The following is a 57,671-nucleotide window of genomic DNA, read 5'->3' on the forward strand; positions in this document are numbered from 1 at the left end:
GCCCGGTTACATTCCGAACCCGGAAGCTAAGCCTTACAGCGCCGATGGTACTGCAGGGGGGACCCTGTGGGAGAGTAGGACGCCGCCGAACAATCATTCCAAGAAGCCCCCTTCCCATCCGGGAGGGGGGCTTTTTGCGTTACCCTCTGCCAATGCAGAACCTGACCCTGACCTGGCAGTCCGCCGGGGGCGCCGCCGCCGGTCTCTACGCCGGCGCGTACGTCGCGTCGAGGGTTCGGAAGCCGTCCCTGTCGGCGTTGCTGCGGGAGGCCGGCACGCTGCTGGCGTTGTTCGCGCTCTGGCAGTTGGTCGGGCACCTGTCGGTGATGAGCGCGGACCACGCGGTGGACCGGGCGAGCTGGATCCACCACACCGAGCAGGTGATCGGGTTGCCCGACGAGGCCTCCTGGCAGTCGGCGGTCACGCCGTACCCGGTGCTGGTGCGGCTGGCGAACTACTACTACGCGGTCATGCACTTCGCGGTGATGCTGGGTGTCCTGCTCTGGGTGTTCGTGCGGCACCGCGAGCGGTACGCGTGGGTGCGGAACACGGTGGTGATCACGACCGCGGTCTGTCTGCTGGTGCAGTTCATCCCGGTGGCGCCGCCGCGGATGCTGCCGGGGAGCGGTTTCGTCGACGTGGCCGCGGAGTACGGGCAGTCGGTGTACGGGGGCGCGGTCGGCGGGGTGGTGGTGGCCGACCAGCTGTCGGCGATGCCCTCGGTGCACGTCGCCTGGTGTGTGCTGGCCGCGGTCGCGGTGGTCCGGGTGTCGCGCAGTTCGCTGCGGTGGGTCATGGTGCTACACCCGGTGCTGACGATCGCGGTGGTCGTCGTGACGGCCAATCATTTCTGGGCGGACGGGATCGTCGCCGTCGTGATCCTCCTCCTCGCGTACGCCGTACTGGCGTTGGCGGCACGCCGACGGGGCCGGCTCTCCGTCTCGACGGAGACCCGACCCCGCAGTACCGCCGAGGAGCGGTGGGAACAGGTCGGTTGAGCCGTCAGCGGCTCACTTGACCGGCAGGGCGAGCTTTCCCCAGGATCCGTTGCTCAGCGCGGAGGTGGCCCAGTACCAGGCGGCGAGCCCGGAGGCGGCCGCGATCCAGCCGGCGAGCTTGGCCAGGCCGCTGTGGCCACCGAAGGTGGCGATGGCGGTGAGCAGCAGGGAGAGCGTCATCAGGCCGTAGACGGTGCGGCTGAGCAAGCCCGCGCCCCAACTGGCCGCGGTGAGGGTGAGGGCGAGCAGGGCCCACAGGAGCAGGAACAGACCGGCGGCGTTTTTGCCGGCCCCGCCGGCCGCCGACCAGGTGGCCCAGAAGGCGCCGAGGCTGGTGAACGCGGTGCCGGTGAAGCCCTCGCCGCCGCGGAGCTGCCAGAGGCCCGCGATGAAGAGGGTGACGCCGCCGAGCAGGTGGGCGAGGTGGGCGGCGTCCCCGATGCCGGCGCCGTGCAGGATGCCGGTGGAGAGCAGACCGTAGGCGAGTAGTGTCAGGCCGAGGGCGAGGTAGCCGAGGTTACCCGCGTCGGCTCCGGTGGAGCGGGCGTTCGTTGCCCCGGTAGCGTCGTTGCTCACCGGAGGCTCCTTTCACTCTGGGCGCGCGCAGGGCGCAGTGACGCTGTGGTGTCGTTCGATGGGTGGATGCGCGCGACCGCGCCGAGGGCGCACGGCTGTGAGCGTGCGCGGGCTGCGGTCAGAAGTGATGGGCCAGCGGAGAGCCCGCTGGTCACGTCCCCGCCGGGTGGATTCCCGGTGAGATCGGTTTACCCGACCTTGGACGCTTGTACCCTTGTGAATATAACAATTTGTGACTGCGTCAGCTGTGGAACGCTCACGGCTGGCGCTGGTTGGGCACCCGCAGGGTCAGGATCGCCATGTCGTCGGACGGCGGCTCGGGGGCGAAGCGTTCGACCGCGCGCTGGACGCGGGCCGCGACGGCGCCGGCGGTCAGACCGGTGCAGCCGGTGAGCACCTCGGCGAGGCCGTCGTCGCCCAGCATCCGCCGGCCCTCGCGGCGTTCGGTGACGCCGTCGGTGACGCACAGCAGGACCTCGCCGGGGGCGAGCACCAGGTGCTCGGCGGTCAGGTCGAGGTCGTCCATGACGCCGAGTAGCGGCTGCGGAGTGGCGGCGCGGTCGACCCGGCCGTCGGTGCGCAGCCGCAGCGGCAGCGGGTGGCCGGCACAGACCAGGGAGAGCTCGGTGCTGCCGTCCGGGCGGGGCGTCAGCTCGCCGTAGAGCAGGGTGAGGAAGCGGCTGCGCGAACCCTCGTCCAGGATGGCCGCGTTGAGGCGGCGGAGCACCTGCGGGGCGTCCAGGCCCTCGCGGGCGAGCAGCCGCAGGGAGTGCCGGGCCAGGCCGGTGACCGAGGCGGCTTCGGGGCCGGTGCCGCAGACGTCGCCGATGGCGAAGCCGTAGGTGCCCTCGCGGATGGTGAACAGGTCGTAGAAGTCCCCGCCGACCTCGTTGCCCTCGCCGGCGGCCTGGTAGTAGACGTCCACCTCGACGCCCGGGATCTCGGGCAGGTCCGGCGGGAGGAGGCTGCGCTGCAGGGCCTGGCTGGTGGCGGTGCGCTCGGAGTAGAGCCGGGAGTTGTCGAGGGCGAGGGCGGCGCGGCGGGAGAGGTCCTCGGCGAGTTCGAGGATCTCCTGGCGGAACCGGACGCCGGCCGGGACGCCGAGGGCCAGCAGGCCGATGACGCGGTTGCGGGCGGTCAGCGCGATGACGACGGTCTCACCGAGCAGGCCGGCGAGTTCGGGGCTGTCGGTGAGGCCGCCGGCCTCGGCGGTCTTGGCGGGCGCCGTCCAGAAGCGGACGCCCTGGCTGGGGCCGGCCTCGGGGACGGGGGTCTTGTCGAGCAGGTCGCGCAGCGGGTCGATGCGGTCCTCGTCCTCGTGCAGGACGAAGGCGAGCCGGGCCGGGGAGGTGTGGTCGGCGGTGGTGTAGAGGGCGCACCAGGAGGCCAGGGTGGGGACGGCCATCTGGGCCATCAGCGCGAGGGTCTGTTCGTGTTCGAGGGTCCCGGCCAGCAGGTCGGAGGCCTCGACCAGGAAGGAGAGCGAACCGCGGCGCAGCCGTTCGAGCTCGGTCAGCCGGGTGCTCTCGACGGCCAGGGCGACCCGGTCGGCGGCGAACTGCAGGCGCAGCGCGTCCTCGTTGTCGTAGCGGCCGGGTGTGGTGGCGGCGATGCCGAGCGAGCCGATCAGGCGGCCCTCGACCTTGAGCGGGACGGTGAGCAGGGAGCGCATGCCGCTGTCGGAGAGCAGGGGCAGGCCGGTGGGGCGGGCGGTGAGGTCCTCGTGGACGGAGGGCAGCCGGGCGGAGTCGTAGCGGTTGCCGGTCTCGATCGGGAAACGGTTGTGCCGGCGGTGTCCGGAGGTGAGGCCGGTGGCGGCGCGGACCTCGAACTCGGTCTCGTCGTCGGTGGTGAGCAGCAGGTACGCGGCGTCGCCGTCGAGCAGGTCGCGGGCGCGTTCGACGGTGCGCTGCAGCAGGGTGTCGAGGTCGTCGGTGGCGACCGGGCCTGCCATCAGGTCGAGGCGGGGGCCGACCGGGTCGGGGCGCTCACCGGGCAGGGCGCGGGCGGGGGCGCGCAGGACGGCGCGGTCGGGTTCGAGGACGAGCAGACAGAGGGTGGACGGGACGCCCTCGGTGTCGCGCACGCGCACCTGGACGCCGTACACCTCGACCTCGTGGCCGTCCTGGCGGCGGATCCCGTAGCCGCCCTCCCAGCGGGCCAGCCGCAGGGTGTCGGTCAGGGCGAGGCCGCGGCCGGGGGACTGCGGCCAGACGGCGAGGTCGGCCCAGGGGCGGCCGAGGGCGGTGGCGGCGGGGTACTGGAAGAGGGCTTCGGCGTCCGGGTTCCACGCCAGGACGCGGCCATCCTCGTCGAGCTGGACGACGGCGACGTGCACCGGGCCGGCACTGCTCGGCAGGTCGCTGCCGGGGGTGGCGGGAACGGCGTAGCGGGTGCCGAGCACGTGTGCGGGCAGCTGGAGGCGGAACCAGACGGTCTTCCGGCCGGCTGCGTACTCGACGCCCCACCGTTCGGCGAGGGCGGAGCACATCAGCAGACCGCGGCCGCCCTCACCGTCGGGGTCGGCGTAGCGGTCGGAAGCGGTGACGGGCCCGTCGCCGAGGGAGGGCAGGCCGCGTTCCGGGTGGTGGTCGGTGACCTCGATCCGGACGGTCTCCTCCTCGCGCAGGCAGCAGACCTCGGCGGCGGTGCCGGCGTGCACGACGGCGTTCGTGACCAGTTCGCTGACCAGCACGATCGCGTCGTCGACGACCTCCGGCAGGCCCCAGCCGAGCAGCGCATCGCGGACGAAGCCCCGGGCGGCGGCCGCGGACCGGCCGTCGGGGTCGAAGGTGGCGGCTGCGCGCGCGGTGACCACGTTGCCACTTCTCCTCTGCTGCTCTTGCCCTGGCGCTGTCCGGGGTGCGGCGCCGACTTCCCCGCGCGCGCCGTCGGGGTGAGCGGCGTCGCTGGGTCGGGTCGTGGCCCGGTGCAGCGCTCCACCCTACTTTCCGCTTGGTTCCCCGTGGGGGTGGGGAGTCGAAACAGGCACCTGAGGGTGATTCTGCCCACCTGTTTCGGACGGTGCGGTACCAACCGTGCGCAACCGGCCGTACACCGGGCGCCAGTGCTGCCAGACTGGGGGGTCCGCGATGACCGGTACGAGCAGTACGGTCGTGTGGGTGCCGGTGCGCGCAGGCCGCCGGTACACAGCCCAGCCGGGCCGGTGCCCGGGCACGTGCCGCACCGGCACGGGCGGCCACCGGACAGTTCACGATGTGGGAGGGGCCCGTTGAGTTCGGCCACCAAGGACGCAACCGGTACGACGCCGCCCGCCCAGCGCGGCGGCCGCTCCGGGACCGCGCCGCGGAACGCGGCCGGCCGGCGAGTGAGTCACAACCGCGGCGCGGAACCCGCCGAGCTGCGCAAGCTGCTGTCCGCGCTGACGGCGATGCGGGACGGCAACTTCCGCCGCCGACTGACGGTTCCGGGTGACGGGCCGCTGGCGGAGATCGCCGCGGTGTTCAACGAGGTCGCCGAGCGCAACCAGCACCTGACCGGTGAACTGGCCCGGGTGCGGCGGGCGGTGGGCCGGGAGGGCCGGCTGAACGAGCGGCTGGAGACCGGGGCCGGCGAGGGCGCCTGGATGGCGGCGGTCGACAACTGCAACGCGCTGATCGACGACCTGGCCCGTCCGATGTCCGAGGTGGGCCGGGTGCTGACCTCGATCGCCGAGGGCGACCTGGACCAGAAGATGGAGCTGCGCTCGCTGCACAGCAACGGGGTGAGCCACCCGCTGCGCGGCGAGTACCTGAAGATCGGGCGGACCGTCAACGGACTGGTGGACCAGCTCTCGGAGTTCACCGACGAGGTGACCCGGGTGGCCCGCGAGGTCGGCACCGAGGGCAAGCTCGGCGGCCAGGCCAAGGTCCGTAGCGTATCGGGCAGTTGGAAGGACCTGGCGGACTCGGTCAACACCATGGCCGGGCGGCTGACCGCGCAGGTGCGCAACATCGCCCAGGTGACCACGGCGGTGGCCAAGGGCGACCTGTCCCGCAAGGTCACCGTCGAGGTGGCCGGCGAGATGCTGGAGCTGAAGAACACCGTCAACACGATGGTGGACCAGCTGAACGGCTTCGCCGCGCAGGTCACCGGGGTGGCCCGGGACGTCGGCACCGAGGGGCGCCTCGGCGGTCAGGCGCAGGTGCCGGGGGTGGCCGGGGTCTGGCGGGACCTCACCGACTCGGTGAACTTCATGGCCGACAACCTGACCGGCCAGGTCCGCAACATCGCCCAGGTGACCACGGCGGTGGCGCGCGGCGACCTCTCGCAGAAGATCGAGGTGGACGCGCGCGGCGAGATGCTGGAGCTGAAGAACACCATCAACACGATGGTGGACCAGCTCTCCGGCTTCGCCGAGCAGGTGACCAGGGTGGCCCGCCAGGTGGGCACCGAGGGCCGGCTGGGCGGTCAGGCGCAGGTGCCCGGGGCGGCCGGGGTGTGGCGGGACCTGACCGACAACGTCAACTTCATGGCGAACAACCTCACCGATCAGGTCCGCAACATCGCTCAGGTGACGACCGCGGTGGCCAAGGGCGACCTGTCGCAGAAGATCCAGGTGGACGCGCGCGGGGAGATCCTGGAGCTGAAGAACACCATCAACACGATGGTGGACCAGCTGTCGTCCTTCGCGGACGAGGTGACCCGGGTGGCCCGGGACGTCGGCACCGAGGGCATCCTCGGCGGCCAGGCGAGCGTGCCCGGGGTGTCCGGGACGTGGAAGGACCTGACCAACTCCGTCAACCTGATGGCCAACAACCTGACCAGCCAGGTGCGCAACATCGCCGAGGTGACCACCGCGGTGGCGCGCGGCGACGTGTCGAAGAAGATCACCGTCGACGCCCGGGGCGAGATCCTGGAGCTGGTGACCACCGTCAACACCATGGTCGACCAGCTGTCGGCGTTCGCCGACGAGGTGACCCGGGTCGCCCGCGAGGTGGGCACCGAGGGGATCCTGGGCGGCCAGGCGCGGGTGCGCGGGGTGTCGGGCATCTGGAAGGACCTGACCGACAACGTCAACTTCATGGCGTCCAACCTGACCGGCCAGGTGCGCAACATCGCCGAGGTCGCCGGTGCGGTGGCCCGCGGCGACCTCTCCAAGAAGATCTCCATCGACGCGCAGGGCGAGGTGGCGGCGCTCGCCGCGACGCTCAACACCATGGTCGACCAGCTGTCCTCCTTCGCGGTGGAGGTCACCCGGGTGGCCCGCGAGGTGGGCACCGACGGCACCCTGGGCGGTCAGGCGAGCGTGCCGGGGGTGGCCGGCATCTGGAAGGACCTGACCGACAACGTCAACCTGATGGCCAACAACCTGACCGGCCAGGTGCGCAACATCGCGCTGGTGATCACCGCGGTCGCCCGCGGCGACCTCTCGCAGAAGATCGACGTCGACGCGCGCGGCGAGATCCTCCAGCTCAAGACCAGCATCAACACCATGGTCGACCAGCTCTCCGCGTTCGCCGACGAGGTGACCCGGGTCGCCCGTGAGGTGGGCACCGACGGACGGCTCGGCGGTCAGGCCCGGGTGCCCGGCGTGGACGGCACCTGGCAGGACCTGACCGAGTCGGTGAACGAACTGGCCAACAACCTGACCCGGCAGGTGCGCGCGATCGCCCAGGTCGCCACCGCGGTGACCAGGGGCGACCTGAGCCTGCGGATCGACGTGGACGCCGCGGGCGAGCTCGACGAGCTCAAGGACAACATCAACCAGATGATCGCCAACCTGCGCGAGACCACCCGCACCAACCAGGAGCAGGACTGGCTCAAGACCAACCTCGCCCGGATCTCCGGCCTGCTCCAGGGCCGCCGGGACCTGGAGGCGGTCGCCTCGCTGATCATGACCGAGCTGACCCCGGTGGTCTCCGCCCAGCACGGCGCCTTCTTCCTCGCCCAGCCGGCCGGCCGCACCGCCGAGCTGATCACCGAGGACGACGACGAGAACGACACCGTGCTGCGCCTGATCGGCAGCTACGGCTACCAGCGGCGGGCGATGCCGACCACCTTCCGCCCCGGCGAGTCGCTGATCGGCCAGGCCGCGGTGGAGAAGCGGGCGATCATCCTCAAGGAGTCGCCCCCCGGCTACCTCAAGATCGCCTCCGGCCTCGGCGAGGCCTCCCCGGCGCACATCGTGGTGCTGCCGGTGCTGTTCGAGGGCCGCCTGCTGGGCGTGATCGAGCTGGCCACCTTCAGCTCCTTCACCACCGTCGCACTGGACTTCCTGAACCAGATCGCCGACCTGATCGGCGTCACCGTCAACACCATCAGCGTCAACACCAAGACCGAGGGCCTGCTGTTGGAGTCCCAGCGCCTCACCGCCGAACTCTCCATGCGATCGGCCGAGTTGGAGGCGCGCCAGGAGGAACTGGAGCGCACCAACGAGGAGTTGCAGGAGAAGGCCGAGCAACTCGCCCAGCAGAACCGCGACATCGAGATCAAGAACAGCGAAATCGAGGAGGCGCGGCAGGTCTTGGAGGAGCGCGCCGAACAGCTCGCCCTGGCCTCCCGGTACAAGAGCGAGTTCCTCGCCAACATGTCGCACGAGCTGCGCACCCCGCTCAACTCGCTGCTGATCCTGGCCAAGCTGCTCTCCGACAACAACGAGGGCAACCTCTCGCCCAAGCAGGTCGAGTTCGCCGACACCATCCACGGCGCCGGCTCCGACCTGCTCCAGCTGATCAACGACATCCTCGACCTGTCCAAGGTCGAGGCGGGCAAGATGGACGTCCGCCCGGCCCGGATCGCCCTGGTCCAGCTGGTCGACTACGTGGAGGCCACCTTCCAGCCGGTCGCGCTGGACAAGAACCTGGACTTCGCCGTCCGGGTCTCGTCCGCCCTGCCCGTCACCCTGCACACCGACGAGCAGCGGCTCCAGCAGGTGCTGCGCAACCTGATCTCCAACGCGGTGAAGTTCACCGACGCCGGGGCCGTGGACTTCTCGATCCGCCCGGCCGGCGCGGAGGTGCCGCAGCACGTGCGCGAGCGGCTGCTGGAGTCCGGCTCGATCCAGGGCCCGGACGACGAGCTGATCGCCTTCTCGGTCTCCGACACCGGCATCGGCATCCCCGACAACAAGCTGCGGGAGATCTTCGAGGCGTTCAAGCAGGCCGACGGCACCACCAGCCGCAAGTACGGCGGCACCGGCCTCGGCCTGTCGATCAGCCGCGAGATCGCCCGGCTGCTCGGCGGCGAGATCCACGCCGAGAGCGAGCTGGGCAAGGGCTCCACGTTCACGCTCTACCTGCCGCTGCGCACCGAGGCCCCGGACACCGCCGGGGAGCCGCGCCCGGGCGAGCGCCCGTCCGCGTCGAACACCCAGACACCGCGCGCCTCGGTCGGCGTGACCCCGGTGGGCCTGCCGGTGCCGGTCGGTGAGAACCCGGCCGACCACTGGGCCCAGGAGGTCCGCGAGCTGGCCGAGGAGCGCCGCCGGGGCGCCGTGGAGCGCCGACGCAGCGCAGCCCTGGAGAGCGCCGCCGGGCCGCGGGCGGTGGAGCCCGTGCAGCCCCGCCCGGTCAACGGCGACCGGCGCTTCGACGGCCAGCAGGTGCTGATCGTGGACGACGACGTCCGCAACGTGTTCGCCCTCACCAGCGTGCTGGAGCAGCACGGCCTGACCGTCCTGTACGCCGAGAACGGCCGCGAGGGCATCGAGATGCTGGAGCAGCACGAGAGCGTGGCGCTGGTCCTGATGGACATCATGATGCCGGAGATGGACGGCTACGCGACCACCGAGGCGATCCGCCGGATGCCCCAGTTCGCCGGCCTGCCGATCATCGCGCTGACCGCCAAGGCGATGATGGGCGACCGGGAGAAGTCGCTGGAGGCGGGTGCCACCGATCACATCACCAAGCCGGTGGAGACCGATCACCTGCTGTCGGTGATGCACGACTGGCTGAGCGGGGACCGTGCGTGAGCGAGCGAAACGAGCCGGGCGCATGGCGGGCGAGGGAGGCGCGAACCCCGTCGCGGGCCCCGGGGTCCGCGCCTCCCGGGCGGCCGGTTTGCTGGCGGACGGGCCCGGGAACCCGGTAGGGTCACCGATCGTTGCGAACAGTGACCGGATGGCGACGCCCTGCTGAGCGTGCGCCGGGGTACTGGCTGCGCGCCGCTCCGGATCGGATCACGACGGAGCGATGTGCCGGGCGAGGGGGTGCGGCTAGCATGACCGGGGTAGCGGTGGGCAGTACGCGGGTGCCGGCACCGGGCGGCAGGCAGGCGACAGGAGGGCGGGCCCTGATGCAGAAGGCGAAGATCCTCCTGGTCGACGACCGACCGGAGAACCTTCTGGCACTGGAGGCGATCCTCTCGGCGCTGGACCAGACACTGGTGCGCGCCGCCTCCGGCGAGGAGGCGCTCAAAGCGCTGCTCACCGACGACTTCGCGGTGATCCTGCTGGACGTCCAGATGCCCGGGATGGACGGTTTCGAGACCGCCGCCCACATCAAACGCCGCGAGCGCACCCGGGACATCCCGATCATCTTCCTGACCGCGCTCAACCACGGCCCGCACCACACATTCCGAGGCTACGCGGCCGGGGCCGTGGACTACATCTCCAAGCCCTTCGACCCGTGGGTGCTGCGCGCCAAGGTCTCCGTCTTCGTCGACCTGTACGTGAAGAACTGCCAGCTGAAGGAGCAGGCCGCGCTGTTGCGGCTGCAACTCGAGGCGGGCGGCGGCGAGCCGGCCCTCGGCGGGGCGCTGCTGGGCGAGCTGTCCGCGCGGCTGGCGGCGGTCGAGGAGCAGGCGGAGGCGCTCGGCAAACAGCTGGACGAGGTAGAGGACGCCGGGGTGGCGGCGACCGCCGCGCACCTGGAGCGCAAGCTCGTGGCGCTGCGCCGGGCACTGGACGCGATGCGCCCCGGAAGCTCCTGATCCGCTGCCGTACGTTCACCCGTCCGGGTGGTTCCGTGCGGCGGTCGGGTGAATCCCGGTCAGTGTGACGGTGTGTCTGCGACACGTCCGGGCGCCCCGGCTCGGGCGCATGTGCACCGGTGGTCCACCCCGGTAGGCTGCTGAGCCATGGCCACTCGCACGCCCGGAAACGCAGCACGTAAGACGAGTCCGGGACCGTCCAAGAAGGCCGCGGCGAAAGCCCCGGGCAAGCCACCCGTGAAGAAGGCGGCGGCGAAGAAGGCGGCTCCTGCGAAGAAAGCGGCGGCCAAGTCGGCCCCGCCGCCACCCAAGCCGTCCCGGTCGGTGCTGATGGGCGCCCTGAACGCCCTGGCGAGTCCGATCGCCGCGATCTTCCGGGGCTTCGGCGACGGTGCCAAGAACCTCGACCCGGCCCACCGCAAGGACGGGGTGGGCCTGCTGCTGTTCGCGCTCGCGCTGGTGACCGCCGCCGGCACCTGGTTCAGCCCGCAGGGCTGGCTGGGCGAAGCGGCCACCGCCGTGGTGTCCGGAATGTTCGGCCGGCTCGACGTGCTGGTGCCGTTCCTGCTGGCCGCGATCGCGATCCGGCTCTGGCGCCACCCGGAGCTGCCGGAGGCCAACGGCCGGATCATGATCGGGCTGAGCACCCTGCTGATCGGCGTCCTCGGCCTGGTCCACATCGGCTGCGGCGCGCCCATGATGGGCAGCGGCGCCTCCCGGATAAGGGCGGCCGGCGGCATCATCGGCTGGGCCGCGTCCACCCCGATGATGGCCGCTGCCGGGCCGGCGCTCGCCGTGCCGCTGCTCCTGCTGCTGGCCTTCTTCGGCCTGCTGGTGGTCACCGCCACACCCGTCAACCGCATCGGCGAGCGGGTCCGGTGGGTCGGCATACGGCTCGGCGTGGTCGAGCCCGGGCCCGAGGACGAGCTGCGCAGGGGGCGTGCGCCGGAGCGCGAACTGTCCACCGAACCGCCGGAGGACGCCGACCCCGACGCGCTGCCCTTCACCGTGGACACCGATGGTGACGACCCGACGGACGAGGTGGGCGCCCGCCGGCGCCGCCGCGGGCGCAGGCGGAGCGATCCGGACGACCCGGCGGCCGTCCGGGTCTCCCTGGACAAGGAGCCGCTGGACCCGTACGCCACCCGCGACCTCGCCGCCGGCGCGGCCGCCGACCTGGACGGTGCGCTGGTCTACGGCGTGCCGGCCTCCTCCGCGGTGGCGGACATGATGCACCAGGTGCAGGACCACACCGCACCGCCGGAGGAGCCCGCCGTCCCGGCCGCCCGCAGCGGCGGCCCGGACGCGCCCGAGGAGCACGGCCCGGCGCCGGTGCGGATGGAGCAGCTCCGGCTCGGCGAGGGCATCGGCTACGCGCTGCCCTCCCTCGACCTGCTGGAGCGCGGCGGCCCCGCGAAGGCCCGCAGCGCCCTCAACGACGAGGTGGTCGCCCAGCTCACCAGCACCTTCACCGAGTTCAAGGTGGACGCCCGGGTCACCGGTTTCACCCGCGGCCCGACGGTCACCCGCTACGAGGTCGAACTCGGCCCGGCCGTCAAGGTGGAGCGGATCACCGCGCTCGCCAAGAACATCGCGTACGCGGTCGCCAGCCCGGACGTGCGGATCATCAGCCCGATCCCGGGCAAGTCCGCGGTCGGCATCGAGATCCCCAACCGGGACCGCGAGATGGTCAACCTCGGCGACCTGCTGCGCTCGCGCACGGCCGCCGAGGACACGCACCCGATGGTCGTCGGCATGGGCAAGGACGTCGAGGGCCACACCGTGATGGCCAACCTCGCCAAGATGCCGCACATCCTGGTGGCCGGCGCGACCGGCGCGGGCAAGTCGTCCTGCATCAACTGCCTGATCACCTCGATCCTCGCCCGGGCCACCCCGGACGAGGTGCGGATGGTGCTGGTCGACCCCAAGCGGGTCGAGCTGACCGCGTACGAGGGCATCCCGCACCTGATCACGCCGATCATCACCAACCCCAAGAAGGCCGCCGAGGCCCTCCAGTGGGTGGTCCGCGAGATGGACACGCGCTACGACGACCTCGCGGCGTTCGGCTTCCGGCACGTGGACGACTTCAACGCGGCGGTGCGGGCCGGCAAGGTCACTCCGCCGCTGGGCAGCGAGCGGGAGCTGCGGCCGTACCCGTACCTGCTGGTGATCGTCGACGAGCTGGCCGACCTGATGATGGTCGCGCCGCGCGACGTCGAGGACTCGGTGGTCCGGATCACCCAGCTCGCCCGCGCGGCCGGCATCCACCTGGTGCTCGCCACCCAGCGGCCCTCGGTGGACGTGGTCACCGGTCTGATCAAGGCCAACGTGCCCTCCCGACTGGCCTTCGCGACCTCCGCGATGGCCGACTCCCGGGTCATCCTGGACCAGCCCGGCGCGGAGAAGCTGATCGGCAAGGGCGACGCGCTCTTCCTGCCGATGGGCGCGAGCAAGCCGATCCGCATGCAGGGCGCATTCGTCACCGAGGCGGAGATCGCCAGGGTGGTGCAGCACTGCAAGGACCAGCTGGGCGCCGTCTACCGGGACGACGTGACGGTCGGCGGCGGGCCGAAGAAGGAGATCGACGAGGAGATCGGCGACGACCTGGACCTGCTCATCCAGGCGGCCGAGCTGGTGGTCTCCACCCAGTTCGGCTCGACCTCGATGCTCCAGCGCAAGCTCCGGGTCGGCTTCGCCAAGGCGGGCCGGCTGATGGACCTGATGGAGTCGCGCGGGATCGTCGGCCCCAGCGAGGGCTCCAAGGCCCGCGACGTCCTGGTGCAGCCGGACGAGCTGGACGGGGTGCTGGTGACCCTGCGGGGCTGACGCGCAGGGCCGTCCGCCGCCGTGCCGTCCGTCGCCCTCGGGCCCTCCGCTGCCGCCGTGCCGTCCGTCGCCCGGTGCGCCGGACGGCCCCGTGTCCCGGACGAGGTATCACTCGTTCGGAGGAGGGTAGGCGCGGTTCGGGGAGCCCCGCGGAACCGAACCTCCACACACCGCGTCACAGGCCGGAAAGCGATCCCGGGGTTCCCCGCGTGCGGCTCCGCTGACGGCCGGTCAACGGGGTGCCGGACCCCGGTCGGAGCGGGCGCGCACGTTCGGTCCTGCTCCGCTTGAGAAACGATCCGCCCACGCCCCTAGACTGTTCCCCAGCAGGTGGCCATCCGCTCGAAAGGCGTGCCCCGTGACCATCGGCAAGTCTCCCGACCGCGAGAACACTCCGTCGTCCGTCGAACCGACCGACGACGCGGTGCAGTCGGCCGATGCCCCGAGCATCGGCCGGGTGCTGTCCGCCGCCCGGATCGACGCGGGACTCACGGTGGACCAGGTGAGTACCGCCACCCGCGTCCGGGTGCCGATCGTCCATGCCATCGAGGAGGACGACTTCGGCCGCTGCGGAGGCGACTTCTACGCCCGCGGACATATCCGCCTGATCGCCCGTGCCGTCGGCGTGGACGGCGACGAGCTGGTCGCCCGCTACGACGCCGCGCACGGCGGCCCGCCCGCCGCCAAGCGCCCGGCGAGCGGGCTGATCGACAGCGGCCCGATCAAGGTGCCCAGCCGCGGCCGGCCGAACTGGGCGGCCGCCATGGTCGCCGCGATCGTCGCGGTGGTCGCCCTGATCGGCTTCAACCTGGTCAGCGGCAAGGGCGGGCACGGCACCACCGGCTCCGCCAGCGCGCCGCTGCCCAGCGGCTCCGGCACCGGCTCGGTCGCCCCCGCCGCGACGCCCGCCGTCCAGCCGCCGGCGCCCGCGCCGAGCGCCGCCGCGATCGCCGCCGTCCCGGCCGACAAGGTCACCGTGAAGCTGGTCGCCGAGGGCACCAGCTGGGTCTCGGCGATGAACAGCAGCGGCAAGTCGCTGTTCCAGAACAACATCAGCGACGGTCAGGACCAGACCTTCACCGACCCCAAGCAGATCCGGCTGGTGCTCGGCAACGGCGGGGCCGTGCACGCGTACGTCAACGGCAAGGACCTCGGCCTCCTCGGCAAGGACGGGCAGGTGGTGCACGTCACGTACACCCCCGGAGACCCGCAGGCGGGCTGACCACAGGGGCCGGCGAGGCCCCGTGATGATCAGCTGATTCGAGGCGCGCGGCCTCCGGGGCGAACGGCACCGGAGGCCGCGCGTTAATCTTGGCCCTATGCCTGAACGCCGTACTGTCGCCCTTGTCACGCTCGGATGCGCCCGCAACGAGGTGGACTCCGAGGAACTCGCCGGGCGACTGGAAGCCGACGGCTGGTTGCTCGTCGACGACGCCGCCGAAGCGGACGTCGCCGTCGTCAACACCTGCGGCTTCGTCGAGGCCGCCAAGAAGGACTCCGTGGACGCCCTGCTGGAGGCCAACGACCTCAAGGGGCACGGCCGCACCCAGGCCGTCGTCGCGGTCGGCTGCATGGCCGAGCGGTACGGCAAGGAGCTCGCCGACGCGCTGCCCGAGGCGGACGGCGTGCTCGGCTTCGACGACTACTCCGACATCTCCGACCGCCTGCAGACCATCCTCTCCGGCGGCCACCACGCCCCGCACATCCCGCGCGACCGCCGCAAGCTGCTGCCGATCAGCCCCGCCGAGCGGCAGTCCGCCGCCGAGGCCGTCGCACTGCCCGGCCACGGCGCCGAGGCCGCCGCCGAGCCGATCACCGACCTGCCCGAGGGCCTCGCTCCGGCCTCCGGCCCGCGCACCCTGCGCAAGCGGCTGGACGACAACCCGGTCGCCTCGGTCAAGCTCGCCTCCGGCTGCGACCGGCGCTGCTCCTTCTGCGCCATCCCGGCCTTCCGCGGGTCCTTCATCTCCCGCCGCCCCTCCGACGTGCTGCACGAGGCCCAGTGGCTGGCCGGGCAGGGCGTCCGCGAGATCGTCCTGGTCAGCGAGAACAACACCTCGTACGGCAAGGACCTCGGCGACATCCGGCTGCTGGAGACGCTGCTCGGCGAGATCGCCGCGATCGAGGGCGTCGAGCGGGTGCGGGTCTCCTACCTGCAGCCGGCCGAGATGCGCCCGGGCCTGATCGACGCGATGACCGGGACCGCCGACGTGGTGCCCTACTTCGACCTGTCCTTCCAGCACTCGGCGCCCGCCGTGCTGCGCCGGATGCGCCGCTTCGGCTCCACCGACCAGTTCCTGGAGCTGCTGGGGACCATCCGCGACAAGGCCCCGCAGGCCGGCGCCCGGTCCAACTTCATCGTCGGCTTCCCCGGTGAGACCGAGGAGGACTTCGCCGAGCTGGAGCGCTTCGTCACGCACGCCGGGCTGGACGCGATCGGCGTCTTCGGCTACTCGGACGAGGACGGCACCGAGGCCGCGACCTATGACGGCAAGCTCCCCGAGGACGTGATCGCCGAGCGGCTGGACCGGCTGAGCCGGCTGGCCGAGGAGATGACCGCCCAGCGGGCCGAGCAGCGGATCGGCACCGAGGTCGAGGTGCTGATCGAGTCGGTCGAGGACGGCGTGGTCGAGGGCCGGGCCCTCCACCAGGCACCGGAGACCGACGGCCTGACCACCCTCGAGGGCGTCGAGGCCCCCGAGGTCGGGCAGTTCTGGCGGGCCAAGGTCGTCGCCAGCGAGGGCGTCGACCTGATCGCCGAGGCGCTGGAGCAGGTGCGGGTCCGCTTGGTCCCGGGAGCCGGGGCATGACCAAGGGGCCCGGCGCCCCGGCCGCGGCCCACCCGGGGAGACCGGCGGCCGCGGTGCCGTCGACCCCGAGGATCTGGAACATCGCCAACGTGCTCACGATGGTCCGGGTGCTGCTGGTGCCGGTCTTCGTGCTGCTGCTGTTCGCCGACGGCGGGCACAACCCCAAGTGGCGCTCGGTCGCCTGGGCCTCCTTCGCCGTCGCGATGATCACCGACCTGTTCGACGGTGAACTGGCCCGCCGCAAGGGCCTGGTCACCGACTTCGGGAAGATCGCCGACCCGATCGCGGACAAGGCGATCATGGGCTCGGCGCTGATCGGCCTCTCGCTGCTCGGCGACCTGCCCTGGTGGGTCACCGTGGTGATCCTGGCCCGCGAGCTGGGCATCACGCTGATGCGGTTCTGGGTGATCCGCTACGGGGTCATCCCGGCCAGCCGCGGCGGCAAGCTCAAGACGCTGACCCAGGGCACCGCGGTCGGCATGTACGTGCTGGCCCTGACCGGGTGGCTGGCCACCGGGCGGGCCGTGCTGATGGGGCTGGCGGTGCTGCTGACCGTCGGCACCGCGCTGGACTACGTCGGCCAGGCGCTCCGACTGCGCCGCGAGGGACAGGCCGCGGAACGCGCGGGCCGTTGAGCGACGGGGGAGACGAGTGGCGGAGCACGACTACCGGCTGGCCGAGCGGGCGCACGCCGCGCTGCGGGCCGAGGGCGGCACGCTGGCCGTCGCCGAGTCGCTGACCGGCGGCCTGCTGGCCGCCGCCCTGGTGGACGTCCCCGGGGCGTCCGCGACCTTCCGGGGCTCGGTCACCGCGTACGCGACCGGGCTGAAGGCCTCCGTGCTCGGGGTGGACGAGGGCCTGCTGGACGTGTACGGGCCGGTCCACCCGGTGGTGGCCCGGCAGATGGCCGAGGGCGTGCGCGGGCTGCTGGGGGCGACGTATGGGCTCGCGACCACCGGGGTGGCCGGTCCCGACCCGCAGGACGGACAGCCGGTGGGCACCGTACACCTGGCGGTCGCCGGCCCGGGGGGAACTCTGGTCAGTTCGCCCCTGCTGTCGGGCGGCCGTGCCACAATCCGTCACGAGGCAGTGACTGCCGCACTGGAGCTGCTCGTCGGTCGGCTCGCACGGTAGGGCACCCGCTCCGGCGGATCTCCACCGAACCGAGATCCGCCGATCCGGTGCCCGGGTATGTCACAGCTGGAGGATCGTGTTACATCCAACGGCCTGGTTGGGCAGAAACCAGGTGGCGAACGAATTGCGTGACGGTGGCCGGGTGGCCCGCATCGGGTACCACGAGGGGCCCGCGAACCCCGGTACGACACCGGAACGAGGAGGGGGACAGCCTTGCAGCCCAGAGTGAACACGACCAGGGTCCCCGCACGCGATGCGGGCAAGGCGGTACGGTGGGGGCGTGACATCTCGATCCGCAGTCCGAGGAGGGAGGCACCGATGATCCTGCTCCGTCGCCTACTGGGCGATGTACTGCGTCGGCAGCGCCAGCGCCAGGGCCGCACACTCCGCGAGGTGTCGGCGGCAGCCAGGGTTTCGCTCGGATACCTCTCCGAGGTCGAGCGGGGACAGAAGGAGGCCTCCTCGGAGCTGCTCTCCGCCATCTGCGACGCACTCGACGTCCGGATGTCCGAGGTCATGCGCGAGGTCAGCGACGAACTGTCGCTCGCCGAACTTGCGGCGATGGCCACCCTCTCCGAAGGTGATCTGCTGAGGCCGGTACTCGAACCGGTTCCGCTGCCCGCCCCCGGCACCGACCGGGCGAACATGTCGCCCAAGGCCGCCGCGATGGACGTGGTCGCCGCCTGATCCCGGCCTCGACTCCCGGGCGTACCCGCTCGGGGCGAGCGAAGGGAGGGCGGTCGTGCGGAGAGACACGATGGTGCGCCCGATGGCCCGAATACGGGCACGGGCGCGGCTGTTGCTCCGGCTGTTGTTCCGGGTGCGGTGGGTCCTGGCGGCGGTGGCGGCCGGGCTCGCCTGGTGGCTCCTGGTCGTCCGGGGGCAGTCGGCCGACGGCGCGGTGCTCGGGCTGCTCGCAGCCGGAGGCTGGGGCCTCGGTCTCATACCGGTCCATGCCGACCGGAACGCGACCGGACCCGCCCCCCGCCGACGCGGGGAACCGGTACGGCCGGTGGAGGCGCAGCCGCCACCGATCGGGTGATCAGACGTGGCCGGAGGCCGCGGGGTCCTGGACCCCGCGGCCTCCGGTGTGTTCGGGGCGCCCGCGGCGTTGGTCTACGGACGCAGGCGCAGGCCGCGGGGGGTGGCGTGGAAGCCGGCCTCCTCCAGGGCGCGGCCGAGGTCCGAGCCGAGGGCGGGCTCGCCGTTGGCCCGCTCCACCGTGACGCTGCCGAGGGCGCCCTCGCGGACGGCGGCGGCCAGCGCTCCCGCCGCGAGCGCCCGGGTGGCCTCGTCCTCCGGCCAGGCCAGCAGGGACTTGCCGCCGCGCTCCACGTACAGCGCCAGATCGCCGTCCACCAGGACCACCAGCGCGCCCGCCTTGCGGCCCGGGCGGTGGGCCGTGGACTCCTTGCCCCCGGGGGCGGTCGGCGGCTCCGGCCACGGCAGGGCGGCGCCGTAGGCGTTCGCCGGGTCGGCGGCGGCCAGCACCAGCGTCTGCGGCGGCTCGGTGGCCGGGGCGGCCGGCCACTCGGCGGCCCGGGCCCGCTCCAGCCGGCCGCTGACCGAGCGCAGCCGGTCGGCCGCGCCCTCCATGGCGAACTGGGCGCCGCCGAGGCCCTCGACGAAGTAGCCCCGGCGGGCCCGGCCGCGCTCCTCCATCGCGGCCAGCACCCGGTAGACCCCGGCGAAGCCACCGGGCACCCGTTCGGCCGCCACCGTGCCGCGGGTGAGCAGGCCGTGCCGGTCCAGCAGGCTCTGCGCCCGGGCGGTGGCCCGGACCGTCGGGTCGGCGGCGAAGGCGGGCAGCAGCGACCAGCGCCCGGCCACCGTCGGCGGGCCGCTGCGCAGGGCGCCGCCGGCCCGGCCGAAGGCGCGGCCCGCGCCGCCGTAGCGGCCGCGCGGGGTGGCCCGGGGCGCGCGGTGGGCGGTCGCGCCCGCCGTCCGCCCGGAGCCCAGCAGGGCGCGCAGCGGGGCGAGGGTGTCATTGGTGACGTAGCCGGCCCAGACCAGGTCCCAGAGGGCCGCGACGGCCTCGGGCTCCGGGGTCTCCTCCGGGAGCTGCTGGACGAGCTGGCGGAAGAACAGGCCGTAGCCGCCCGCCAGTGCGGACATCAGCGCGCTGTGCAGCGGAGTGAGCGCGGGCGGGACCGGCTCCGGGCGCAGCAGATGGGCGTTCTCGGCGAGGTGGAGGCTCAGCCAGCCGTCCTTGCCGGGCAGCGCGCCGGCCCCGCACCAGCCGATCTCGCCGGCCGCCGTCAACTCGTCCAGCAGGCCGGGGGAGTAGTCGGCGAGCCGGGCCGGGAGGACCAGCTTCTCCAGGGCGGAGGCGGGCAGCGCGGTGCCCTGGAGCTGCTCGACCACCCGGAGCAGGCCGTCCGGGCCGCGCAGCCGGTGGCCGGCCAGGTGCTGCCACTGCGGGAGGAAGGCGGCCAGGGCGCGCGGCGGGACCGGCTCGACCTCCTGGCGCAGCGCGGCCAGCGAGCGGCGGCGCAGCCGGCGCAGCACCTCGGCGTCGCACCACTCGGGGGCGATGTGGCTCTCCGCGGGCCGGAACTGGCCCTGGACCAAGCGGCCGGCGGCGGTGAGGCGGTGCAGGGTGCCGGTGACGACGGCGGTGCCGAGGCCGAAGCGGTCGGCGGCCTCGGCGGCTGTGAACGGGCCGTGGGTACGGGCGTGGCGGGCGATCAGATCGCCCAGCGGGTCCTTGACCGGCTCGGTGAAGGCCTCGGGGACGCCGACCGGCAGCGGGGTGCCGAGCGCGTCGCGCAGCCGTCCGGCGTCCTCGATCGCGGCCCAGCGCCGCTCGCCGGCGATCCGGACCTGGATCACCCGGCGGGCGGCCTCCAACTCCAGGGCCCAGAGCGGCTCGGCGCCGCGGACGGTCAACTCGGCCTCGGCGAGCGGGCCGAGCAGGCGCAGGGCGTCGGCGACGCCCTCGGCGTCCTTGATCCGGCGCTCGGGAGTGAGGCGCTGGAGTTCGGCCTCCAACTCGGCGAGCACCTCGGGGTCGAGCAGCTCGCTCAGCTCGGCCTGGCCGAGGAGTTCGGACAGCAGCCGGGAGTCGAGCGACAGGGCGGCGGCCCGGCGCTCGGCGAGCGGGGAGTCGCCCTCGTAGAGGAACTGGGCGACGTAGCCGAACAGCAGCGAGCGGGCGAACGGCGAGGGTTCGGCGGTGGTGACCTCGACCAGGCGGACGGCACGGGACTCGAGGTCGCCCATCAGCTCGACCAGGCCGGGGACGTCGAAGACGTCCTGCAGGCACTCCCGGACGGCCTCCAGCACGATCGGGAACGAACCGTACTCGGAGGCGACCTCGAGGAGTTGGGCGGCGCGCTGGCGCTGCTGCCAGAGCGGGGTGCGGCGGCCGGGGTTGCGGCGCGGGAGCAGCAGGGCGCGGCCGGCGCACTCGCGGAAGCGGGAGGCGAACAGGGCGGAGCCGCCGACCTGGTCGGTGACCAGCTGCTCGATCTCGCCGGGGTCGAACAGGGCGGCGTCGGCGCCGACCGGGGCGTCGTCCGGGGCCGAACCCGCGGGTTCGGAAGGGCTGCTGAAATCGAAGTCGGGGGCCAGCAGATCGGCGTCCGGGAGGCGGAGCACGATGCCGTCGTCGGCGTGCATGACCTGGGGGTCCAGGCCGTGCTTCTCGCGCAGCCGGGCACCGAGGGCGAGGGCCCAGGGGGCGTGCACCTGCGCGCCGAAGGGGGAGTGGACGACGATCCGCCAGTCGCCGAGCTCGTCCCGGAAGCGCTCGACCACGATGGTGCGGTCGTCCGGGAGATGGCCGCAGGCCTTGCGCTGTTCGGCGAGGTAGTCGAGCAGGTTGGCGGCGGCCCAGTCGTCCAGGCCGGCCCGCTTGAGGCGCTCGGTGGCGGCCTCGGGCTGCAGCGAGCCCAGCTCACGGGTGAACGCGCCGAGGGCGCGGCCGAGTTCGAGCGGGCGGCCGAGGGTGTCGCCCTTCCAGAACGGGAGCCGGCCGGGGATCCCGGGGGCGGGGGTGACGAGCACCTTGTCGTGGGTGATCTCCTCGATCCGCCAGGAGGTGGTGCCCAGGGTGAACACGTCGCCGACGCGGGACTCGTAGACCATCTCCTCGTCGAGCTCTCCGACCCGGCCACCGCCCTTCTTGGGGTCGGTGCCCGCGATGAAGACGCCGAACAGGCCGCGGTCGGGGATGGTGCCGCCGGAGGTGACGGCCAGGCGCTGGGCGCCGGGGCGGCCGGTCACGGTGCCGGCCACCCGGTCCCACACCACGCGGGGGCGCAGCTCGGCGAAGGCGTCCGAGGGGTAACGGCCGGCCAGCATGTCGAGCACCGCGTCGAAGGCGGACTGCGGGAGGGTGGCGAAGGGCGCGGCGCGGCGGACCACGGCGAGCAGCTCGTCCACCGGCCAGGCGTCCAGGGCCGTCATCGCGACCAGCTGCTGGGCGAGCACGTCCAGCGGGTTGCGCGGGATGCGCAGCGCCTCGATCCGGCCGGCCCGCATCCGCTCGGTGACCACGGCGGACTGCACCAGGTCGCCCCGGTACTTGGGGAAGAAGACGCCGGTGGAGACCGCGCCGACCTGGTGGCCGGCCCGGCCGACCCGCTGCAGGCCGGAGGCGACCGAGGGCGGGGACTCGACCTGGACGACCAGGTCGACGGCGCCCATGTCGATGCCCAGCTCCAGGCTGGAGGTGGCGACCACGGCGGGCAGCCGGCCGGCCTTCAGCTCCTCCTCGACCAGTGAGCGCTGCTCCTTGGAGACGGAGCCGTGGTGGGCCCGGGCGATGACCGCGGGAGCGCCCTTGGCCGCGCCCGAGCCGCCCATCAGCTGGGCCGGGGCGTGCGCCTGGGGGACGACGGCGCCGGTGGCGCGCTCGTGGGCGATCTCGTTCAGCCGGTTGCACAGGCGCTCGGCCAGGCGGCGGGAGTTGGCGAAGACGATGGTCGAGCGGTGCGCCTCGACCAGGTCGACGATGCGCTCCTCGACGTGCGGCCAGATCGAGGCCTGCCGCTGCGGGTCGCTGTCGGCGGCGCCGCCGGTGGCGGGCGCGGCGGGCAGGTCGTCCAGGTCGGGGACGGGGACGACCACCGACAGGTCGAAGTCCTTGTCGGCGGGGGGCTGGACGACGACGGCGCCGCGCTGCGGGCTCAGGTAGCGGGCCACCTCCTCGACCGGGCGGACCGTCGCGGACAGGCCGATCCGGCGGGCCGGGCGCTCCAGCAGTTCGTCCAGCCGCTCCAGGGTGAGCGCGAGGTGGGCGCCGCGCTTGGTGCCGGCGACCGCGTGCACCTCGTCCAGGATCACCGTGTCCACGCCGCGCAGGGCCTCCCGGGCGGCCGAGGTGAGCAGCAGGAACAGCGACTCGGGGGTGGTGATCAGGATGTCCGGCGGGTGCGTCGCGAAGCGGCGGCGGTCGGCCGCCGGGGTGTCGCCGGAGCGGATGGCGACCTGGACCTCCGGCTCGGGCAGGCCGAGCCGGACGGCGGCCTGGCGCAGGCCGGTGAGCGGGGCGCGCAGGTTCCGTTCGACGTCCACCGCGAGGGCCTTGAGCGGTGAGACGTAGAGGACCCGGCAGCGGTGCTTGGGCTCGGCCGGGGGCGGGGTGCTGCTGAGCCGGTCGAGGGCGGAGAGGAAGGCGGCGAGCGTCTTGCCGGAGCCGGTGGGGGCGACCACCAGGACGTCCGTCTCCTGCCGGATGGCGCGCCAGGCCTCGGCCTGGGCGGTGGTGGGGGCGGAGAAGGCACCGGTGAACCAGGCCCGGGTGGCCGGGGCGAAGCCGGCCAGGGAGTCGTCGGCCGGCGGGGAGTCATCGCCGGGCGGGGTCGGGTGCTGGGGCGCCATGCCCCCATGGTGCCGGGTGGGACCGACAACCGTGCGCGTGGCGAGCTGGGCCGGGTGGGGCGACCGGGCGGGGGCGGGGGCAGGCGAGGCGGCCGCGCGAGGGGCGCGGGCGGGAGGGGCCAGGGGGGTGCAAGCCGGGGAGCAGAAACGACAATCCGCTCATATGGTGATGATTTGGAAGCATGATCCATCCGTGACCCACCGGACCGACGAGCGGAGACCGTGCGATGGCGCAGGCGCACCCGTCGGACAGGCCCGCCCGCGCCGGCCGGCGCCGCCGGGTCCGCGGACCCGCCCGGGCCCTGCTCGCGATGCTCCTCACGGCGCTCGTGGTGGGCGGGGCCGTCCCGTACGTCTCCGGGTCGGGGCGCCCCTACCTCAGCTACCTGGTGCTGGCCGCGCGGGAGGACGCGTCCGGGGCGGCCCGGGCCGGGGCGGAGAGCCGGGCGGCGGGCGGACAGGTGGTGCAGGAGTACCCGCAGATCGGGGCCGTCCTGGCGTACGCGACCGGAGGGTTCGCGGACAAGGTGCGCACCCGGCCCGGGATCGCCGCCGTCGGTGCGACCCGGACCGCGCCGGTGGTGGCGCCGCCCCGGGCGGTGGACGGGGCCGGGGACTTCACGGCGGGCGCGGGCCGCGGCGAACGCGGGACCGCCGGTGCGGACCGCGCCGGCGCCGACCGGGCGGACAGCGGGACCGCCACCGTGCCCGACCCGGCCGAAGGCGGCGCCTGGAACCTCGCCCTGCTCGGCGCGACCGCGACCCGGGCCGGCGACGCCTCCCCGGCGCCGAACGCCTCCCCGGCGCCGAACGCCTCCCCGGCGCCGAACGCCTCCCCGGCGCCGAACGGCGCCCCCGCGAGCGGCGTGCCGGACCCCGGGACGCTGCACCGGGTGCTGGTAGCCGTCCTGGACTCCGGCGTGGACGACACCCACCCGGACCTGCGCGCCGCCGTCGACCCGAAGGCCTCCGCCTCCTGCGCCGACGGCCGGCCCGACGCCCGCACCGGCGCCTGGCGGCCCGACCCCGGGGTGGGCGAGAGCGGCCACGGCACGCACGTCGCCGGGATCGTCGGCGCCGCCCGGGACGGCCGCGGCGTCACCGGGGTCGCGCCCGGCGTGCGGATCGCCGCCGTCCGGCTGCTCGGACCGCTCGGGCAGTACTACGCCGAGAACATCGTCTGCGGGCTGCTCTGGGCCGCCGACCACGGCGCCAAGGCGATCAACAACAGCTACTTCGCCGACCCGTGGAAGTACAACTGCCCCGAGGACCGGGACCAGGCCGCGCTGATCGCCGCCGTCGACCGAGCCGCCGGGTACGCCCGGAGCAAGGGCGCGGTCGTGGTCGCCTCGGCGGGCAACGACGCGCAGGACCTCGGCGCCCCCCGGACCGACGAGCGCAGCCCCAACGACCGGGTCACCGGTCCGGCGCAGACCCGCTACCTGGGCACCGAGTGCGTCCGGCTGCCCGGCGAACTGCCCGGCGTCGTCACCGTCGCCGCCGTGAACCGGGACGGCCACCCGTCCGCCTACTCCAACTACGGGCGCGGCCGGATCTCGCTGGCCGCCCCCGGCGGCGACCCGGACGGTGGACCGCAGAACGCGATCGTCTCCGACTGGCCCGGCGGGCAGTACACGGCGCTGGCCGGCACCTCGATGGCGGCCGCGCACGTGACCGGCGCGATCGCGGTGGCGGCGGCGCTGCACCCCGACCTCGGCTCCGACGCGCTGGCGGCACTGCTCGCGAGCACGGCGGCGGCCGGCTGCCCGCCGGGGCCGTACGCCTGCGGCGATCGACAGTACTTCGGGGCGGGGCTGCTGGCGCTGCCGCGGTGACCCGTGCGGCGAGGCCGGGTCCGCGCCGGCGGCGGGCCCGGGCCGCCCGCCGCCGGGCAGGGATACTTGAGCCATGAGGCTGACGGAGTTCTGGCGACGGATGTACGCGCACTTCGGGGAGGCGTACGCGGAGTCGTTCGCGACCGACCACGTGATGACCGAGCTGGGCGGGCGGTCGGTGCGCCAGGCACTGGAGGCGGGCTGGGAGGCCAAGGACGTCTGGCGCGTGGTCTGCGAGACCCAGGGGGTCTCGACGCTGCTGCGCTGAGCGCGGCCCGCCGCCCGGTATGGGACAGACTGTCCGGGTGACAAGCAGCGCAGAGCAGAGGAAATCGGACAGTTCGGTGCGGCCGGCCGACGAGGTACGACCGGCTGACGAGGTACGGGCCGACGGTGAGCGTGCGGGTGGGGGCGGCGGTCTGTGGGGCGGCGGGATGCCGCGCTGGCTGCCCCGGGCGATGGTGCTGTTCCTCGTGCTGGTCGGGCTGTTCCAGCTCGCCGACTGGGCCTTCCGGCAGCTGATCGACCTCTTCGTGATGCTGCTGGTGGCCTTCTTCCTCTCGCTCGCGCTGGAGCCGGCCGTCGACCGGATGGCGGCGCGCGGGGTGCGCCGGGGGGTCGGCACCTTCCTGGTGTTCGTCACGGTCGGGGTCGCGGTGCTCGGCTTCCTCGCGGCGCTCGGCACGCTGCTGGTCGACCAGGTGGCGAAGATCGCCGGGGACCTGCCGCACCTGGTCGACAACCTGATCAACTGGATCAACCGGACCTTCCATCAGGACCTGTCCCTGGGCGAGTTGCAGAAGAAGCTGCTCAAGGACTCCGGCACCATCGAGAACTACGCCCAGCAGGCCGCCGACAACGTCTGGGGCGTCTCCTCCACCGTGATCGGCGGGCTCTTCCAGGCCTTCACGGTCGGGCTGTTCACCTTCTACTTCACCGCCGAGGGCCCACGGGTGCGCCGGACGGTCTGCTCGCTGCTGCCGCCCGCCAAGCAGGGCGAGGTGCTACGGGCCTGGGAGATCGCGCTCGCCAAGACCGGCGGCTACCTCTACTCCCGGGCGCTGCTCGCGGTGGTCTCGGCCGCCGGGCACTGGGTGATGTTCGCGCTGCTCGACCTGCCCTACTCGGCGGCGCTGGCGGTCTGGGTGGGCGTCATGTCGCAGTTCGTGCCGACCATCGGGACGTACCTGGCCGGGGCGTTGCCGGTGCTGGTGGCGCTGACCGTGGAGCCGGTGGACGCCCTCTGGGTGCTGGTCTTCGTGGTGGTCTACCAGCAGGTCGAGAACTACCTGCTGCACCCGAGGATCACCGCGCGGACCGTGGACGTGCACCCGGCGGTGGCCTTCGGCGCGGTGATCGCGGGCGCGGCGCTGCTCGGCGCGGTGGGCGCACTGATCGCGATCCCGGCGGCGGCGACCCTGCAGGGCTTCGTCGGGACGTACGTGCGGCGGTACGAGGTGGCCACCGATCCCCGGATCGACCGGGGCGAGCAGCGGCGGGCCCGGCGGGAGCTGCGCCGGGAGGCGGCGCGGCGGCTGCGGCGGATGGTCGGCGGGGACGGGAAGTGACGCCGGGGCGGCGCTCCGGGGGTGACGCCGGGGCGCCACGGCGCGGACGTGCGAAGCTTGAATCGAACAGATGTTCTTTGTACTCTCCGGCGAAGAGTTTTCCACAGGGCGAGCCGGGTCGGTCTCGTTTGTCAGTGGGACGCGCTAGCGTCGATGACGATGAAGCGCACAGCACAGAACCCGAGGGAAAAAGCCATGGCAGGTACGGACCGCGAGAAGGCCCTTGAGACCGCGCTCGCCCAGATCGAGCGGCAGTTCGGCAAGGGCTCGGTGATGCGGCTCGGTGAGAAGGCCAACGAGCCCATCGAGGTGATCTCCACCGGGTCCACCGCCCTGGACGTCGCCCTCGGGGTCGGCGGCATCCCGCGCGGCCGGGTGGTCGAGATCTACGGCCCCGAGTCCTCCGGTAAGACCACCCTGACGCTGCACCTGGCGGCCAACGCCCAGAAGGCCGGCGGCACGGTCGCCTTCGTCGACGCGGAGCACGCGCTCGACCCGGAGTACGCCAAGAAGCTCGGCGTGGACACCGACGCCCTGCTGGTCAGCCAGCCGGACACCGGTGAGCAGGCCCTGGAGATCACCGACATGCTGATCCGCTCCGGCGCGATCGACCTGGTGATCATCGACTCGGTCGCGGCGCTCGTCCCGCGCGCCGAGATCGAGGGTGAGATGGGTGACTCGCACGTCGGTCTGCAGGCCCGGCTGATGAGCCAGGCGCTGCGCAAGATCGCCGGTGCGCTGAACCAGTCGAACACCACCGCGGTCTTCATCAACCAGCTGCGCGAGAAGATCGGTGTGATGTTCGGCTCGCCGGAGACCACGACCGGTGGCCGGGCGCTGAAGTTCTACGCCTCGGTCCGTCTGGACATCCGCCGGATCGAGACCCTGAAGGACGGCACCGAGGCGGTCGGCAACCGCACCCGCGTCAAGGTGGTCAAGAACAAGGTCGCCGCGCCGTTCAAGCAGGCCGAGTTCGACATCCTCTACGGCGTCGGCATCAGCCGCGAGGGCGGCCTGATCGACATGGGCGTCGAGCACGGCTTCATCCGCAAGTCGGGCGCCTGGTACACCTACGAGGGCGACCAGCTCGGCCAGGGCAAGGAGAACGCCCGCAACTTCCTGCGGGACAACCCGCAGCTCGCGGACGAGATCGAGCGGAAGATCAAGGGCAAGCTCGGCATCGGCCCGAAGACCGAGGAGCCGGCCGAGGGCGAGGCGGACGCTGCTGCTGCCGCCGTCACCGCCGCCGACGGCGCCGCGAAGCCGATCACCGCGACCGTCGCCAAGACGGCCGCGGCGAAGAAGACCGCGGCGGCCAAGGCCTGAGCCGTTGACGCAGTACGACACGGTGGGCGGCGGCCCGGCGGACCAGGAGGACGACGACTTCGGGCCGCCGGACTGGTTCGCCGCGGTCGCGGAGGAGCCGGCGCCCGCGCCGTCGCGTTCCAGCCGGCGGCGGGAGCGTCCGTCCCCCGGGCAGTGGACATCCGGCCGGGAGCCGGAGTTCGACCGGGCCCCGGTCCGGGCGGTGCGCGGCGCGGCGCCCGGCCCGGGTCCGGCGGAGGGCCCGGTCGAGGCGCTCGGGCTGGTCTCCGCCTCCGAGCTGCCCACCGGCCGCCGTCGCCGGCGCTCGGCCCTGGCGGCCGAGGAGCCGGGAGCGGGCCTGCCCGCCTCCGCACCGGCGGCCGTGGAGCACGGTCGGGGCGAGGCCGAGGCGGCCGGTCACGGGGGTGTGGCCGCCTCGACCTCCCGTTCCGTCGCCCGTCGGGGCCGGGCCCGGCGCGGGCGTTCCGGCGAGGAGCAGTCCGGCGAGGAGCAGTCCGGCGAGGGACTGCCAGGCGAGAGGCTGCCAGGCGAGGACGAGGGCGCCGGCCGCACCTCCCGGAAGAAGCAGGCCGAGGAGTCGGCCGACCCGGAGAGCCGCGCCCGGGACATCTGCCTGCGGCTGCTGACCGGTGCCGCCAAGACCCGCAAACAGCTCGCCGACGCCCTGCGCAAGCGGGAGATCCCGGACGAGGTCGCCGACGAGGTGCTCACCCGGCTCGAGGAGGTCGGGCTGATCGACGACGCGGCCTTCGCCGCGGCCTGGGTGGAGTCCCGGCACGCCGTCCGCGGCCTGTCCCGGCGGGCGCTGGCCCAGGAGCTGCGCACCAAGGGGGTGGCCGCCGACCTGGTCGAGCAGGCCGTCGCCCAGCTCGACCACGACGACGAGGCGGAGGCGGCCCGGGTGCTGGTCGAGCGCAAGCTGCGGTCCACCCGGGGGCTGGACCGACAGGTCCGCACCCGGCGGCTGGTCGGGATGCTGGCCCGGCGCGGCTACTCCGAGGGGCTGGCGTTCCGGGTGGTGCGTGCCGCGCTGGACGAGGAGCCGAGTGAAATGTCGGAAACCGCGTGGGAGTAGTGGCAGTTTCGTAGGCTTCTTGGTGCGGACCAGGTCAAGTCTTGACCATTTCTTGACCCACGCCTAGCCTCGCCTTCAGTGCCCGGGGCGCCTGCGGACGGCGGCCCGCGCAGGGGACGGGGAGTGGGCGGCATGACGATCTCGGCGGGCGCCGGACCGAGCGGCTCGCTCCTGCTGATCGCCGGTTCGGCCGCCGCCCTCCTGCTGGTGCTCGCGGTGCTCGCCGGGCTGGTCATCGGACGGCTCCGGACGGCCCGGCGCGGCGCGTCGGCCGAGGCCGAGCGGGCCCGGCGGTCGACTGAGGAGCAGACCGCCCGGCAGCGGGCCGAACTCACCCGCCGTGAGGAGCAGCTGACCGAGGAGCTGCGCAGACTCCGCCGACGGGAGGACGAACTGGCCGAGCGATCGGCCGAGTTGGAGCGATCCCTGGGCGAGGCCGAGGCGCTGGTGACCCGCCGGGCGGCAGCCCTGGAACGGGCCGCCGGGCTCTCCGCCGGACAGGCCCGCGCCGAACTCCTGCGCGAGGCCGAGGCCTCGGCCCGGCTGGAGGCCGCGGTCACCGTCCGGGAGATCGAACGCGAGGCCAAGGAGGAGGGCGAGCGCCGGGCCCGGTCCATCCTCGCCGGGGCCATCCAGCGGCTGGCGACGGAGCAGACCGCGGAAACCGCCGTCACCGTCTTCCGGCTGCCGAACGAGGACATGAAGGGCCGGATCATCGGCCGTGAGGGCCGCAACATCCGCGCCTTCGAGGCGGTCACCGGGGTGAACCTGATCGTCGACGACACCCCGGAGTCGGTGCAGCTGTCCTGCTTCGACCCGGTCCGCCGGGAGACCGCCCGGCTCACCCTGGAGCAGCTGGTCGAGGATGGCCGGATCCACCCGGCCCGGATCGAGCAGCTCCACGAGCGCAGCCGCTCGGAGGTCGAGCAGTGCTGCGTCCGGGCCGGCGAGGACGCTCTGCTGGACGCCCGGGTCGGCGTGATGCACCCCGAACTCGTCCGCACCCTGGGCTCGTTGCGCTACCGGGCCTCGTACGGGCAGAACGTGCTCGGGCACCTGCTGGAGTCCGCGCACCTGGCCGGGATGATGGCCGTCGAACTCGGCGTCGACCCGGAGCCGGTGCGGCGCGCCGCGCTGCTGCACGACATCGGCAAGGCGCTCACGCACGAGGCCGAGGGCAGCCACGCGGCGGTCGGCGCCGAACTCGCCCGGCGGTACGGCGAGTCGCCGGAGGTGGTGCACGCGATCGCCGCCCATCACAACGAGGTGGAGCCCGACACCGTGACGGCCGTGCTGACCCAGGCCGCGGACGCCTGCTCGGGCGGCCGGCCCGGGGCGCGCAAGGAGTCGCTGGAGCTGTACGTCCGCCGGCTGGCGCGGCTGGAGGAGATCGCGCGCTCGCACGCGGGGGTCGCCGAGGTCTACGCGATGCAGGCCGGCCGCGAGGTGCGGGTGATGGTCCGCCCGGACGCCGTGGACGACCTCGGCGCGGAGCAGCTCGCCCGCGAGGTCGCCCGGCAGGTCTCGGCCGAGCTGACCTACCCGGGGCAGATCCGGGTGACAGTGGTCCGCGAGAGCCGCGCGACGGCGGTGGCGAGCTAGCCCGGACGGGCCGTCCCCGCCCGCGGGGCCGAGTCGGAGGCGCTCTAGCTCGGGGAGTCGACCTGGTGCGGTGCGTGCCGTCCGGCGGGCTCGGGCTCGTGCTCGGGCTCGGGCTCGGGTTCCGGCGCGGGGTCCGGAGCCGAGGTGAGCGCGTCCGGGCCGCCGCGGGCGTGGTCGGCGAGGGCGAGGAGGTCCTCGGCGACGGCGCCCTGGGTGACGCCGACCAGGTGGCCGTCGGGGCGGATCAGCAGGACGGTGTGCGGGCCGGCGCCCGGGTAGTCCTCGGCGACCAGGACCTCGGCGGGGACCGGCAGGGCGGCGGCGACCTCGGCGAGCCGGGGCATCAGCCCGGCGCCGAGCCAGTGCTGGGACGACCAGACCGCGGTGCCGGGCGCGACCAGCAGCAGCAGGAAGGTGGCGCCGAGGCGGGCGTGCAGGTGGTCGGGGGTGCCGTCGGCGGTGAGCACCGGCAGGTCCGGGACGAGCACGCCCGGGGCGGTGGCGGGCAGCAGTTCGCTGAGCGAGGTGGAGCCGCGCGAGCCGCGCTGCACCGGGACCCGGGCGGGGACGCCGGAGGGCGCCGCCGGGTAGGCGGGCGCGCCGCCGAAGCGGCCGGTGCCGAGCTGGCCGTCGGCGAGCAGCGGGGCGTGCTTGCGGAAGCCGCCGACCAGCAGCGAGCGCCGGGTCTGCTGCCAGCCGCGCAGCGGGCGCAGCAGCGGCATGGACTGGTCGACGGCGCGCAGCCGGGCGCCGACCGCGCCGCGCCGTTCGGCCTCGTAGCCGTCCAGCAGGGAGCCGCCGGGCTGCGGGCCGCCGGAGTGGAGGTGCCAGGCGAGGGCGAGCCGCCATGCGAGGTTGTCGGCGTCGCGCAGCCCGTCCGCGAGGTTCTGCATGCCGAGCGCGCCGTGCAGGTGGGCGGCGTCGCCGGCGAGGAAGCAGCGGCCGACCCGGAACCGGGCGGCGAGGCGCTGCTGGGCGGTGTGGTCGGCGGCGGCGAGCAGCTCGAAGCGGGGCAGTTCGCCGCACCAGCCGGTGAGGGTGGCGGTGACCCGGGTGAGGAGGGTGTCGCCGGTGACGATGCCCGGCCAGGTGGCGTGCGGGTCGACCGTCTCGGTGGGGGCGGGGCGGCCGGGGGGCAGCCGCCAGTCGAGCCGCCAGACGCCGTCTGGCAGTGGACGGGCGGAGGCCTCGCGGTCGCCGCGCCACGGAGGCTCGCGGTGCAGCCGGGCGCCGTCGAAGGGCAGGTCGACCCGGACGGTGGCGATGGCGTTGCGGTCGACTGCCGGGCGGCCGGGGAAGCGGATCTTCAAGAACCTGCGGACGGCGGATCTCGCGCCGTCGCAGCCGACCAGGTGGCTGCCGCGCCACCAGGTGGTGGCACCGGTCTGGGTGCCCACGGTGCGGATGCTGACGCCGTCCCGGTCCTGTTCGAGTTCGACGACCCGGTGGAGCGGGACCAGCTTGATCAGCGGGGTGCCGGTCAGGGCGTCGCGCAGGCCGCGCTGGAGGCGGTGCTGGGGGAGGTGGAAGGTGGGCGAGTCGGTGAGGTCGATCCGCAGCACCTCCTGGCGGCGCCGCCAGATGCCGAAGGAGTCCCACAGGGCGGAGTCGGAGACCGCCCGCGGGTAGCCGATCCGGGTCAGGAAGGCGGCGGTGTCGGCGCCGATGACAAGGCTGCGCGGGCCTTCGGGGCAGAGCCCGGAACCCTCGTCCAGGACGATGGTCGGCACCTCGTGCCGGGCCAGGGCGAGGGCCAGGGCCAGACCGACCGGTCCGGCCCCGACCACGATCACCGGGTCCATGAGCGGACCTCCGGGCACGAACCGGCCGATCGGCCGGCGTCAGTTACCGCTGCCGCATATGCCGCGTGGATGCTCCCGGGAGGTGTCACGAAGAGCAATGCAACAGTTCACCTGCGTGTCCGTCAAGCAGCAGCTGAAGTGCGCCGGTTCGCGCCGCGACGGCCGCGTGCTTCGATCCAGCGCGCGAGCGCGGTCAGCAGCAGGCACAGGGCGATGTAGATCGGGCCGATCACGAGCACCACGGGGATGTAGGGGAACCCGGCGGCGTTCAGCGGCTGGCTGGCGATCGCCTTACCGACGAACAGCAGCTCGTTGTAGGTGATGATGAAGCCGAGCGAGGTGTCCTTGAGGGTGACGACCAGCTGGCCGATCATCGAGGGCAGCATCGAGCGGACGGCCTGCGGCACCAGGATGGACATCATCACCTGGGTCTTGCGCATGCCGAGCCCGTACGCCGCCTCGGCCTGGCCGCGCGGGACGGCGTTGACGCCACTGCGGATGATCTCGGCCTGGACCGCCCCGTTGTAGAGGGTGAGACCGAGCACCAGGGCCCACATCGGCTGCTGGGCGAAGAAGGCGTAGTAGAGCGCGACGATCAGGATCAGCAGCGGCATCGCCCGGAAGAACTGGACGATGCCGGCACAGAGCCAGCGGACCGGCTTGCGGTCGGAGAGCTGACCGGCCGCCAGCAGGGCACCGAGGATGAGCGAGAACGCCGCCGCCAGGCCGAAGGCCTTCAGGGTGGAGAGCAGGCCGTCCAGGATGCGCTGCTGGACGGTGTTGTACTGGAACGCGTCCCACAGGTCCGCGTCGAACTGGCCGTTGTCGGCGAGCGTGGTGACGACGTACCAGAGGAGGGCGGCGACGCCGATCAGGGAGAGGACGCCGAACAGCCGGTAGCGGGCGCGGGCCTTGGGCCCGGGGGTGTCGTAGAGGACGCTCGCCGTCACCGGGCGCTGGAAGATGCTCATCGGGCCACCGCCAGTCGGGTTTCCAGGAAGCGGAAGAGCGTGGCGATCGTCGCGCTGATCAGCAGGTAGGCGCAGGCCACCCAGAAGAAGATCGAGAAGATCGAGTAGCCGCGCTCGGAGAAGGTCTGCTGGACGCTGTACAGCTCGCTGACGCTGAACGCGCCGGCGATCGCCGAGTTCCTCGGCAGCGCGATGAACACGCTGCTCATCGGGCCCAGGACGGTGCGGGCGGCCTGCGGCAGGATGACCAGGGTGAGGGTCTGGCCGAAGGTCATGCCGAGGCTGCGGGCGGCCTCCGCCTGGCCGAGCGGCACGGTGTTGATGCCGGAGCGGATCACCTCGCAGACGAACGAGGCGGTGTACCCGCCGAGCGCCAGCACCGCGAACGCCAGGTGGCTGAAGTGCACGCCGAGCGGCGGCAGGCCGAAGGTGACGGCGAAGAACAGCAGGGTCAGCGGGGTGTTGCGGAAGAGCGTCACCCAGGTGGTGCCGAAGGCGCGCAGGACCGGCACCGGGGAGACCCGGAAGGCCGCCAGCAGGGTGCCCAGCAGCAGGGCGAGCAGGGCGCTGAGGGCGCTCAGCTCGATCGTCTGCAGGAAGCCGTCGCGGAACAACGCGAAGTTGTCGTCGTCGAACAGGAACCCCATCCGGCGGCCCTCCTCTCAATAACGGTCAGGGATGTGCGGTGGGCAGGTCAGTAGCGCTCGAGGGCCGGGACGTCGGGCGCCGGGGAGCCGGAGGCGCCCAGGGTCGCGTCGTAGGCCTTCTTCCAGTCGCCGTTGTCCTCGTGGGCCTTCAGGGCGTCGCTGACCGCGTCCCGCAGCGTCTTGTCGTCCTTGTTGAGGCCGACGCCGTAGTTCTCCTTGGTGAAGGGCTTGCCGACGACCTTGAGCTTGCCGGTGTACTTGGAGGCGTAGCCCTTGAGGATGGCGTCGTCGGTGGTGACGGCGTCGACCTCGCCGGAGAGGAGCTTCTCGACGCAGGCCGAGTAGGTGTCGAACTGGGTGATCTTCGGGTTGTACTGCTGGATGTTCTTGATCGAGGTCGAGCCGGTGGCGGTGCAGACGTTCTTGCCGCCCACGCTCTCCGGACCGGTGATCGAGGTGTTGTCCTGCTTCACCAGCAGGTCCTGGCCGGCGATGTAGTACGGGCCGGCGAAGGAGACGGTCTTCTTGCGCTCGTCGTTGATGCTGTACGTGCCGACGTAGAAGTCGATCTGGCCCTTGGCGATGGCCGGCTCGCGCTGCGAGGAGACCAGGGTCTGCCACTTGATCTGCTGCGGGGTGAAGCCGAGGTCGGCGGCGATCATCTTGGCGACCTCGATGTCGAAGCCGCTGCGGTCGCCGCTGGAGACGTCCTCCCAGCCGAGGTTCGGCTGGTCGGCCTTGGCGCCGATGATCAGCTGGCCGCGCTTCCTGGCCTCGGCGATGATCGGGGAGTCGATCTTGGCGTCGGTCTTGACCGTGTAGGTCGGCAGCTTCGGGGCGTCGCTCGCGGTGGCGGCGGCGCCGGGGGTGCCGTCCTTGCCGCAGGCGGCGGTGGCGGTGAGCGCGACGGCACAGAGCGCGACGGCGAGGGTGCGGGAAGTCCTCATGAGGTTGGTCTCCTGGGGCTGGGCCGCGGTGTCAACCGGGCTCTGGCGTCTGGAAGTCGTGCACGGGCAGGGCCGATCGGCTCCGTTGCCGGAGGCTGCCCCGCGTGGGCTCGAAGCGTCGGTGAAGCGTCAGTGGTGCAGGATCTTCGAGAGGAAGTCCTTGGCGCGGTCGGAGCGCGGCGCGGTGAAGAAGGCGTCCGGGGTGTTCTGCTCGACGATCTTGCCGTCGGCCATGAACAGCACGCGGTTGGCGGCGGAGCGGGCGAAGCCCATCTCGTGGGTGACCACGACCATCGTCATGCCGTCCGCGGCCAGCTGGCGCATGACCTCCAGCACCTCGTTGACCATCTCCGGGTCGAGCGCCGACGTGGGCTCGTCGAAGAGCATCACCTTGGGCTTCATGGCCAGCGCCCGGGCGATCGCCACGCGCTGCTGCTGGCCGCCGGAGAGCTGGGCCGGGAACTTGTCGGCCTGCGCGCCGACGCCGACGCGCTCCAGCAGCTCCCGGGCGGTCTTCTCGGCCTGCGGGCGGGGCACCTTGCGCACCTTGACCTGGCCGATGACCACGTTCTCCAGCACGGTCTTGTGCGCGAACAGGTTGAAGCTCTGGAACACCATGCCGACCTCGGCGCGCAGCCGGGCCAGCTCCTTGCCCTCGGCGGGCAGCGGCCGGCCGTCGATGGTGATCGTGCCGGAGTCGATGGCCTCCAGCCGGTTGATCGTCCGGCAGAGCGTGGACTTGCCCGAACCGGACGGGCCGATCAGCACGACCACCTCGCCCTGGGCGATCGTGAGGTCGATGTCCTGCAGGACGTGCAGCGCGCCGTAGTGCTTGTTGACGCCGCTCAGCGCGACCAGCGGGGCGGCTGCGGGGGTGGAGTCCTGGACCGGGCTCTCGGTCATCGCGCCTGCTCCCTCTGTATCGAATAGTGCCAACCCGAGAAGTCTCAACTCCCTTGGGGGGCAATGGTGGTGCAAATCCGGGAGCCGCGACCGGCGGAGCCGCAGCCCCCGGTGGGCCGACCATAGGAGGCGTGACCACGCGCCGTCAGCCGATCTGAGCGGAACTTGAGGATCACGAAAAGGACACACGGTGGGTACGAGCTGTTCGCGAGGGCGCCGACGGGGCATGTCACAGCGGGAATCCGCACCGGCGCTGCCCGTCCCCCACGAGCCCGGTGCGCGGTCGAACCTGGCGCCGGGCCGCCCGCTGGCCCATACTGCGCAGGACCGGGACCTGACCGATCGGTCCGGCGATCACCGGTGATCACGTGGGGGAAGGAGGAGAAACAGGATGCGACTGCTGCTCGTCGAGGACGACGAACGCGTGGCCGCCGCGCTGGTCGCGGTGCTGGGCCGGCACGGCTTCCAGGTCCGGCACGCCCGCAGCGGGCACGAGGCGCTGGACGCCCTGGTGCCGGACGGCAACGAGCCGTACCGGGTGGTGCTGCTCGACCTCGGGCTGCCCGACCGCGACGGCTTCGAGGTGTGCAGCCGGATCAGGGCCGGCAGCGGCGTGCCGGTGATCATGGTCACCGCCCGCGCCGACGTCCGCTCCCGGATTCACGGCCTCAACCTCGGCGCCGACGACTACGTCACCAAGCCGTACGACATGGGCGAGCTGCTCGCCCGCATCCACGCGGTGGCTCGCCGCGGCGCAGCCCCCTCCTCGGTGTCGGTGCCCGCGCCCGACACCGTGCCGCAGCAGCGCGGCCCGCTGGAGTCCCGCGGCATCCTGATCGACCGGGAACGCCGCCGGGTCAGCGTGGACGGCCGCGACGTGCCGCTCACCCGCAAGGAGTTCGACCTGCTCGCCCTGCTCGCGCAGAGCCCGGGCGTGGTCTACCGGCGCGAGCAGATATTCAGCGAGGTCTGGCGCAGCGGCTGGGAGGGCAACGGGCGCACCCTGGAGGTGCACATCGGCTCGCTGCGCAACAAGCTCGCGCTGCCCGGGCTGGTCGAGGCCGTCCGCGGCGTCGGCTACCGCCTGATCCCCGAGTCCCCGGCGCCCGCCGCGGCGGACCCGGCCCCGAACACCCCCGCGGAGCACTGACCGCACGTGCGCACCCGCCTGCTCGGCATCCTGATCGCCCTCATGCTCTGCGTCCTGGCCGCCCTGGGGCTGCCGCTCGCGGCGGCGGTCGCGGCGGCCGAGCAGACCACGGTCGTCGTCGACCGGCTCGACGACGCCGCCCGCTTCGCCCAGGACCTGCCCACCTCCGGCGCCGCCGACTCCGCGCGCAAGGGCGACCCGGAACCCGCCCCCGGGGACCTCAGCCGGCAGCACTCGATCGACGCCGAGGTCCGCCGCTACTACGACCTGTACGGCGTGCGCCTGGGCATCTTCCAGCGCGACGGCCTGCCGATCGCCGCCGCCCCCGAGACCTGGCGGGTGCCCTCGGCCGGCTGGGGCGCCCAGGCCTTCCAGGAGGCGCTGGACGGGCGGCGCAGCCACAACCCGCCGCAGGTCTGGCCGTGGACGCCGGACCGGACGATCACCGTCGCCGCCCCGGTGGTGCGCGACGGCGACGTGGTCGCGGTGGTGCTGAGCGAGTCCCCCACCGGGGGACTGCGCACCCGGGTGCTGCACAAGTGGCTGGTGCTGGTCGCGGGCGAGGCCGCCGCGATGATCGTCGCCGTGCTGCTGGCCGTCCGGCTCACCGAGTGGGTGCTGCGCCCGGTGCGCACCCTGGACCGGGCCACCCACGACATCGCCACCGGCCGGATGGCCGCCCGGGTCGCCCCCGGCGGAGGACCGCCCGAACTGCAGCGGCTGGCGCGCTCGTTCAACGAGATGGCCGACCACGTGGTGCTCGCGATGGACCAGCAGAAGGCCTTCGTCGCGGACGCCTCGCACCAGCTGCGCAACCCGCTCTCGGCGCTGCTCCTGCGGGTCGAGGTGCTCGGTCTGGAACTGCCCGAGGGCCACGAGGAGGAGCTCAGCGGCGTACGGGAGGAGGGCACCCGGCTGGCCCGGGTGCTGGACGACCTGCTGGGGCTGGCCACCGCCGAGCACGCCCGCCCGGAGCCGGAGCGCACCGACCTCGCCCAGCTCACCCTGGCCCGGGTGGACGCCTGGCGGCCGGTCGCCGAGCAGCGCGGGATCGGGCTGCGCTGGGACGGCCCGGCGCTGGCGGTCGGCATGGCGGACCCGATCGGCTTCGGTTCGGCCCTGGACGCCGTGGTGGACAACGCGCTCAAGTTCGGCCCGGCCGGCAGCGAGGTGCGGCTGCGGGTCGCGGTCCGCCGGGACGAGGTCGCGGTCACCGTCACCGATGCCGGGCCCGGCCTCGCCGCGGACGAGCTGTCCCGGGCCGGGGACCGGTTCTGGCGCAGCCCGCGGCACCAGAACGTGGACGGCTCCGGGCTGGGCCTGTCCATCGCCCGCACCCTGCTGGCGGCCGGCGGCGGCTCGCTGGGCTTCGCACCGGTCAAGCCGACCGGGCTCGCGGTGACGCTGGCGGTGCCGCGGCCGGAGAATCCGGAGAAGTAGCCGGGCCCCGACGGCGGCCCGGTGCCGTCCGGGCTGGGGCGCAGGGTTTCACGGAGCGATGGCTCAGGGCTTCACTGAGCGGTGGCTCAGGGCTTCACGGAGCGGTAGTAGCGCGCCGCGCCGGTGTGCAGCGGGAGCGGGTCGGTGTAGACGGCGGTGCGCAGGTCGACCAGTTGGGCGGCGTGCACCTGGGCGCCGATCCGGTCGCGGCTGTCGATCACCGCGCGGGTCATGCCCTCGACCAGGTCCGCGTCCACGTCGTCCCGGGTGATCAGCAGGTTGGGCACGGCCACCGTGGCGACCGCGTCCTTGGGCTCGGCGTTCGGGTAGGTGTTCTTGGGCATGGTGGCCGCCCGGTAGGCGTCGGTGCCGCCGCCCTCGGCCTTGTGCAGGGCCTCGGACAGGTCGCCCAGCGGCACGACCCGGATCGGGACGTGGTCGGAGAGGTCGGTGAGCGCGCTGGTGGGCAGGCCGCCGGACCAGAAGAAGGCATCCAACCGGCCCGCGCGCAGGTCGTCGGCGGCCTCGCCGACCCCGGCCGGTACCGGCACGATGTCGCGCTCCGGGTCCAGCCCGGCCGCGGCCAGCAGCCGCTTGGTCACCAGGTTCACCCCGGACTGCGGCAGGCCGACGCCGACCCGCAGGCCCTTGAGGTCGGCGGTGCGGCGCACCGGGGAGGAGGCCGGGACGATCAGCTGCAGGTAGTCGTCGTAGAGCCGGGCGATCGCCCGCAGCCGGTCCTTGCCGGGGCCCTGGTAGTCGGCGACCGCGTCGGCGGTGGCGATCGCGAAGGTGTCCCGGCCGGTGATCACCCGGGTGAGGTTGTCTATCGAGCCCTCGGTGTTGTCCAGGGCCAGCCGCACCCCCGGCACCGTCCGGGAGACGTGCTCCTGCAGCAGCTGCCCGTACCGGTCGTAGACGCCGCGCTGCACGCCGGTGGCGAAGCGGACCTCCCCGCGCGGGTACCCGGGCGAGCGGCCCGCCGACAGCCACCAGCCGCCGAAGCCGGCGACGAGCAGCACCAGCACCAGCACCGTCCGCCACAGTGGGCTGCGGGCCGCGGTGCGGACGGCGGCGCCGAGACGGGACGGGGTGGTGGGGGTCATGCAGGGATACTGCCAGGCGCTCCGGCGGAACGGGAGTGGAACGGAACGGGGAAGCGTCGGGAAAAGCGCTTCGCGGCTGCCCGTACCCTGGTCTGGTGAGCGGTGAGAGCGGATTGAAGAGCTACAAGGTCGTCACGCACGGCTGTCAGATGAACGTCCACGACTCCGAGCGGCTGTCCGGGCTGCTGGAGGAGGCGGGCTACGTCAAGGCCGGGGCCGAGGGCGACCCGGACCTGGTGGTGTTCAACACCTGCGCGGTGCGCGAGAACGCCGACAACAAGCTGTACGGCAACCTCGGCCAGCTGGCGCCGGTCAAGAGCCGCCACAAGGGCATGCAGATCGCCGTCGGCGGCTGCCTGGCCCAGAAGGACCGCGACACCATCGTCCAGCGCGCCCCCTGGGTCGACGTGGTGTTCGGCACCCACAACATCGGGCACCTCCCGGCGCTCCTGGAGCGGGCCGCGATCGAGCGGAAGGCCCAGGTCGAGATCCTGGAGTCGCTGGAGACCTTCCCCTCCACCCTGCCGACCCGCCGCGACTCCGCGTACGCCGCCTGGGTCTCGATCTCGGTCGGCTGCAACAACACCTGCACCTTCTGCATCGTCCCCGCGCTGCGCGGCAAGGAGGAGGACCGCCGCCCCGGCGACGTCCTCGCCGAGATCGAGGCGCTGGTGGACGAGGGCGTCATCGAGGTGACCCTGCTCGGCCAGAACGTCAACGCCTACGGCTCCGACCTGGGCGACCGCGAGGCCTTCTCCAAGCTGCTGCGCGCCGCCGGCCAGATCGAGGGCCTGGAGCGGATCCGCTTCACCTCGCCGCACCCGCGCGACTTCACCGACGACGTGATCGCCGCGATGGCCGAGACCCCGACCGTGATGCACCAGCTGCACATGCCGCTGCAGTCCGGCTCGGACCGCGTGCTCAAGGCGATGCGCCGCTCCTACCGGCAGGAGCGCTTCCTCGGGATTATCGAGAAGGTCCGCGCGGCGATGCCCGACGCGGCGATCTCCACCGACATCATCGTGGGCTTCCCCGGCGAGACCGAGGAGGACTTCGAGGAGACGATGCACACCGTCCGCGAGGCCCGCTTCACCAACGCCTTCACCTTCCAGTACTCCAAGCGCCCCGGGACCCCGGCCGCCGAGATGGCGGACCAGGTGCCGAAGGAGGTCGTGCAGGCCCGCTACGACCGGCTGATCGCCCTCCAGGAGGAGATCTCCTGGGAGGAGAACAAGAAGCAGGTCGGCCGCGTCCTGGAGATCCTGGTCGCCGAGGGCGAGGGCAAGAAGGACGACCGGACCCGGCGGCTCTCCGGCCGCGCCCCCGACAACCGGCTCGTGCACTTCTCCAAGCCCGAGGAGCCGGTGCGCCCGGGTGACATGGTGACCGTCGAGATCACCTACGCCGCCCCGCACCACCTGCTCGCCGAGGGCCCGGCGCTCGCGGTGCGCCGCACCCGGGCCGGCGACGCCTGGGAGAAGCGCCAGGCCAAGCCCGCCGCGCCGGTCGGCGTGATGCTCGGCCTGCCGTCCATCGGCGCCCCGGCCGCGCTGCCCCTGGCCGCGCCGGCGGGCGGGGCCTGCTGCGGCGACTGACCCGCGCGCATTCCGGACGGCCCGGCGGGAGCTTCGGCTCCCGCCGGGCCGTCCGGCTTCCGGGCGACAGGCTCTAAAGTGATCCACATGCTGGTTGCCGCCGCCGTGTGCCCCTGTCCGCCGCTGCTCGTCCCGGAGGTCGCCGCCGGGGCGGCCGCCGAGCTGGACGCGCTGCGCGCCGCCTGCGACGAGGCGCTGGCGGCGCTGGTCGCGGCCGGTCCGCAGCTGGTCGTGGTGGTCGGCACCGGGCCGAAGGCCGAGGTGTGGACCGAGGGCGGGGCCGGCTCCTTCCACCGCTACGGGGTGCCGCTGATCGCCAAGCTGCCCGGCGACCGGGTCGAGGGGCCGGAGCTGGCGCCCTCGCTGACCGTCGGGGCCTGGCTACTGGAGCGCGCCGGGGTGACCCTGCCGACGCATGCGTGCGCGGTGCCCGCCGACGCCCCGGCCGACCGGATGCTCGGCCTCGGCCAGGGCCTGGCCGGGCTCGCCGACCGGGTCGCCCTGCTGGTGCTCGGCGACGGCAGCGCCTGCCGCTCGGTGAAGGCGCCCGGCTACCTGGACGAGCGGGCGGAGAGCTTCGACGCGGCGCTGGCCGCCGCCCTGGGCTCGGCCGACCTGCCAGCCCTGGCCGCGCTGGACACCGGCCTGGCCGTGGAACTCAAGGCCGAGGGCCGGGCGCCCTGGCAGGTGCTGGCCGGCGCCGCTGAGGGCGCCGGCCTCACCGGGCGACTGGACTACCAGGACGCGCCGTACGGGGTTGGGTACTTCGTGGCGTCCTGGTCCTAGGACAGGACCCGGCGGGTCAGGACTGCGGGGGCTGCGGCGACGGCGGCGACGGCGGGGACTGCGGGGACGGCGGGGACTGCGGGGACTGCGGCGACGGCGGGGACTGCGGGGACTGCGGCGACGGCGGGGGCCGGCCCTCGTCGCCCGGCTTCGGCTTGTGGGCGAAGTCGCCGACCGCGTCCTTGGCCTTGTCGGCGCCGTGCTCGATCTTGTCGCTGTACTTGCCCTTGGTTGCCTTGTCGATCGCGCCGCCGGCCTTGTCCACGATGTGATCGATCTGGTCGCTGTGCTTGCCGGCCAGTTCGCTGGCCTTCTCCTTGAGCTCCTCGGCCTTGCCCTTGAGGTTGTCCATCAGACCCATGGCGGTCTCACCCTTCCCTGTCGTCCGTCCATCCCCGTCCCCTGCACAACGTCCGTACCCGGGGAAGCGTTCGCAAACCGGGCGCCAACTGGGGAAACGGTCGGAAACGGACTCGGAGACAGTCATATCGTCGCGCAGCGGCGGGCGAGCGGCAGCCCGGTGCGCGGGTGAGGCGGTCTCGCGAAAACGGAGCAGTGCGAAACTGGAACGGTGAGCAGCCTCCGTACCCCGCGCGTCATCTCGATCGTCGGCGCGACCGCCGCCGGCAAGTCCGACCTGGCCGTCGCCATCGCCCGCAGCCTCGACGGCGAGGTGATCAACACCGACTCGATGCAGCTGTACCGGGGCATGGACATCGGCACCGCCAAGCTCACCATGGCCGAGCGCGGGGGAGTACCGCACCACCTGATGGACGTCTGGGACGTCACCGAGGCCGCCAGCGTGGCCGAGTACCAGCGGCTGGCCCGCGCCGAGATCGACCGGCTGCTCGCCGCCGGGCGCACCCCCGTCCTGGTCGGCGGCTCCGGGCTGTACGTCCGGGCCGCGATCGACGAGATGGAGTTCCCCGGCACCGACCCGGCGGTCCGGGCCCGGCTGGAGGCCGAGCTGGAGGCGGCCGGCCCGGACGCGCTGCACCGCCGGCTGGCCGAGCTGGACCCGGCCGCCGCCGAGGCGATCCTCACCGGCAACGGGCGGCGGATCGTCCGCGCGCTGGAGGTCATCGAGATCACCGGGCAGCTGTTCACCGCCAACCTGCCGAGCAACACCGCCGTGTACGAGGCGGTGCAGATCGGCGTCGCCGTGCCGCGCCCCGAGCTGGACGAGCGGATCGCGCTGCGGGTCGACCGGATGTGGGCGGCCGGACTGCCGGACGAGGTGCGGGCGCTGGAGAAGGTCGGGCTGCGGGAGGGGAAGACCGCCTCCCGGGCGCTCGGCTACCAGCAGGTGCTCGACCACTTCGCCGGCGAGTGCACCGAGGACGAGGCGCGGGCCGAGACCGTCCGGGCGACCAAACGATTCGCCCGCCGCCAGGAGTCCTGGTTCCGCCGGGACGACCGGATCAACTGGCTCTCCCGACCGGCCGGCACCGACCCCGTCGAGCTGCTGGAACACTCCCTCGAACTGATCGAACGTCAGGGAGTTCCGGCCGCGTAGGACGGGTTCCGGCCAATTCGGCGGTGCACCTGCGCACGCAGGCGACCGTGCAGGACGAACCGGCGGTCACGGCCCGATCACGTGATGGCCACGGATCACCCGTCGACCCCGGTCAGGCCCCGGAACGCCTCCCTGGACATGCCATCATCGAAGCCATAGGAGTCGGCCGAACGGGCCGACCGTGCCCGACCGCGAGTCCGCTCGTGTCGAACTGTCAGGGGAGGCCGTGTGTCGACGGGTACCGGCCCCGAACCCGGCCAGAGCGGAAGCGTCACCGCGCCGGCCGAGGAGTTCGACGAGTCGACGATGGGTGACCTCCCCGTGCTGACCGGACTGGAGACGCCGACCTCGTACGCGGTCGCGCTGCCCGCCCTGGACACCCGCACCCCGCCCGGCGGCGCGGTGCACGAGCGGGAGATCCGCCCGCGGCGCCGGCTGCGCTGGTGGCAGACGCTGCCGATCGCCCTGCTGGGCACCCTCGGCTCGCTGATGTTCGCCTTCCCGCTCGCCTTCGGCTCGGCCGGGGCGCGCGCCACCATGGTCGGGATGCTCGGGCTGCTGCTCACCGCCGCCTCGGTCGGCTGGGGCGCGATGGCCGCCCGGCACGCGGGCTACAAGTGGCCGGGACTGCCGCGCCGGGGCTCCGGGCAGCGGGCCGGCTGGAAGGCGATCGTGCTGTACACCGTGATCGCGCTGGCCGCCTGCGCGCTCGCGGTCTGGCGGGTCGCCTACCTGCGCTGAGGCCGGGCTCACGGCCTCTGCCCCCGCTCTCCCCGCCCCGGAGGCGAGCCGGCGAGTATCAGTACCATCGGAGGGGTGAGCGCATCCTCTCCTCAGCAGGGCGGCATCCCCTTCTTCAAGGGGCACGGCACCCAGAACGACTTCGTCATCGTCCCGGACCCGGACGGCGCGCTGGAGATCGGCCCCGAGGCCGTCGCCGCGCTGTGCGACCGGCGGGCCGGCATCGGCGGGGACGGGCTGCTGCGCGTGGTGCGCTCGGCCGCCGACCCGGCATCGGCGGGGATGGCCGACCGGGCCGAGTGGTTCATGGACTACCGCAACTCCGACGGCAGCATCGCCGAGATGTGCGGCAACGGCCTGCGGGTCTTCGCCCGCTTCCTGGTCGAGGCGGGTCTGGCCAAGCCCGGCGAGCTGGCCGTCGCCACCCGCTCCGGGGTGCTCACCGCGACGGTCGCCGAGGACGCCGAGGACGGCACGCCCGGCGACGTCACCATCGACATGGGCCGCGCCCGGCTGCCCGGGCCGGACGGCATCGAGGTCACGGTCGGCGAGCGGCGCTGGCCGGCGCTGAACGTCAACATGGGCAACCCGCACGCGGTGGCCTTCGTGGAGAGCCTGGACCATGCCGGCGAGCTGTTCGCCGCGCCGCTCACCAGCCCCGAGGGTGCCTACCCCGAGGGTGTCAACGTCGAGTTCGTGGTGGACCGCGGGCCGCGGCACGTCGCGATGCGGGTGCACGAGCGCGGCTCTGGCGAGACCCGCTCCTGCGGCACCGGCGCCTGCGCCGTCGCGGTGGCCGCCATCCGCCGGGACGGCGCCGACCCGGCGGTCACCGGCGAGGCGGTCGCGTACACCGTGGACGTGCTGGGCGGCCGGCTGGTCATCACCGAGCACCCGGACGGCCGGGTGGAGATGACCGGGCCGGCGGTGATCGTGGCCGAGGGGCGGCTGGACGAGCGCTGGTGGGAGTCCGCCCGCCGGAGCTGACGGCCCGGTTTGCCCAATTCGTGCGGTGACGAATCCCCCCGATCGGGTGATACCGGTCGCGGACGGGAATCACGGCGTCGCGGAACGTGCTCTGCTCGGTAGCATGGACCACCGGGTCGATCACCCCTGGGAGGGGCAGCAAGATCACCGTCCCCAGCGGGGCCGCGCCCGGCGACGTTGCCGGAGGTGCCGATGACCATCGAAGCCGGGCAGTCCCTGACGGGGCAGCCGACGACCGTACGGCAGGCCGGGGCCAGGAGGCCCCTCGGAGAGCTCGGCCGGGCCGCCCTCGGCCGAGCCGGCCGGGCCGCGTTACTGGCCACCGGCCGGCCGCCCGTGCCGGACGCCCTGGAACCGCTCGTCCGGGTCCACCGGCAGCACCACCCGCAGGCCGACCTCGGCCTGCTCGCCCGGGCGTACCGGCTCGCCGAGGCCAGCCATCGCGGCCAGAAGCGCAAGAGCGGTGAGCCGTACATCACCCACCCGCTGGCCGTCACCATGATCCTGGCCCAACTCGGCGCCGGGACGACCACCTTGGTCGCCTCGCTGCTCCACGACACGGTCGAGGACACCGAGTTGACGCTGGACCAGGTGGGTGCCGGATTCGGACCCGAAGTCGCCTACCTGGTCGACGGGGTGACGAAACTGGAGAAGGTCGACTTCGGCGCCGCCGCCGAGGCCGAGACCTTCCGCAAGATGCTGGTCGCCACCGGGGACGACGTCCGGGTGATGGTGATCAAGCTGGCCGACCGGCTGCACAACATGCGCACCATCCGGCACATGAAGCCGGCCAGTCAGGTGCGGATCGCCAAGGTCACCCGGGACGTGCTGATCCCGCTGGCCGAGCGGCTCGGCATCCAGGTGCTCAAGGCGGAGCTCGAGGACATCGTCTTCGCCACCCTGCACCCCGAGGAGCACGCCCGCACCCGCGCCCTGACGGCCGGCCACGAGGCCGAGCCGGACACCGTGCTGGAACCCTTCGCCCGGCAGCTGGCCCGGCACCTGGCCGAGGCCGGGGTGGCCGCCGAGGTGACCGTGCGGCCCCGGCACTGCGTCTCGCTGCACCGGGTGCTGCTCAAGCGGTCCGGCGCGCCCGGGCCGGACGGCCTGCCGCAGGCGCCGCGGCCGGCCGACTTCGGGCGACTGCTGGTGGTCGTCGAGGAGAACGCGGACTGCTACGCCGTGCTCGGCGAACTGCACACCTGCTGGACGCCACTGCCCGGGGAGTTCAAGGACTTCGTCGCCGCGCCCAAGTTCAACCTCTACCAGTCGCTGCACACCGCCGTGGCACTGAGCGGCGGCGCGGTGGTCGAGGTGCTGGTCCGCACCCGCCGGATGCACGAGGTCGCCGAGACCGGGGTGGTCGCGCTCGGCGACCCGTCCCCGGCCGCCGCCGCCCAGGACACCGACGAGCTGGACCGCACCGACCCGGCCCGGCCGGGCTGGCTCAGCCGACTGCTGGAGTGGCAGCAGGACACGCCCGACCCGGACGCCTTCTGGTCCGCGCTCACCGCTGACCTGGCCGGCGACCGCGAGATCACCGTCGTGACGGAGAGCGGCGAAACGCTTCAGCTGAGGGCCGGAGCCACCTGTGTGGACGCGGCCTACCTGCTCGGCGAGGACACCGGCCACCGATGTATCGGCGTCCGGGTCAACGGGCGGCTCAGCGCGCTCTCCACCGTGCTCGAGGACGGCGACCTGATCGCGGTGCTCACCGAGACCCTCCCGGCCGGCGGCGGGCAGCCCTCCGGCCCCTCCCCGGAATGGCTGGCGCACGCCCACACCCCCGCCGCCCGGCTGGCCATCGAGCGCTGGCTGGCCGACCCGCCCGCCCGGCTGCCGGCGGTCCGTACCGGCCCGGCCGGAGCCCAGCCCGCCCCGCCCGGCCGACGCACCGCCGAGAAACGGGCCGCCCCGGTCGCGGTGACCGGCCGGCCCGGGGCGGCCGTACGGCTGGCGCGCTGCTGCACGCCCGTCCCGCCGGACGAGGTGGCCGGCTACCCGATCCGCGGCGGCGCCGTGGCCGTCCACCGCACCGGCTGCCCGGCGGGAGAGCGGATGCGGGCGGACGGGCGGGCCCCGCTGGAGGTCCACTGGCAGCCGCAGGGCGCCCCGGCGGCCGGTCACCGGGCCACCCTGCGGGCCGAGGCGCTGAACCGGCCCCGGCTGCTGGCCGACCTCACCGCGGCGATCTCCGCCGCGGGCGTCGGCATCGTCTCGGCCGAGGTCGAGCCGCCCCAGGAGTCGCGGGTCCGGCACACCTACACCGTCGAACTGCCCGAGCCGGGCGCGCTGCCCGGGCTGATGCGGGCGATGCTGCGGGTCTCCGGGGTGTACGACGTCAGCCGCCCGCACGCCCCGGAGGTCGGTTAGGCGTTCCGTGCCACCAGGCGGGATCGGTCGCTTCCGGCGCCGCCGCACCGGAAATGGGATGACCGGCCCGCGCCGGGCGTGCGACCATCATGGGGAATTCACGGCCGGTCCGCGGCGTTCACAGGGCACAGGAGCCCCGGTGGCAGCCGAGGACCCGAGGGGTAGCTCACCCCGCCCGGACGGTAGCCGGGGCGGCAGCTGGGCACACTCCTTAAGGGACCGCGCGGCGGTCCCCGAAGGCCACCCGTACCAGCAGCCAAAGGACAGAATGACCTCCACGTTCGACACCCGCGACCACGCCGACGCTCCGCGCCGCCTTGACGGTCTGCGGGCGGAAGCCCTCATGGACGAGGACCTCGCGGCCATCGACGAGGACCTCGACCACCACTACGACGGCGACCAGTACGACCGCAGCGAGCGCGCCGCCCTGCGCCGGGTCGCCGGCCTCTCCACCGAACTCGAAGACGTCACCGAGGTCGAGTACCGCCAGCTCCGCCTGGAGCGCGTGGTGCTCGTCGGCGTCTGGACCGACGGCACGCTGGAGGAGGCGGAGAACTCCATGGCGGAGCTCGCCGCGCTCGCCGAGACCGCCGGTTCCGAGGTGCTGGACGGCGTCATCCAGCGCCGCGACAAGCCCGACGCGGCCACCTACATCGGCTCCGGCAAGGCGCAGGAGCTGCGCGACATCGTCTCCTCCACCGGCGCCGACACCGTGGTCTGCGACGGTGAGCTCACCCCCGGCCAGCTGATCCACCTGGAGGACGTGGTCAAGGTCAAGGTCGTCGACCGGACGGCCCTGATCCTGGACATCTTCGCCCAGCACGCCAAGTCCCGGGAGGGCAAGGCGCAGGTCGCGCTCGCGCAGATGCAGTACATGCTGCCGCGGCTGCGAGGCTGGGGTCAGTCGCTGTCCCGGCAGATGGGTGGTGGCGGCTCCGGCTCGTCCGGCGGCGGCATGGCCACCCGCGGTCCCGGTGAGACCAAGATCGAGACCGACCGGCGCCGGATCCGCGAGAAGATGGCGAAGCTCCGCAAGGAGATCGCCGACATGAAGAAGGGCCGCGACACCAAGCGCCAGGAGCGCCGGCGCCACCAGGTGCCGTCGGTGGCCATCGCCGGGTACACCAACGCCGGCAAGTCCTCCCTGCTCAACCGGCTCACCGGCGCGGGCGTCCTGGTGGAGAACTCGCTGTTCGCCACCCTGGACCCGACCGTGCGCCGGGCCCAGACCCCGAGCGGGCGGGTCTACACCCTGGCCGACACCGTCGGCTTCGTCCGGCACCTGCCGCACCACCTGGTCGAGGCCTTCCGCTCGACCATGGAGGAGGTCGCCGACGCGGACCTCATCCTGCACGTGGTGGACGGCTCGCACCCCGAGCCGGAGACCCAGCTGGCCGCCGTCCGCGAGGTCATCGTCTCGGTCGACGCGCAGGCCGTGCCGGAGATCGTGGTGATCAACAAGGCGGACGCCGCCGACCCGCACGTGCTGCAGCGCCTGCTGCGCCGCGAGCCGCACGCCATCGTGGTGTCGGCCCGCAGTGGCGCGGGCATCGAGGAGCTGCTCAAGCTCATCGACGACGAGCTGCCGCGACCGGCCGTCGAGGTGCGGGTCCTGGTGCCCTACACCCAGGGCGCGCTGGTCTCCCGGGTGCACGCGGAGGGCGAGCTGCTCTCCACCGAGCACACCGGCGAGGGCACGCTGCTGCACGCCAAGGTGCCGGCCGAGCTGGCCGCCGAGCTGGAGTACTTCACGGTGGCCCTGCGGGGCTGAGGCCGAAGCGCAGGCGAAAGCGCGGGGAAGGGCCCCCGGGACCGGCGGCGGTCCCGGGGGCCCTTCCGCGTTCCGCCGGGTCACGCTCCACGGGGGTCGGCCGGCCTCCGCCGGGGGTCATCTGACGTTCTTGGCGAAGTAGTCGAAGGCCTGCTTCGCCTGGTCCTGCAGCGAGGGTCCGGCCTGGTACCCGGCGGGGTTGCGGTTGCCGATCGCGCCGACGCTGATCAGGTTGGGCTTGCCGTCCCTGGTGATGAACCAGCCGCCGCCGCTCGAGCCGGCGGTCATGGTGCAGCCGATCACGTACATCGGCGGGCGGGCCGGGTCGAAGGAGATCCGGGCGGGCGGGACCGGGGAGTCGCAGTGGTCCAGCTCCATGCCGTCGAAGGGCCGCTCGGCCGGGTAGCCGTAGACGGCGGCCGAGGTGATCTGGTCGGCCGGGGCGTTGAACCAGATCGGGACCGAGCCGCCGACCGTCTCCTCCAGGGACGTGCCGGAGTCGCTCTCGGCGCGCACCCGGAGGATCCCGTAGTCGAACTGGTTGTGGGCGCCGACGCCGCTCTCCTGGAGCCAGGTCGGCGACACCAGCGCGCGCACCGCCGTCCACCGGCCGTACGGGGCGGCCTGCGCGTCGGAGTACGGCTTGCCGTGGCTCGCCTGGCCGTCCCGGTTGAAGCCGGGCACGAAGACCAGGTTCCTCAGCCAGCCGCCGCCCCTACCGTCGTGCAGGCAGTGCGCGGCGGTGTAGACGAGGTTGCTGCGGCCGGGGTTGGCGGGGTCGGAGACCACGGTGGCGGAGCAGGTGGCGTCGCCCTGAGGCGTCGTCATGAAGAGCCGGCCGACCACGGCGGTGGCCTGGCCGTACGGGTGCGGCTGCGGCTTGGCGGGGACGGCGGCGGGCGGTGCGTCCCGTTCGACGCCGGGGGCGGCGGGGGCGGTCAGCGAGTACTCCGGGGTGGGCCGGGGCTTGGCGGCGTCCATCCGGGCGGCCGACCAGAAGCCCGGGGCCGTCTCGTTGGCGAACCGGCTGTCGGCGACGTACTTCGTCCAGTCCTCCAGCTTCCAGCCCGTCAGGTCGCCCAGGCTGGTGGGTGCGGACGTGGGGAGGGCGGGCGGCGGGGCGGCCGGCCTGGCGGGACCGTCCGGACCGCAGGCGGCCGCCGCCAGGGCGGTCACGGCGAGCAGCGCGGCGCCGGCCGTCCTGGCCCGGCGCCCGCGGCTGGTGGTTCTCGGCATGCTGCATCGTCCCCCGTGCTGTGCTGGTGTTTCCGTACCGCCCCCCGGTGGCGGCTACTGTTTCCTGGAGATCCAGTCCAGGGCCTGCTTGGCGACCGTCTCCAGGTACGGGCCGCTGAGCGAGGTGTGGCCCTCGGTGCCGATCGAGGTGTTGCTGACCAGGGCGGTCCTCCCGTCGGGCATGGTGGCGAACCAGCCGCCGCCGCTGGAGCCCTGGGTCATGTCGCAGCCGATGGTGAGCATCGTGGGGCGCTTGGCGTCGAAGGAGAGCCGGGTCGGCTTGCCGCCGTCGCACCTGTACAGCTCCTGGCCGTCGAACGGCTTGAGCAGCGGGTAGCCGACGGCCGACACGCTGACCTTGTCGCGCGGGGCGTCGAACCACACCGGGACGGCCGAACCGACCGTCTCCTCCAGGGACTTGCCGGTGTCGTTCTGGTTGTGCACGCGCATGACGGCGAAGTCGTACTGGTTGGCGGCGTCGCCGGTGCCGCCGCCCTCGACCATCCACTGCGGCGAGGTGGTGACCTGGTCGGCCCACCAGGTGCCGAGCGGGGCCAGTTCGGACAGCGGGGCGCGCTTGCCGCCGCTGGAGGCACCCGAGTTGTTGTAGGCGGGCACGAACACCAGGTCCTTGTAGAAGCTCCCGCCCTTGCCCTCGTGTACGCAGTGGCCGGCCGTCCAGACCAGGTTGCTCCTGCCGGGGCGCTGCGGGTCGGCGATCACCGTCGCCGAGCAGTTGCCGCGGCCGCCCTTGGCGGAGAAGAACACCTTGCCGGAGGGCTGCTTGGTGTATGGGCGGGGCATCGCGACGGCGTTGACCGTCGGCGGCTCGGGGTCGGTCACGCCGTCGTCGGTGGCGGGCTTCGGGGTGGCCGGGGAGGGCTTGGCGGCGGGCGGGGCCGGCTCGGCGGGCTTGGAGTCGCCCATCTTGTCCGGGTCCCAGAAGTCCTTCACCACCGGGTTGTTGAAGACGTGCTTGGACGCCCAGGTGTCCCAGTCCTCGAACTTCCACTTCTTCAGGTCGTCCCAGCTCCTCGGCAGGCCCTCCAGCAGGCTGGTCGGCAGACCGGACGGGAGGGTGATCCCGCCGATCACACCGCCTCCGCCGGTGCCGCCGTTCGCCGAGGCCGAGGCCGAGGAGGGCGGCGGCGCGGCGCTGCCTCCCCGGTCGCCCGCCGGGCCGTCCGGCCCGCAGGCGCTCACGGCGAGCAGGGTTCCCGCGACCGCGGTGGCGGCCAGGGCTGACCGGTGGATCGTAGGCATCTGTGCGCTTCCCCCTGTGCTCGGTCGGTCGGTGCTGGGTCGGTGCTGGGTCGGGCGGTCGGCGTGGGGCCGGTCGGTGCCGGGCCGTCCGTGCGCGGCCGGTCCGTGGTGCGGCGGCCCGCCGCCCTGGAGTCTTCCACCGCAGACGAGGACGGCCGTGCCCACCCCCCGGGTTGCGGCGCCGGCCGGAGGTCACCGATCCGTGATGCGGCCCGGTCGGCTCGCTGGCGCAGCAGGCCTTTTCGCCCTGGTGGTGGACAATCCCCGATCTTCACCCGGACGAGTGAGCCGTCCTTGTGATCACCCCTCAGGGATAGGTAACCCTTACCTGACGCGAACGGTGCGAGCGCCCGCCGACCCCCTCCCACCACAGTGCGCGTCCGCACCCCCACGCGCCCCAAGGAGCAGCCTTGAGCACCGCCCTCACCGGAGCCCCGCCCGAACCGCCGCAGCCGACGGAGCCCTCTCGGGAGCCGAAGGGCGCGCCGACGCCGAAAGCGACGAGCGACCAGCGGGCGGTGGGGACACCCCCGGCCGACGGCAGGGGGAGAACACCGGAGAGCAGGGGCACCTCCCAACCGTCAGGCCGGGGCAGGGAGTCGGTGCCGGACCCCGAGCGCCCCGAGGCGAGCGCGCAGGGCCGGCCCGAACCCGACCCGCTGCTGCACCCCGATCCCGTCGTCGCCGCCGAACAGGCCGCCGTGGAAGCCCTGTTGCGCTGCTGGACGCGGGAGACCGGGGCCCGGCCCGGGCCGGACGGCCGGCTGCGGATCGCCGTCCTCGGCGGGGCTGCCCGGCTCACCGCCCCGGTCCGCTACTGGTCGCCCGGCGGCTGGCACCGCTTCGGCCCGGCCACCCTCGCGGTCGGCGAGGGCAGTGTTGCGGGGGAGGGCGCCGACGCTCCGGTGGACGCCGTCACCGCCGCCGCGCTGCTCGCCGCCGCGGCCGCCGAGCGGCCCGACCCCGGACAGGTCGCCGACCTCGCCGGCCGGGTCGCCGACTCGGTCGTCCGCACCGCCGAGATCCTCGCCCACCGCCGCACCGCCGCCGCGCCCGGCGGACCGGAGCGCTCGCACTTCCTCGCCGCCGAGCAGTCCCTGCTGCTCGGCCACCCGCTGCACCCCACCCCGAAGAGCCGCGACGGCCTCGGCCCGGCGCAGAGCGCCGCCTACTCGCCCGAACTGCACGGCTCCTTCCGACTCCACTGGTACGCCGTGGACCGCGAACTGCTCGCTGCGGGATCCGCCGTCACCGAGAGCGCAGAACAGCTCACCGCCGGCCTGCTCGACGGCCGCCTCGCGCTGCCGCCCGGCACCGCCGCCCTCCCGCTGCACCCCTGGCAGGCCCGCGAACTCACCCACCGCCCGGCCGTCGCCGCCCTGCTCGCGGACGGGCTGCTGCACGACCTCGGCCCGGCCGGCGAGCCCTGGTACCCCACCTCCTCGGTCCGCACCGTCTACCGGCCCGGCACCCCGTGGATGCTCAAGCTCTCGCTGGGCCTGCGGATCACCAACTCCCGCCGGGAGAACCTGCGCAAGGAACTGCACCGCGGCCTGGAGATGCACCGGCTGCTGGAGAGCGGGCTGGCCGCCGAGTGGCGGGCCGCCCACCCCGGCTTCGACATCGTCCGCGACCCGGCCTGGATCGGCGTCGACCACCCTGCGCTCGGCGACCCATGCGGCCTGGACACCGTGCTGCGCGCCCAGCCCTTCGCGCCCGCCGAGCGCGCGCTGTGCGTCGCCGGACTGGTCGCCGAACAGCCGCTCGGCACCGGCGACACCGTGCCCTCCCGGCTGGGCGACACCCTGCGGACGCTCGCCGCGCGCTGCGGCCGCCCGCTGCCGACCGTGGCCGCCGAATGGTTCCTGCGCTACCTGGACGCCGTCGTCCTGCCCATCCTGTGGCTGGACGGCCGGGGCGGCATCGCCCTGGAGGCGCACCAGCAGAACAGCCTCGTCCTGCTGGACGGCGACGGCTGGCCCAGCGGCGGCCGCTACCGCGACAACCAGGGCTACTACTACCGGGAGAGCGCCGCCGAGCGGCTCACCGCCCGGCTGCCCGGGCTCGGCGCCGACAGCGACACCTTCCTGCCGGACCCGGTGATCGACCACCACTTCGCCTACTACCTCGGCATCAACCACGTCCTCGGCCTGATCGGCGCCCTCGGCTCCCAGCAGCTCGCCGACGAAACGGTGCTGCTGGCCGCGCTGCGCCGGTTCCTGGCCGGGCCGCAGGTCGCCGCCACCGGCTCGGCCCTGCCCGGGCTGCTGCTGGACGCGCCCACGCTGCCCTGCAAGGCCAACCTGCTCACCCGGATCAACGGCATGGACGAGCTGGTCGGCCCGGTCGCCAGCCAGTCCGTCTACGTGGACATCCCCAACCCGGTGGCGGGTGGCTGATGTTGGACGACCTGCCCGGATGGGGCGCGATCCCCACCCCGGCCGGCGAGTTCCGGCTCAGCCCGGTCCGGCTGCCCGCCGACCTGGAACTGCTCACCGGGTGGATGAACGACCCCGAGGTCGCCGCCTTCTGGGAGCTCGCCGGGCCGCCGGAGACCACCGGCCGGCACGTCCGGGCCCAGCTGGACGGCGACGGCCGCAGCGTCCCCTGCCTCGGCCTGCTCGACGGTGAGCCGATGAGCTACTGGGAGGTCTACCGCGCCGACCTCGACCCGCTGGCCGCGCACTACCCGGCCCGGCCGCACGACACCGGCGTCCACCTGCTGCTCGGCCCCGCCGCCAGTCGCGGCCGGGGGCTGGGCGCCGTCCTGCTGGCCGCCCTCGCCGAACGGATCCTGCGCCGCCGCCCGTCCTGCGAACGGGTCGTCGCCGAACCGGACATCCGCAACCGGCGCTCGGTCCGGGCCTTCGAACGGGCCGGGTTCCGGGCGGCCGCCGAACTCGACCTGCCCGACAAGCGTGCCGCCCTGATGGTGCGCGTCCGGGCGCCCCGGCCCGCCCAGCCCCCGTCCGGCCCCTGACCTGCCCAGCGCCGCCGCCCAGCCCCGACCTGCCTGGCCCCGACCCCGCCTAGGACACCCCGTGCACACCCCAGCATCGCCGCCGCCGTACGACCTGCTCGGCGTCGGCATCGGTCCGTTCAACCTCTCGCTCGCCGCGCTCGCCGAGCCCGTCCCCGGACTGCGCACGCTCTTCTGCGACCAGCGCCCGGAGTTCCGCTGGCACCACGGGATGCTGGTGGACGGGGCCCGGATGCAGGTGCCGTTCCTCGCCGACCTGGTCTCGCTGGTGGACCCGACCAACCCGTGGTCCTTCCTCAACTACCTGCGCGCACAGGACCGGCTGTTCCCGTTCTACTTCGCCGAGCGCTTCCAGCTGCCGCGCCGCGAGTACGACCACTACTGCCGCTGGGCCGCCGAGCGACTGGCCAACTGCCGCTTCGGCACCGAAGTCACCGCCCTGCACTGGGACGCCCCGTTCTACCGGGTCGAGTTGACCGACACCGCGACCGGGCGACGGTCCTCCGTACGGGCCCGCAACCTCGCCCTCGGCGTCGGCACCCGCCCGGTGCTGCCCGAAGCCTTCGCCGGCCTCGCCGGCCACCCGCGGGCCTTCCACTCCGCCGACTACCTGGACCGCCGCGCCGACCTGGCCGACGCCCGGGACATCACCGTGGTCGGCAGCGGACAGTCCGGCGCCGAGGTCTTCCTCGACCTGCTCCGCCGCCACGAGGGCGACGGCGTCCGGCTGCGCTGGCTCACCCGCACCCGGGCGCTCGCGCCCATGGAGTACTCCAAGCTCGGCCTGGAGCACTTCACCCCCGACTACACCCGCTACTTCCACGGCCTGCCCGGCCCCGTCCGGGACGCCCTGGTCACCGCCCAGTGGCAGCTCCACAAGGCCGCCAGCGCCGAGACCCTCGCCGAGATCCACGACCACCTCTACGAGCGCACCATCGGCCGCCCGATCGACACCGCCCCGGTCGAGATCACCCCCGGCACCGCTGTCACCGACGCCCGCCCCGGCCCCTGCGGCGGCCTCGAACTGCACTGCCGGCACACCGACTCCGGCGCCGAGCACGTCCTGCGCACCGACGCCCTGGTGCTCGCCACCGGCTACCGGGCCGCCCGCCCGGCCGCCCTCGAACCGCTCGCCGACCTGATCGACTGGGACGAGGCCGGGCGCTACCGGGTCGACCTCGACCACCGGGTCGCCACCCGGCCCGGGCTCACCGGCGGCCTCTACGTCCAGAACGCCGAGCTGCATACCCACGGCGTCGGCACCCCCGATCTCGGGCTCGGCGCCCACCGGGCCGCCGTGATCCTCAACGCCGTCACCGGGCGGACCGTCCACCGGCTGCCCGACCGCACCGCGTGGACCGGCTTCGCACCGCCCGTCCCGGGACCGCCCGTCCCCGCCCCCTTCGACCGGACCCCCGTCCTCCCTCGCCCCCAGGAGCTGACCCGTGCCGCAACCGTCGGCCGCTGAACCGCCGCTCTACCTGCCCCCGCACCTCACCGCCGGGCACTGGCAGCGGGCCGGCCGCGCCCTGCTGGCCAAGATGCTCGGCGAGTTCGCCTACGAGGAACTGCTCAAACCCGTCCCCGGCGCCCTCGACGGCGAGTACCTGTTGAAACTGCCCGAGGCCGAGTACCGCTTCACCGCCCGGCGCGGCGCCTACGACGGCTGGCAGGTCGACCCGGAATCCGTCCGCTGCTCCCGCCCCGACGGCCTGGACCCGCTGCGCTTCCTCCCGTACGCCCGGCAGACCCTCGGGATGCGCGGCGAGACCACCGCCCACCTGATCCGCGAGCTCTCCGCCACCCTGACCGCCGACGCCCGCCAGCTCGCCACCGCGCTCACCGCCGCCGAACTCGCCGAGCTCGACCACCCCGCACTGGAGGGCCGGCAGGGCGGCCACCCCTGGATCGTCCCCAACAAGGGCCGGATCGGCTTCTCCGCCGCCGACGCCGCCCGCTGGAGCCCGGAGGCCCGCAGCCCGCGCCCGCTGCCCTGGATCGCCGTCCACCGCCGGCTCGCCGAGTACCGGGGCGTGCCCGGCCTGGAGCGGCCCGAGCAGCTGTACGCCCGCGAGCTGGACGATGTGGACGCGCTGCGCGCCGCGCTCGGCCCGGACGCCGACGACTACCTGCTGCTGCCCGTCCACCCCTGGCAGTGGGACGAGACGATCCTGCCGCTGTTCGCGCCCTGGATCGCCTCCGGTGAGATCGTCCCGCTGCCCTCGGACGGCGCCCCACGGCTGCCCCAGCAGTCCATCCGCTCCTTCTTCAACACCGCCCGCCCCGAGCGCTGCACCGTCAAACTGCCGCTGTCCATCCTCAACACCCTGGTCTGGCGCGGCCTGCCCACCGAACGCACCCTGGCCGCGCCCGCCGTCACCGCCTGGCTGCACGGCCTGCGCGACGCCGACCCGTTCCTGCGCGACGAGTGCCGGGTGATCCTGCTCGGCGAGATCGCCTCCGTCACCGTCGACCACCCGCTGTACCGGGAGATGCCCGAGGCGCCGTACCAGTACAAGGAACTGCTCGGCGCGATCTGGCGCGAACCGCTCGGCCCCTGCCTGGACGGCGGCGAGCGGGCCCGCACCCTCGCCGCCCTGCTGCAGACCGGCTCCGACGGGCGGGCGCTCGCCGCCGAACTGATCGCCCGCTCCGGCCGCACCCCGGCCGAGTGGACCGGCCGGCTGTTCGCCGCGATGCTGCCGCCGCTGCTGCACTTCCTCTACCGGTACGGGCTGGTCTTCTCCCCGCACGGCGAGAACGCCATCGTGGTCTTCGACGAACGGGACACCCCGACCCGGCTCGCGGTCAAGGACTTCGTGGACGACGTCAACCTCAGCTCGCAGGACCTGCCCGAGCTGCGCGACCTGCCCGCCGAGGTCGCCGACGTACTGCTGCGGGAGCGCCCGCAGGGGCTCTGCCAGTTCCTCCACTCCGGGCTGTTCATCGGCGTCTTCCGCTACCTCGCCCCGCTGCTGGAGGCGCAGACCGGACTGCCCGAGACCGAGTT

Annotated in this window: 41 protein-coding genes and 1 rRNA gene (1 of these 42 running past the window's edge); 30 read left to right on the forward strand and 12 right to left on the reverse strand. The window is 73.5% G+C overall.

The genetic code is table 11. The annotated features are described in order from the left end of the window. Positions 1–91 (forward strand): 5S ribosomal RNA (gene rrf, locus ACIBEC_RS33685); the annotation flags it as partial. 61 nt (positions 92–152) lie between these two features. Continuing rightward, on the forward strand, positions 153–998 hold the full coding sequence (locus ACIBEC_RS33690) for a phosphatase PAP2 family protein (protein WP_360505143.1): 846 nt from the start codon (positions 153–155) through the stop codon (positions 996–998). A gap of 12 nt (positions 999–1,010) precedes the next feature. Here the strand turns inward: ACIBEC_RS33690 and ACIBEC_RS33695 are convergent, their stop codons facing one another. Both ACIBEC_RS33695 and ACIBEC_RS33700 read right to left on the reverse strand, forming a co-directional pair. After that, positions 1,011–1,574 carry a GPR1/FUN34/YaaH family transporter gene (locus ACIBEC_RS33695; protein ID WP_360505145.1) on the reverse strand — a complete coding sequence of 188 codons (564 nt, stop codon included), beginning with the start codon at positions 1,572–1,574 and terminating at the stop codon, positions 1,011–1,013. 256 nt (positions 1,575–1,830) lie between these two features. Further along, the gene (locus ACIBEC_RS33700; RefSeq protein WP_360505147.1) at positions 1,831–4,392 is read right to left on the reverse strand and encodes a SpoIIE family protein phosphatase; all 2,562 of its coding nucleotides are present in this window, start codon (positions 4,390–4,392) and stop codon (positions 1,831–1,833) included. 510 nt (positions 4,393–4,902) lie between these two features. On the opposite strand from ACIBEC_RS33700, the gene ACIBEC_RS33705 reads away from it, so the two are divergent. The 9 genes from ACIBEC_RS33705 (at position 4,903) to ACIBEC_RS33745 (ending at position 18,257) form a co-directional block, all read left to right on the forward strand. Then, the gene (locus tag ACIBEC_RS33705) at positions 4,903–9,486 is read left to right on the forward strand and encodes a HAMP domain-containing protein (protein WP_360505236.1); all 4,584 of its coding nucleotides are present in this window, start codon (positions 4,903–4,905) and stop codon (positions 9,484–9,486) included. A 320-nt stretch (positions 9,487–9,806) separates the two neighbouring features. Next, the gene (locus tag ACIBEC_RS33710) at positions 9,807–10,445 is read left to right on the forward strand and encodes a response regulator (RefSeq protein ID WP_360505238.1); all 639 of its coding nucleotides are present in this window, start codon (positions 9,807–9,809) and stop codon (positions 10,443–10,445) included. Positions 10,446–10,592: 147 nt separating this feature from the next. Further along, positions 10,593–13,271: a DNA translocase FtsK gene (locus ACIBEC_RS33715; RefSeq protein WP_360505149.1), complete on the forward strand. Its 2,679-nt coding sequence runs from the start codon at positions 10,593–10,595 to the stop codon at positions 13,269–13,271. A 358-nt stretch (positions 13,272–13,629) separates the two neighbouring features. Continuing rightward, complete coding sequence (locus ACIBEC_RS33720; protein ID WP_360505151.1) at positions 13,630–14,493, forward strand: helix-turn-helix domain-containing protein; 864 nt, start codon at positions 13,630–13,632, stop codon at positions 14,491–14,493. A 97-nt stretch (positions 14,494–14,590) separates the two neighbouring features. Then, positions 14,591–16,081, forward strand: a complete 1,491-nt coding sequence (gene rimO, locus ACIBEC_RS33725) for a 30S ribosomal protein S12 methylthiotransferase RimO (RefSeq protein WP_360505153.1) — start codon at positions 14,591–14,593, stop codon at positions 16,079–16,081. After that, positions 15,985–16,716, forward strand: coding sequence for a CDP-diacylglycerol--glycerol-3-phosphate 3-phosphatidyltransferase (gene pgsA / locus ACIBEC_RS33730; protein WP_396289673.1), 732 nt, complete (start codon positions 15,985–15,987; stop codon positions 16,714–16,716). Before rimO ends, pgsA begins: the two co-directional genes overlap by 97 nt. Before the next feature lie 16 nt (positions 16,717–16,732). Then, on the forward strand, positions 16,733–17,215 hold the full coding sequence (locus ACIBEC_RS33735; protein WP_360505157.1) for a CinA family protein: 483 nt from the start codon (positions 16,733–16,735) through the stop codon (positions 17,213–17,215). A gap of 318 nt (positions 17,216–17,533) precedes the next feature. Then, complete coding sequence (locus ACIBEC_RS33740) at positions 17,534–17,902, forward strand: helix-turn-helix domain-containing protein (RefSeq protein ID WP_049660741.1); 369 nt, start codon at positions 17,534–17,536, stop codon at positions 17,900–17,902. A gap of 55 nt (positions 17,903–17,957) precedes the next feature. After that, the gene (locus ACIBEC_RS33745) at positions 17,958–18,257 is read left to right on the forward strand and encodes a hypothetical protein (protein ID WP_360505159.1); all 300 of its coding nucleotides are present in this window, start codon (positions 17,958–17,960) and stop codon (positions 18,255–18,257) included. Positions 18,258–18,331: 74 nt separating this feature from the next. On the opposite strand, the gene ACIBEC_RS33750 is transcribed toward ACIBEC_RS33745, so the two are convergent. Continuing rightward, on the reverse strand, positions 18,332–23,041 hold the full coding sequence (locus ACIBEC_RS33750) for an ATP-dependent helicase (protein ID WP_360505160.1): 4,710 nt from the start codon (positions 23,039–23,041) through the stop codon (positions 18,332–18,334). A 227-nt stretch (positions 23,042–23,268) separates the two neighbouring features. Here ACIBEC_RS33750 and ACIBEC_RS33755 point away from each other — a divergent pair, with 227 nt between their 5' ends. The 6 genes from ACIBEC_RS33755 (at position 23,269) to rny (ending at position 30,447) form a co-directional block, all read left to right on the forward strand. Then, complete coding sequence (locus tag ACIBEC_RS33755; RefSeq protein ID WP_360505162.1) at positions 23,269–24,876, forward strand: S8 family serine peptidase; 1,608 nt, start codon at positions 23,269–23,271, stop codon at positions 24,874–24,876. Positions 24,877–24,949: 73 nt separating this feature from the next. Beyond that, complete coding sequence (locus tag ACIBEC_RS33760; protein WP_360505164.1) at positions 24,950–25,144, forward strand: DUF3046 domain-containing protein; 195 nt, start codon at positions 24,950–24,952, stop codon at positions 25,142–25,144. Between the two features lie 37 nt (positions 25,145–25,181). Beyond that, a complete protein-coding gene (locus tag ACIBEC_RS33765; protein WP_396289634.1) occupies positions 25,182–26,444 on the forward strand; it encodes an AI-2E family transporter in 1,263 nt (420 codons plus the stop codon). A gap of 195 nt (positions 26,445–26,639) precedes the next feature. Further along, positions 26,640–27,770 (forward strand): recombinase RecA, encoded by a 1,131-nt coding sequence (gene recA, locus ACIBEC_RS33770; protein WP_360505166.1) that lies wholly within the window; start codon positions 26,640–26,642, stop codon positions 27,768–27,770. A 4-nt stretch (positions 27,771–27,774) separates the two neighbouring features. Beyond that, the gene (gene recX, locus ACIBEC_RS33775) at positions 27,775–28,845 is read left to right on the forward strand and encodes a recombination regulator RecX (RefSeq protein WP_396289636.1); all 1,071 of its coding nucleotides are present in this window, start codon (positions 27,775–27,777) and stop codon (positions 28,843–28,845) included. Between the two features lie 132 nt (positions 28,846–28,977). After that, complete coding sequence (gene rny, locus ACIBEC_RS33780) at positions 28,978–30,447, forward strand: ribonuclease Y (protein ID WP_360505168.1); 1,470 nt, start codon at positions 28,978–28,980, stop codon at positions 30,445–30,447. Positions 30,448–30,491: 44 nt separating this feature from the next. Here the strand turns inward: rny and ACIBEC_RS33785 are convergent, their stop codons facing one another. From ACIBEC_RS33785 to ACIBEC_RS33805, 5 genes are all read right to left on the reverse strand, one after another. Then, a complete protein-coding gene (locus ACIBEC_RS33785; RefSeq protein WP_360505170.1) occupies positions 30,492–32,249 on the reverse strand; it encodes an FAD-dependent monooxygenase in 1,758 nt (585 codons plus the stop codon). A gap of 122 nt (positions 32,250–32,371) precedes the next feature. Next, on the reverse strand, positions 32,372–33,220 hold the full coding sequence (locus ACIBEC_RS33790; RefSeq protein ID WP_360505172.1) for an amino acid ABC transporter permease: 849 nt from the start codon (positions 33,218–33,220) through the stop codon (positions 32,372–32,374). Continuing rightward, on the reverse strand, positions 33,217–33,867 hold the full coding sequence (locus tag ACIBEC_RS33795) for an amino acid ABC transporter permease (RefSeq protein WP_360505174.1): 651 nt from the start codon (positions 33,865–33,867) through the stop codon (positions 33,217–33,219). The genes ACIBEC_RS33790 and ACIBEC_RS33795 overlap by 4 nt, the downstream gene beginning before the upstream one ends. A gap of 47 nt (positions 33,868–33,914) precedes the next feature. Then, on the reverse strand, positions 33,915–34,814 hold the full coding sequence (locus ACIBEC_RS33800) for a glutamate ABC transporter substrate-binding protein (protein ID WP_360505176.1): 900 nt from the start codon (positions 34,812–34,814) through the stop codon (positions 33,915–33,917). A 129-nt stretch (positions 34,815–34,943) separates the two neighbouring features. Further along, the gene (locus ACIBEC_RS33805; protein WP_360505178.1) at positions 34,944–35,717 is read right to left on the reverse strand and encodes an amino acid ABC transporter ATP-binding protein; all 774 of its coding nucleotides are present in this window, start codon (positions 35,715–35,717) and stop codon (positions 34,944–34,946) included. Positions 35,718–36,108: 391 nt separating this feature from the next. On the opposite strand from ACIBEC_RS33805, the gene ACIBEC_RS33810 reads away from it, so the two are divergent. After that, positions 36,109–36,867 (forward strand): response regulator transcription factor, encoded by a 759-nt coding sequence (locus tag ACIBEC_RS33810; RefSeq protein WP_360505180.1) that lies wholly within the window; start codon positions 36,109–36,111, stop codon positions 36,865–36,867. A gap of 6 nt (positions 36,868–36,873) precedes the next feature. Then, positions 36,874–38,307 (forward strand): HAMP domain-containing sensor histidine kinase, encoded by a 1,434-nt coding sequence (locus ACIBEC_RS33815; protein ID WP_360505182.1) that lies wholly within the window; start codon positions 36,874–36,876, stop codon positions 38,305–38,307. 86 nt (positions 38,308–38,393) lie between these two features. On the opposite strand, the gene ACIBEC_RS33820 is transcribed toward ACIBEC_RS33815, so the two are convergent. After that, a complete protein-coding gene (locus ACIBEC_RS33820; protein WP_360505184.1) occupies positions 38,394–39,413 on the reverse strand; it encodes a TAXI family TRAP transporter solute-binding subunit in 1,020 nt (339 codons plus the stop codon). Between the two features lie 95 nt (positions 39,414–39,508). Here ACIBEC_RS33820 and miaB point away from each other — a divergent pair, with 95 nt between their 5' ends. After that, positions 39,509–41,008 carry a tRNA (N6-isopentenyl adenosine(37)-C2)-methylthiotransferase MiaB gene (miaB, locus tag ACIBEC_RS33825; protein ID WP_360505186.1) on the forward strand — a complete coding sequence of 500 codons (1,500 nt, stop codon included), beginning with the start codon at positions 39,509–39,511 and terminating at the stop codon, positions 41,006–41,008. A gap of 87 nt (positions 41,009–41,095) precedes the next feature. After that, positions 41,096–41,794 carry a class III extradiol dioxygenase subunit B-like domain-containing protein gene (locus tag ACIBEC_RS33830; RefSeq protein ID WP_360505188.1) on the forward strand — a complete coding sequence of 233 codons (699 nt, stop codon included), beginning with the start codon at positions 41,096–41,098 and terminating at the stop codon, positions 41,792–41,794. A 16-nt stretch (positions 41,795–41,810) separates the two neighbouring features. Here ACIBEC_RS33830 and ACIBEC_RS33835 read toward each other — a convergent pair whose 3' ends face one another. After that, the gene (locus tag ACIBEC_RS33835; RefSeq protein WP_360505190.1) at positions 41,811–42,155 is read right to left on the reverse strand and encodes an antitoxin; all 345 of its coding nucleotides are present in this window, start codon (positions 42,153–42,155) and stop codon (positions 41,811–41,813) included. 210 nt (positions 42,156–42,365) lie between these two features. Between ACIBEC_RS33835 and miaA the strand changes: the two genes are divergently transcribed. The 5 genes from miaA to hflX all read left to right on the forward strand — a co-directional run bounded on the left by miaA (position 42,366) and on the right by hflX (position 49,182). Next, positions 42,366–43,310, forward strand: coding sequence for a tRNA (adenosine(37)-N6)-dimethylallyltransferase MiaA (miaA, locus tag ACIBEC_RS33840; RefSeq protein ID WP_360505192.1), 945 nt, complete (start codon positions 42,366–42,368; stop codon positions 43,308–43,310). 228 nt (positions 43,311–43,538) lie between these two features. Continuing rightward, positions 43,539–44,051, forward strand: a complete 513-nt coding sequence (locus ACIBEC_RS33845; RefSeq protein ID WP_360505194.1) for a hypothetical protein — start codon at positions 43,539–43,541, stop codon at positions 44,049–44,051. Positions 44,052–44,126: 75 nt separating this feature from the next. Continuing rightward, complete coding sequence (gene dapF / locus ACIBEC_RS33850) at positions 44,127–45,038, forward strand: diaminopimelate epimerase (RefSeq protein ID WP_396289643.1); 912 nt, start codon at positions 44,127–44,129, stop codon at positions 45,036–45,038. A 192-nt stretch (positions 45,039–45,230) separates the two neighbouring features. Next, the gene (locus ACIBEC_RS33855; protein ID WP_360505196.1) at positions 45,231–47,411 is read left to right on the forward strand and encodes an HD domain-containing protein; all 2,181 of its coding nucleotides are present in this window, start codon (positions 45,231–45,233) and stop codon (positions 47,409–47,411) included. A 268-nt stretch (positions 47,412–47,679) separates the two neighbouring features. Then, entirely contained in the window at positions 47,680–49,182 is a 1,503-nt protein-coding gene (hflX, locus tag ACIBEC_RS33860) for a GTPase HflX (RefSeq protein ID WP_360505198.1), read from the forward strand. Positions 49,183–49,299: 117 nt separating this feature from the next. Here the strand turns inward: hflX and ACIBEC_RS33865 are convergent, their stop codons facing one another. Next, positions 49,300–50,418 (reverse strand): hypothetical protein, encoded by a 1,119-nt coding sequence (locus ACIBEC_RS33865; RefSeq protein WP_360505200.1) that lies wholly within the window; start codon positions 50,416–50,418, stop codon positions 49,300–49,302. A 54-nt stretch (positions 50,419–50,472) separates the two neighbouring features. Continuing rightward, positions 50,473–51,681 (reverse strand): hypothetical protein, encoded by a 1,209-nt coding sequence (locus ACIBEC_RS33870; RefSeq protein WP_360505201.1) that lies wholly within the window; start codon positions 51,679–51,681, stop codon positions 50,473–50,475. Positions 51,682–52,091: 410 nt separating this feature from the next. On the opposite strand from ACIBEC_RS33870, the gene ACIBEC_RS33875 reads away from it, so the two are divergent. From ACIBEC_RS33875 to ACIBEC_RS33890, 4 genes are all read left to right on the forward strand, one after another. Beyond that, complete coding sequence (locus ACIBEC_RS33875) at positions 52,092–54,080, forward strand: IucA/IucC family protein (RefSeq protein WP_396289646.1); 1,989 nt, start codon at positions 52,092–52,094, stop codon at positions 54,078–54,080. Continuing rightward, positions 53,972–54,661, forward strand: coding sequence for a GNAT family N-acetyltransferase (locus ACIBEC_RS33880; protein ID WP_396289675.1), 690 nt, complete (start codon positions 53,972–53,974; stop codon positions 54,659–54,661). Before ACIBEC_RS33875 ends, ACIBEC_RS33880 begins: the two co-directional genes overlap by 109 nt. A gap of 61 nt (positions 54,662–54,722) precedes the next feature. After that, positions 54,723–56,129, forward strand: coding sequence for a SidA/IucD/PvdA family monooxygenase (locus ACIBEC_RS33885; protein WP_360505205.1), 1,407 nt, complete (start codon positions 54,723–54,725; stop codon positions 56,127–56,129). Further along, on the forward strand, positions 56,107–57,671 hold the 5' portion of the coding sequence (locus ACIBEC_RS33890; protein WP_360505207.1) for an IucA/IucC family siderophore biosynthesis protein. Its footprint extends 259 nt past the window's final position; 1,565 of the gene's 1,824 nt are visible here — the first part of the coding sequence; the start codon lies at positions 56,107–56,109; its stop codon lies beyond the right edge, outside the window. The genes ACIBEC_RS33885 and ACIBEC_RS33890 overlap by 23 nt, the downstream gene beginning before the upstream one ends.

Origin of the sequence: Kitasatospora sp. NPDC051164, from assembly GCF_044455625.1 — a bacterium.
Lineage (GTDB): Bacteria > Actinomycetota > Actinomycetes > Streptomycetales > Streptomycetaceae > Kitasatospora.

Bases quoted from the DNA above. Each gene is read 5' to 3' on its own strand.
- ACIBEC_RS33690 (WP_360505143.1), top strand. From the start codon at position 153: ATGCAGAACCTGACCCTGACCTGGCAGTCCGCCGGGGGCGCCGCCGCC.
- ACIBEC_RS33715 (WP_360505149.1), top strand. From the start codon at position 10,593: ATGGCCACTCGCACGCCCGGAAACGCAGCACGTAAGACGAGTCCGGGA.
- rimO (WP_360505153.1), top strand. From the start codon at position 14,591: ATGCCTGAACGCCGTACTGTCGCCCTTGTCACGCTCGGATGCGCCCGC.
- ACIBEC_RS33740 (WP_049660741.1), top strand. From the start codon at position 17,534: ATGATCCTGCTCCGTCGCCTACTGGGCGATGTACTGCGTCGGCAGCGC.
- ACIBEC_RS33750 (WP_360505160.1), bottom strand. From the start codon at position 23,041: ATGGCGCCCCAGCACCCGACCCCGCCCGGCGATGACTCCCCGCCGGCC.
- ACIBEC_RS33755 (WP_360505162.1), top strand. From the start codon at position 23,269: ATGGCGCAGGCGCACCCGTCGGACAGGCCCGCCCGCGCCGGCCGGCGC.
- ACIBEC_RS33760 (WP_360505164.1), top strand. From the start codon at position 24,950: ATGAGGCTGACGGAGTTCTGGCGACGGATGTACGCGCACTTCGGGGAG.
- recA (WP_360505166.1), top strand. From the start codon at position 26,640: ATGGCAGGTACGGACCGCGAGAAGGCCCTTGAGACCGCGCTCGCCCAG.
- rny (WP_360505168.1), top strand. From the start codon at position 28,978: ATGACGATCTCGGCGGGCGCCGGACCGAGCGGCTCGCTCCTGCTGATC.
- ACIBEC_RS33785 (WP_360505170.1), bottom strand. From the start codon at position 32,249: ATGGACCCGGTGATCGTGGTCGGGGCCGGACCGGTCGGTCTGGCCCTG.
- ACIBEC_RS33790 (WP_360505172.1), bottom strand. From the start codon at position 33,220: ATGAGCATCTTCCAGCGCCCGGTGACGGCGAGCGTCCTCTACGACACC.
- ACIBEC_RS33795 (WP_360505174.1), bottom strand. From the start codon at position 33,867: ATGGGGTTCCTGTTCGACGACGACAACTTCGCGTTGTTCCGCGACGGC.
- ACIBEC_RS33800 (WP_360505176.1), bottom strand. From the start codon at position 34,814: ATGAGGACTTCCCGCACCCTCGCCGTCGCGCTCTGTGCCGTCGCGCTC.
- ACIBEC_RS33805 (WP_360505178.1), bottom strand. From the start codon at position 35,717: ATGACCGAGAGCCCGGTCCAGGACTCCACCCCCGCAGCCGCCCCGCTG.
- ACIBEC_RS33810 (WP_360505180.1), top strand. From the start codon at position 36,109: ATGCGACTGCTGCTCGTCGAGGACGACGAACGCGTGGCCGCCGCGCTG.
- ACIBEC_RS33820 (WP_360505184.1), bottom strand. From the start codon at position 39,413: ATGACCCCCACCACCCCGTCCCGTCTCGGCGCCGCCGTCCGCACCGCG.
- ACIBEC_RS33830 (WP_360505188.1), top strand. From the start codon at position 41,096: ATGCTGGTTGCCGCCGCCGTGTGCCCCTGTCCGCCGCTGCTCGTCCCG.
- ACIBEC_RS33835 (WP_360505190.1), bottom strand. From the start codon at position 42,155: ATGGGTCTGATGGACAACCTCAAGGGCAAGGCCGAGGAGCTCAAGGAG.
- ACIBEC_RS33855 (WP_360505196.1), top strand. From the start codon at position 45,231: ATGACCATCGAAGCCGGGCAGTCCCTGACGGGGCAGCCGACGACCGTA.
- hflX (WP_360505198.1), top strand. From the start codon at position 47,680: ATGACCTCCACGTTCGACACCCGCGACCACGCCGACGCTCCGCGCCGC.
- ACIBEC_RS33865 (WP_360505200.1), bottom strand. From the start codon at position 50,418: ATGCCGAGAACCACCAGCCGCGGGCGCCGGGCCAGGACGGCCGGCGCC.
- ACIBEC_RS33870 (WP_360505201.1), bottom strand. From the start codon at position 51,681: ATGCCTACGATCCACCGGTCAGCCCTGGCCGCCACCGCGGTCGCGGGA.